The following is a 57671-nucleotide window of genomic DNA, read 5'->3' as shown; positions in this document are numbered from 1 at the left end:
CCCAATCAGCTTCCTGGCGGCAAAATACAGGGTCTTTTAATGGTTGAACCGTTAATACCCCTAGTTTAATGAGCGGCTGTACATATTGCACAAGAAAGCCCTGTTCCGGAATCTTGGCCGGCAGTTGTGGCCAGTGCGGCCAATGCGGCATCGCCGTGGCAATTAGCTTGATTGCTGCCAATTCATCCTGATATGGCAAACTGCCAAGCCCCGTAGCCCGGCATGGTTTTATCCAATCCATAAATTCTCCCCCTGTTCTTTACTTTCTATTCAACAGCAACGCTGTGATTATTGCGGTTAGTGGTATCGCGCAAATAAGACCGATACTGCCAGTTAGTGCCCGGGCAAACTCGGTGACAATCATGTTTAAGTTTAGTATTTTTAGCATAGGCACATTCTGTTGCGAAGCGATTAGCAGCATAAGCGGCAATGAACTGCCTGCATAGGCTAGAATTAGGGTATTGGACATAGTACCCATGATATCCCGTCCGACATTCATGCCCGCCTGGACCAATTCTTTAAAACTGATGGCCGGTTGGACATATTTTACTTCATACACCGCCGAAGCAATAGAGATGGTGACATCCATAACAGCCCCCAGTGCACCAAAAACCATGCCAGCAAAGAGCACTCCTTGAAAATCAATCTGCGACAATACCGCTGCCTTTAACAACATAGCCTCTTCCGAATCCAAGCCTGTTAGATGCATAAATTTAATGGACAACATTGATAACAGGCCAGCTACCGCCACCCCACCGATAGTACCCAATACAGCAGCCAATGTCTTTTTGGAAAAGCCGCTTACCACAAGCTGTGTAACCACTGCAATAATAGCCGCTACTACCAGTGTTAGCAGTGTCAAACTGTATTGGTTATTCATCACTTGGCCAATAAAAAACTTAAAAATCAACAGCATAGAAAATGCAATGACCAACACTGACTTGGCCCCGATGAAACGGCCAAATACCACCAGTACCAACACAAATAACCCAGCCAATAAATATACATAATCAAAGCGGTCAAAATCGCTGACATGATAATTAGTTTTACCAAAATCGTGGGTGACTGCGACAATAACTTTATCGCCGGCTTTGACTCTGATTTCAAATGGGGAACGTTCTGATATAAAGTTAAAGGTATCCACAACATTGCCAGCCTCTGGACCACTGGTCAACTGAATACTGACCAATTCGCCCTTACCCATCTGATACTGTTTTTGCATAGATTGATCAATGGGTCCAACAAATTTCACAATACCCTTTTCATACTCCACAGGCGAAACGGCTGGCGCAGCCTGTAAAATGCCAGAAAACAATAACATAGTAATAAGAATTAATAAAAACAGCCTCTTCAAATTAACCCTCCAATCTAATTTTAATAACAATAACAGCAGGGAATATCCCCTGCTGTTATTTAACATCAATAGTGTTATTCAGCCAAACCAAAACTATAGACAATTTTGGGTCCAGTTTCGGTATCTGGATCAGTTTGTGCCGTAACTGGTGGTATATCAGCAGGCGGCAAATTATCATCACTATCATTTTGCTTTTTAGTTATTTTTCCTTGGTCTAACAGTTGCGCTAATTCCTCACCTTCGAGGGTTTCACGTTCTAAAAGAGCCTCGGCAACTAGATGCAGCTTATCAATATTATCTCTAAGCATTTCTTCGGTTTTAGCATAGGCCGCATCAATCAACCGCCTAACTTCCTTATCAATTGAAGAGGCTACTTCTTCGCTATAATTGCGATCACGGGAAATATCCCGTCCCAGGAAAACTTGTTGTTCCTGGCGGCGACCAAAGGTAATCGGCCCTAATGCGTCACTCATACCATACTCGGTAATCATCTTACGTGTCAAATCAGTAGCGCGTTCTAAATCATTTTGCGCGCCAGTGCTGATTTCACCCAATACAACAGCCTCAGCAACTCGCCCACCAAGGAGCGTATTAAGTTGCTCTAAAAGTTCAGTCTTGGTAGCATAGTAACGGTCTTCCTTCGGCAGCATCAGTGTATAACCGCCTGCCCGTCCGCGAGGAATAATAGAAACTTTATGCACAGGATCAGTATGGGTAAGCATCATGCCAACAAGAGCATGGCCTGCCTCATGATAAGCAGTCAGCCTTTTTTCTTTATCACTGATGACCTTAGATTTGCGTTCAGGTCCTGCTACAACCCGTTCAACAGCTTCTTCCATTTCCGGCATTTCAATACGCCGTTTACTACGTCTAGCCGCTAGTAACGCAGCTTCGTTAACCAGGTTGCTTAAGTCTGCGCCAGTAAAACCAGGGGTGCGCCGCGCCAAAACGTCCAGATCAACATTTTCGCCGACAGGCTTGCCTTTGGTATGCACCTTAAGTATTTCCTGACGACCTTTGACATCAGGACGATCAACCACAATCTGGCGGTCAAACCGACCAGGACGTAAGAGTGCCGGGTCAAGAATATCAGGGCGGTTGGTGGCGGCAATAATAATTATGCCTTCATTAACCCCAAAACCATCCATCTCAACAAGCAGTTGGTTTAGAGTCTGTTCACGCTCGTCATGACCACCGCCCAGGCCTGCGCCCCGCTGGCGGCCAACGGCATCAATTTCATCAATAAACACAATACAGGGAGCACTTTTCTTAGCTTGTTCAAACAAGTCACGCACCCTGGACGCACCTACACCGACAAACATCTCCACAAAGTCGGAGCCACTAATACTAAAGAAGGGTACACCCGCTTCACCGGCTACTGCACGGGCTAGTAACGTTTTACCTGTGCCTGGCGGCCCAAATAAGAGTACACCTTTAGGGATACGCGCCCCTAAATCGTTGAATTTCTTGGGATGCTTTAAGAATTCAACGACCTCTTCCAGATCCTGCTTGGCTTCATCAGCTCCAGCCACATCACTAAATGTGACCTTAGTCTTATCCTCACCATGCAGTTTAGCCCGGGATTTACCAAAAGACATAACCCGGTTACCGCCACCTTGCGTCTGCTGCATGATAAAAAACCACACACCAATTAACAAGAGAATTGGTAAAATCGAAGAAAAAATTGTTGTCCACCACGGTGGCTGTGGCGGCTGTTCCGCCTTAATATCAACACCCTTTTCCCTAAGTTGGTTGATTAGCGTCGGATCGTTTGGAGTAATGGTAGAAAACTCCTGACCATCCTGTAGTTTGCCGCGAATAGTATTGTCAACAATCGTTACCCGCTCAACCTTTTGCTCTTCAACCTGTTTCAGGAATTGAGTGTAACTAACTTCCTGCTTGGGTGTCGTCCGTGATGAATAATAGTCGATTATCGATATGGCTATAATGATAATCAACAAGTAAAAACTGACATTTCGAAAAAACTTGTTCAACAAGTAGCCCTCCTCTCGCTGGACCACACAAACGGCATTAAAGACCTGTTACCATTCATATCGCATAATTATAGCATACTAAATAAAAATTGACAATTAAGGAAAAGCATTTATCCCTCGTACGCTTCTGGTTTTAGTACCCCGATAAAAGGGAAGTTGCGATATTTTTCCGCAAAGTCTAATCCATAGCCAACAACAAAGTAGTCCGGGATAGTAAAACCATTATAAGCAATCGGCACCTCCACCTTCCGGCGATCAGGCTTATTTAAGAGCGTACAAATCTTAATACTGGCTGGTTTACGGGACCACAAATTTTCCATGAGATAGTTTAAGGTCAACCCTGAGTCAATAATGTCTTCTACGATAAGCACATGCTTATTCTCCACATCCTCATCAAGATCTTTTAAAATCCGAACAACGCCACTAGAGGAAGTAGTAGAACCATAGCTGGATACGGCCATAAAATCAATGGCTACCGGCAACTTGATAGCCCGGGCCAAATCAGCCATAAAGATTACCGCGCCCCGCAAAACACCAATCATCAATATTTCTTTGCCTGCATAATCCTGGGTAATTGCTTCGCCCAGTTCTTTAATCCGGCTAGCCACTTCTGTCTCACTAAATAATATCTTCTCCAGATCATCCATCATATTATTACTCATATTCAAAATTCCTCCTGTTTAGTAATGGTAAGCTGCAAGATTTTTTTCGTGGTTTCCGTAATCCGGGCATGCTCGCTTTGACGATAACCGGCAACCCAGATGATTTCTTGTTGGTCGGCAACAATGGGAACAGATTTGCGCACCGCTTCAGGAATCTTATTATCAATAAAGAAATTTTTGAGTTTTTTGCTGCCATTAAGTCCCGCTGGACGGAATCTATCCCCAGGCACTCTTGACCGCACAATGAGCGGCAAGGTCAACTTTTCAAGATCAAAGGCTGCACTATTTTTCCCTTTTTTTAGTGGCAGTGCTGTCGCCAACTCTGCCACTATTGTACTGCTGCCAATAGTCGTACTGCCAGGTATCACAACAGTTACTGTTTTAAGCTCTTTTGTACGCACAGGCTCAGATTGATACACAACGCCGTTCTCCACCACAAGACCTGTATATGTTTTTCTGGCAATATAGCCGCCAGGTAAGGTCAATAAAGAACCTACTGTGCCGGAAAGTACCATAGTAAGTAATTTTTCCACATGCTCAAAGCTTATTCCTGTCAAGGCACCACGTTTTTTCTCAATTGCCTGCCTGATTAACTCTCGCTGCAATGCTATAGGCAGCGCGGCTAACCCCTGGCTTTCAATAACTACGCAGTCTCCCGCTTTCACCACGTTGCCCCATAGCTTGGCAGCTTCCCCACAAATATAGTCGTGTTCATCACCTGCCAGCGAAGCCAACCGCCAGATGGCCTCCCGAATGGCCGGATTGTAACTTTTCTCCAAAACAGGCAATAGCTCTAATCTAATCCGGTTCCTCCGATACTCTGTAGTAAAGTTTGAGCTATCACGCCGTGGCTGCAACCCCTGTTCCTCACAATAAGCCTCAATCTCCGTACGACTGACCGCAAGCAGCGGGCGTATAACATCACCATTTAGAGGTTTCATCCCCCTAAGCCCACCACTACCTGTCCCGCGCAAAAAATTAAGCAATACGGTTTCCACTTGGTCATCGCGGTGATGGCCTGTGGCAATCTGTGCACCACCCCACGCGGCGGCAATTCTGCGCAAGCACTGATATCTAAGTAACCGTGCAGCCTCCTCCTGTGATGATATTTTATTAGCCTTACTATAGGCTGATACATCAATAGCCGTAACGAAACACTTTAATCCAAGGCTAGTTGAAAAAGCCTCAACAAATTCAGCTTCCCCAGCCGCCTCCGGGCGCAGCATATGATTTACATGGGCCACAGCCAAACTAAAAACATACTCGTCTTTCAGCCTATGCAAAATGTGAACCAGGGCCAGCGAATCCGGCCCACCCGAACAGGCGGCCAAAATTCGGTCGCCTGGCTTAACGAGCCGATAGTTGTTAATCCATGTTTTTACCTTATCAAGCATCTATTATACCTAGCTTCCTACATGTATTAGTATTTGTTGGCATTTTAGTTTTCCATTCGCGCCGCAAAGCGAAATTTCCTGCCTTAATTAACCATTATCCCTACATTGCCTGGTAAAAAAGGAACAGGGCGTATTCGCCCTGTAATTCAGTGCTCTTGACCTTTGTTAATGCAGAATCGATAGTTCACTGTCGATTTTGATAGTCTGTCGCAGCTTAGACTGCCGATATTTTAATAAATCAATAAAAGCTTCCAGTCTTGTCATAATACCGGCCTCACCAGTCTGTTCATCATAAGCAAGCGTAAGTACTGGCATGTCTATGTCCTGACTAACCTTTGGTAAAATGCTCTTTGCTACCACTTCCGGCATACAGGTAAATGGATAGACCTGAATAATTCCATCAAAGCCCTGTTGCTTTTTTAAAATAGTATACGCAATACTTTTCAGACCGTGCCCACCAACATAGTGACCAAGATAAGGTGCCGCTATAGTCGACAGCTTTTTATATAGTTCCAAATAGCTTTGGCGATGCAACAAATGTCCTTTAACATAATCACTTAAAAGCAATGTCTTCGAGACCTCAACCCCCATGTCACCAAGTCGGCGCTCCAGATTCTGATTGACAAAAGGTTCAAGCATTACATATATCTCCCCCACAATAGCAACCCGCAGGGGATTTAACGGTTGCACTACCCTTACCGCCTGAAACTTTTGTAACAACTCTTCCCGCAAGCCCTTGAGCGCCAAACAGCCTTCTGCGAGATCAATCTTCCTGACAGCCTGTTCCCATAGCAAATTTATGGAACCTCGTACAGACTCACCAGCCCTGAGACGATTAGCCTCACTACTAATATCGTCCAAAAGATTCATCTTAGCACCTGCCAGTTGAAAGGCCTTATATAGTTGGTGCCAGCTTGTATGGGGAGCAACATACTTTAGCTGCCGGTAAGATTCTACTAAGTTAGGCTCCACCGTAATCATCCTGAACCGATAGCCTAACTGTTCCAGAATTTTTTGTTGAATAACGCCATAATAGCCAAGACGGCAAGGGCCTTCGCCGCCACAAGTTACCAACGTATCGGCTCCTTGCTCCAGAGCCTCAATAAAGTTGCCTAAGGTCAGCTTAAATGGCAGACATACCGTTTCTGGCGATACCCTTGTCCCAAGCTCCATCGTATGTTTCGTAATAGGCGGCGGCACCAAAACCTGACATCCCAGTTGAGTAAATAATGCTTTTAAGACAATACTCAGCGTTCCCATATGGGGAAAAGTTACAATCATACATTTTGCCTCCGCTTAACCATGTCACTAAAGGCCTCCAGCCGTGTAACTAAACCAGCTTCTGCCGTATGCTCATCAAGTGACAGTTGCATGCAGGGAATATTTAGTTGGCTGGCTTGTTGCCGAATAAGTTCCCCTACCAACGCATCTGGTCCACAGGCAAAGCAGGTCATGAAAATAATGCCGCTTAAGGGGCGGCTCCCTGACATGAGTGCCATAGCCGCACCAGCAAGCGTATGACTATTAGACCAAAAAATTTTTTTCTCCAGTTTTGCCGCAGCACGGTTAATTTCTTCGCGTTCCACCATTTCAGGAGTAACAACCTGCATTCCTAGTTTGTTCAATTTTTCCAAAGTGTCAAGACTAACCTGGCGATCATAGATGATATATGGGTGACCAATAAGAGCAAGCCGTGGCCGCCCATCATAAGTCCATCCCACAGGCTGTATTCGTGCCCGGTACTGCCAAGCCCGAAACCAGGCATACAGACTTGCGACTACACCGCAGCCAAACAACTGTCCGATTGTAATAATAGCTTGGTACAACGGCCTGCTTTTTTTCCGCATATCGATATTTGTATCAATAATGGGCGGCAGGTGACCCACATTATTTCTAAGCACATCAGGCATGCCAATAATTTTCGGACACGTGTATTGCCCCTGCCGAATGCTAACAATTCGCGGCGAAAACAAATAGTCTACCTTATCACGCAACTGATAGGCATGGCCGAAAAAAACCTTTGCCGGCAGACACATCTCATCAAGAACACTCCCACAATCAAGTGTATGCCGCGTGGTTTCACCAGATAGTACCACTTCGGCCCCTAATTCAGACAAAAACCGTTCCCATACAGTTCCATACTGGAAATGCAATAACCCTTGCGGCACTCCCACACGCAGGCTCATGTTCTCAGACCTGGACATAAGGCTGCCGGCAGTATACTCAGATATATTTTCAAGTTACTCAACTCCTTGACGTCAATTAAATACTGCAATTACTTTGTTTCTGCTGCCTAGTAATTGCCACTTAGACCCATATGCAATTCCTAGTATGGCACAATGTTTCAGAATTATGCATCAGTAACTTGCATAATTCTGTATAATATATTGACATGGAAACTCCCGGATTAAATTCCGGGAGTTTCTTTTCCATAGTTATTGAACAATTCCTGGCCTGTCCGTTACCCTGGCTACCAGCACAGCCATATCATCCTTTGCTATACCGCCAGACAAGTGAATGGCCTGCTGTAACAGCCTATCAGCAATATCTTGCGGCCGTTCACTTCCTGTACGTCGCAGGAAATTAGCTACCCAGCAGTCATTATCAGTACCATGGACAGCATCTGTAATACCATCACTCACCATAATCACAATATCACCTGGAGCCAATACGCGTCTAACAGGCTCAATTTCGACCTGCTCTAGTATCCCTATAGGTGGCGATACCGGGTTAATTGTCGTCACCTCCCGGACCCGTTTAATATAACTGGGAGCCGAACCGACCTTCAAGAACTCGGTTTTGCCGGTAAATGTGTCGACTACTGCCATATCAACAGTAGCAAAGGTATCACCTGGCATTTTAATCAGCAACATCGAATTAACCATCTTTACAGCCGTATCTACATCAAAGCCTGCGGCCAATAACCGCTGCAAAAAGCTAACAGCCTGACCACTACTGTTGGCAGCGGCTTCACCACTACCCATTCCATCACTTAAAATAAGTGCTGTTCGACCCCGGCTGACTGACTGAACCACACAGGTATCGCCAGAAACCTGGCTTTCAGCTTTGGCAGCTGTCGCCATACCAGTTTCCACATAATACCGTTCATCCAGTTCCATAGTTAGTTTACAATTTTTATGCCGAATTTTATTGCCACAGTCGGCATGTAGTATCATTTTCTCCTGTAACAAATTGGACGTTACCGGCAATATCGTATTGATACATTCCCGTGTCCCATCACAGGCCGTTTTTTGAGCTGCTACCATAACCTTGCCTTGTTCACTAATTACCTGTACTGCGCTTAGCGGGCAACCTAACTCAGCAGCCTGTTCTGCCAGCATCTCAGCAACCTCCCTGTCTGTCTGCGGGCCCCTTTTCAATTCTTGTACCAGATTGCCAATAATTACTCCCGTTGCTTGCAGTTGCTCTACAGCCGTCTGACGGCACTCTGCTATTTTTTTGTGCCAATACCAATAGGTTTGGTTGGTTTCTGCGGCCTGATTAATAAGTTCAACTAACACTTGCCGGTTTACACACGAGCTTTTGATGATATCAGGTATCGTACCATTTTTAAGTTTCCCCGCTTCAGCTAGGGCTAGCATATCCAGCATAGCTTGATAGGTTAGATAAAAATTCTGGTCCCAGCACTCACTTCTCCGTACACAGGGACCGCAAATCCGTTCTCCAACAGTTGTAAGCAGGTGCGCTAACTGCCCCTCTTTAATTTTTTCATTATAAGCAGCCGATTTCCCGTCACTGTCGGCACTGAAGGTTTTGGCTAAATCACCAAAAATACAGGAAATATTATTCAACTTTCCTACAGCCGCATAAATCATTTGCTGGGCAACCTTACCCTCATCTACCTCATCAAGACATTTTTCCCGCCACTGGCTCAGTTTCGCAGCAGGTACCAACATAAAGACTGCTCCGGCAACTGTTACCTCTATCAGAACCAACAACAACTGACTTGGTTGTCCCAAATATAGCACCGCGATGGCACTCCCGAGCATAAACCCAAGCAGCACTGCCGGTTTTCCCAGTTCTCGAAATACCCCGCCAATCATTCCTGCCACAGCATACATAGCAATGGCCGTGGCCGCATCACCATCACTTAACCCAATAACCAGTCCGGTAATCACCCCCACTGCAGCACCCACGCCCGAACCACCGCTAAAGGCCAGCGTCATAGCAATAAGTGAGCCTGCAATATTGCGTAAACTATAGTCGTATATCGTCAAGCTGCCCAATCCAGCAACCGCTATGGCCAGCATAATCGTGCCACCAAGCAGATTTTCAGACTCGATCTGCTGTTCCCTTGTATTAGCAAGAAATAACGGCACACCATAACGAAAAATAAAAGCCACTATCATACATAATGTCGCATCCAAAATCACCAGCAACATACCGTATAAACTTAAATCCCGCCACGGCATAAGTGCTGCACCACTTAAAAACATGCACCCAAACAAAAACAACGGCACAGTCTGTATTTTTTTCTCATACCGCGTCAGCTTGTCTGATAAACGCCAATATAAGAGTATTGATAACAGATATATGATCGCCTCCTGGTAAAAACCTGCACTCAACACACCGACCAATGCCCAAATCCCAACAGCTGCTGCCCGCTCTCTGGCCAAACCGGCAACAGCAGCAAAGAGCGCTAACCCGAATGGAGCCACCTCTCCCAGTAACGATACCCGCCCAAGCAGGAGTGCCAGGATATGCAGCGGCAAATTGTGCTGATAAACCAGTTCCTTTCCTCTGGTCCTCACCCAAGCAAAAAATTCCTGAAAAACCGGCTTTTCCTCTTGCCTCAACTCCGCTGACGGCCTCATAGGTGGTGCCTGGAGAATTTCTTCAGGCAAAGTAATAACAGATACTTTTGGCATGGTTCTTCACCCCTGTAAAAAAGTGTCTTACGTCCAATTAAGATTTTACATAAATTACCACTAAGAGGTTTGTCTATTTACGCCACCGATGTAATAAAATAATCTGACATAAATTCAATACAAATGCCAAAAAACCACCTGGCTACTCATCACCAGGTGGTTCCTGCTTATATTATCATTAATTATTCCATTTTTTGTCGATAAAGACAATTCACTATGACTACACCCTAATGCGCAACTCCACCAGCACCGGCGCCACCGCCAGCACCGCCGCGACCGCCACTGCCGCCACGTTTAGAATCCGTACTGCGCTTCAAATCAGACTGGCGCTCGTCACTGTCTTTTAAAAACTTACTCAGCTTATCCTCAAATGTCAAACTATTAACTCTATTAGAACGACGGAAATCGTTGGTATGCGGTTTTCTTGGTGCAGGAGGTTGCAGTTGCTTAATAGAAAGGCCGATTTTACCGCGATCATCTACTGATAAGACCTTAACTTTTACCTTGTCCTGCTCTTTTAAAAAATCCTTAACATCGCGGACGTATACGTCAGCAACTTCGGAGATGTGAATTAAACCTACCTTTCCACCCGGCAACTCAACAAAAGCGCCAAAATTAGTTATGCCGGTCACAACTCCCTCAACAACACTGCCAACTTCAATGGACATACTAATCAAATTTCCTCCTTAAAATCTCTCGTACTTTTTTATTTATTTTTGGAACCCGTAATTCATATTATACTCTTGTCAATGAAAATGTGTCAAGAATGACGTTTACCGGGAAGGAATATAAGGTACTTCTCCCGGCTTTACCAAACCCAACTGTTCGCGGGCCACCTTTTCAATATAGGCAGCTGTGCTTAGCTTCTCTTTTTCTGCAGTCAGAGTATTATTGAGCTCAACCGCATCAGTCATGCGGGCACTCACTAACTGAGATTCCTGACGAATTTTAGAAAGCTCAGTTTGTTGACCAATAAAGACATAGCAAAAGTATCCGACCATAACCGCGATACATAATCGAAACCAGCTAAATTGTCTTGTTGTCCTGCATTTTTTGCTCATACATATCACCATATTCTTTGATTGTTATTATATTCGCTCTTTATATAACAAATCCTCTTAGCCCTGGAAATTTATATAAATAATTCTGATCACTAGTCATGGTGGCAGTATTTCCTCTGGCGGCGGCGGTGGCGGTGGCGGCGACCGCCATCTTTTGGACCAGCATTTATACTTCCTTCCCATTATTTTAACCGGGGAAAAAAACATTCGTAGAATTACAACCAGCGGCCTAATAAAAATAAAAGCAATTATTCTTTTGGCCATATGTAAAACTTTGGCCGTAAGTTTAAACAAGCTTACAATAAGCTTCATAACATGGCGGCTGGCTAGGCGGTAATAAAAAAACAGTCCGGCAAATAGCGCAATTACCACATATAATCGGAGTTCCCCCCAGTTGCTAATAAGTAGTGCTGCAAACGCAATGGCCGCTGCAAGTAGGCAATAAATTAAATCTGTAACTGAGGTAATTAACAAGGGTGGACGGAACCGCCATCGCAATATCCTATAGGTATCAAACAATACACCGAGAATTATGCCAGTAGCCATAATAACCCAAAATGTCTTAACCTGCGTCGAAAACTCCATCATCTCACCCCCTGGCTGGTGTAGAGTATTATCTTTTCACCATGACAACAGAACAAAAGGTATAGACCTTTATCGCCAGCGGAAACCCCGGTATCGCCGAAATAAATTCCTACCCAATAACAATAGCGCAAAGGCAGTCATCACACTGCTCCAGCCCAGCGCCTGCGCGACTTTTATCCAGATTTGAGCTGTTAACCCAGTTGGAGGTAATCGTCCGCTTAGCTGATACCAATAGTCAACTACTCTTGCCACATATTCTGTTGTCTCAGCATATGGTGGGATTCCGCCATACCTGTCAACAGCTCCTGGCCCAGCATTATAGGCTGCTACTGCCCATTCTGTGTGACCTTCATAGCGTTTAGCCAGTTGACTTAAGTAACAAGCACCAATCGCAATATTAAGTTCAGGATTATAAAAACAGTTACTACCACATTCCCCTTCATGGCGGCCGCTGCAAACTAACGCCTGGCGATTGACCAACCGCCAGGTATCTGGCATAACCTGCATAAGTCCATAAGCCCCAGCCTTAGATAGTGCCCGGGGGTCGAACGAACTCTCGGCCTTAATTACGGCAGCAATAAGCCTTGGACTAACCCCATACTTTGCGCCAGCCTGGTTAATAATCGCCGCATAAGGCAGGTCTTTCACTTCTTGTGGGCTCACTGTTTCTGCTGTAAATCTTGCATATAGAGCAACACGGCTATAGTCGACCAGAATGCTTGCCAGACTAAAAGCCACAACCTGAACCACAAATACAGACAGCAAGAACAGCCACAGCGACAATGCCCGGCTGCGCACTTTATTTCAAAAACCGTTCCAACAGACCTTTTTTCTGACGTGACTCTTCTTCGTAGTACATGCCCTTAACTGTTCCTTCTATAATAATATTACCTTGCTCCAGATTGAGCTGCTTAATATTAAGGCTTTCGCCTTTAATGATCAGTACACCCTGCTCGGTTTCCATGACAATTTCCTTTTCATCATAGCTGCCCAGGCTAACAACCCCATCCACATTGAGTTCCTCCCTGTCAACCAGCGTTAACTGATGCCGCCATTTAGGAGTCTTGTTATCTATCGGCATAAACTCTCCCTCCTAGCCAATGCTATTTCAGATTATGTATATGCGACAACATGCTCTGTTAGTACAAGAGAAGCCTGAAGTTTCGTTTAGGTCTTAATAAAAAAATGCCGGTTATTTGACCGGCTTGCTTTATCGCAATTGTTTTTACATATACTAACGCTGATAACTTACGTATTCTGTTCAAACGGAGTGATTTTTTGGACACTTTGGCTCAAGGTTATTCGGCAGGAGAGATACTATTGTTTCTCCTTATTCATATGCTACAGGGGGAACTTTTGTTAGTTCTATTAGGTACATCACTAGCGGCCTTGCTGCTCTACAGCGCTTATAAAAAACAAAACAATAGAATCGCTGAACAAGTATTCTCACGTAATATTGCTGCTGCCTATACCTCGATGGCCCTAGCGATATGGCTGGCTGGACGCATGCTGAGGTAATCGCCCCTCATGCATTTTATCTTGGATACGAGTCAAGACTCCCGCTCTATAGGCGGCGTTAATTCAGGTGGAGTAGACTCTCCACCTGAATCCCCAATGTTTCAGCTATGCTGAAACGAGTTTACTTATGTTCACCTACGTTTAATATCGATACTCTGACATCAACATACAGCGAAATGTCAGGATATATTTCATCCCACCGATCTTCGATTTGAGCCCAGGTTTTGGGTTCATAGGCCTTTAGATATTTTTTTAAGTACATGGTATCAATTCCCTCCTGTTTAGATAGATTGAAAGAATGTGATATATTTCTTTTAATTTCTTCGGCAAATATTGCTTCGGCTTCTTCTAGAAACTCACTATCCATCGTATTATGATACTCCTGGCAGGTTACTTCACTAATATTTCCCCGAAAGGCTATATTGAGCGTAAAGTAGATTTTATCGCCATCAACATGCGGCGTCATGATAGTGTTGTGCCGAAATAACTCAAACAAAACTATATGCCCCGGGTGCTTCGGGCAGGCAAAAATAAAAGTCCCTGATTTTAGATTTCCCCGAACAAGGCGTATCCCCTTAATGGTATACTCGTCCCAATACCCGATAAACCTGTCATTGCGAAATATGGCCAAGCCGTTAACCTTAACCTGCTTATCCTTATATTCCAGCCGGGGAAGCATCACATCCCCCTTACTGTCAAGCGTCATCGAAGTAAAACCAAGGTCTGTCTTTGCTGAGCCAATATGGGGATCTCTCGTATTGTTTCTAGATATATTACCGAGGTAGATTCCACCTGCTTCTCCAGTCGGCGGAATGAACTCCAGCACCTCCCTGGCCTCGCCCGGAACAATAAATAGCCTTGAGCGCCAACGCATTTCAGCGTCTCTGCGCCAAAAATCAATGATTTGTCGCAGATTATAGGACTTTACCACTGCTTCACTAATCAGGATGGCTTGAATATGCTCAAAATACGGTCCTTTACTGGTTTGTCCCAACATGTCTCTAATCATTGCATGCACGGCCCGTCCAGTATTCGATATCACAAAAGTCTTACCCTCATTCTTAGGTCCTGACTCCCCTCCAGCCGGCGTCAGTTTTAGCATTTGCAAGCTAATCCGAAGCGGTTTAGGTATCCCCGGACGATCAGTAAAACTTTCCAGTTCGGTGCCACCCTGCTTGCCCTCTTCTGCCAAATCAATGGCGACCGCCAAAACAAAACCGCGCTCCTGCAATTCCCGCCGATCCCAACAACCTGCCGTCACTACACAGCATAAAAGCAAAATACATACCAGTACTGCCTGGCATCTCATGTAGTTCTCACCTTTATCCTGCGTATTTTCCACCTGGCGACAAGATAGGTTACCGGAATAACCACAAAGGAAAACACTAATCCAGGCCAGTGTACATAGTCAACAAACACAATGTACGTTGATAAATCGTGCAAACTCATTGCACCAATAAACAGTACCGGTATAAATAGCAGCACAAATGGCTGATGATCATTATACCCATAGGTTTCGGCAACAACATTGGCCACAACGAACATGGGTAAAGTAATGCTACATAATGCCAGTGGTATCCACGCCAAATATAGATAATTATCAACCCGCTCGATAAAAGTACCCGGCAGTTCAATACCCCTTATGGTAACCGCTGTCGGATAGGGAGTTGCCTTGATCCCCTCCAACGATTGGGTGCCAATAACCATAAGGATAGCAACAGCCATTAGCAAGCCCTTTAGCGCAAACGCAGTCCCCACCGCCGTGGTAATTTGGCTCTTTCCTCTGTAAACCCACGGCAATAGCCAAAGAATAGACTCATACCCAAAGTAAAAAAACCAACTCTCTAAGGAGCCCTTGACCAATCCGACTATGTTAATCGGCCAAAAAGGATATATGTTGATAAATTCAAAGTTGATAAAGCCGAGCAGCATTATACCAATTAACATTGGCAGCGCCGTAAAAAACAGGGTTTGCTGCACACGCAGCACTGTCCCCAAATCCTGTATAGCACAGTAGGCCGCAACACCCAGTAAAGTCAAGATAATAACCTCCGGCGGCGTCCTGTCGAACATAAAAAAGATAATTTCCTTGGAAAATATTTGCAGAAAGGCAATTGCCCGAACCAACATGATAGTTACCAAAAACCATACTAGCAGTATCGTCATCCGCCGTCCCCATATGCGCTGAAAGTAGCTGGTAAAACTCTCGCCAGGAAATAATTCCCCTAGCTTTATCATTAAGTATGCTGCGCCAAAATATACCCCCCCGGCGACAAACGGCACAAGCCAAGCCAGTTGCCCTGCTGACGGAATCAGTTTATTCGTCGAAAGTATCATATCAGATCCAATACCGGTCATTAACAAAATAATGCCAAGCTGCCAGGGCGACATTTCGTTACGTTTTTGAAGGCTATCCACTACTTTCCCCCCGTCTGTCCCTTTCCTGCGCTCCGAGTTCTTTGGGCCGTGCTCCAAGAGAATTCCCCGGCATACGGATAAGCTGATCTGCCCAATCCTCTAACAAGGTAATGTTCATTATGCCCCCAAGATAGGATTCGCCAAAATTTTGGAGAGCACAAAGATGGATCGTAATCACCAGCAAGCCAATCATTACTCCGTATAAACCTAACATTGATGCCAGAATAAGTATCGGCACCCGGAAAGTTCTGAGTGCCATACTGAACCCCCAAGACGGCATAGTATAAGATGCAATCGCCGTAGTTGCAATGACTACTACCAGTAATGGATTGATAAGGCCGGCCTGAACAATGGTATTACCAATAATAAACCCGCCAACTACGCTGGCTGCGCCAGCAAGTTTCTGCGGCATCCTAGCAATAGCCTCCTGAAAAAGTTCAAGTATTATTTCCATGGCCAGCGCCTCCAAAAAGGAGGGAAATGGCGTACGGGATCGCAACTCGGCAACTGATATTGCCATAGCGGTTGGCATCAGCCCCGGATGAAAAGATACTACCGCAACATAAATACCTGGAAGATAAATGGCAATGAACGCCGACACATGCCGGGTAATACGTAAAAGCGTGGCTACGAGCGGCGGCATAGTATAATCTTCCGGACTTTGCATAATCAAAGCGTAAGTACAAGGTACAAGCATGGTAGCAGGCGTGTTATCGACTATAATGGCAACTCGACCTTCATAGATTGCTGAAACCGTTTTGTCGGGACGCTCTGTCATTTGAAGCTGCGGAAAGGGCGTCCATTTGTTATCTACAATATGTTCTTCAATATTGTAAGACGCTAAAACCTTGTCAATTTTAATACTCTCAAGGCGCCGCTGTACTTCCTCCACTAAACCAGGCTTAACCAGATTTGCCGCATAAACAATTGCCACCGCGGTTTTGGTACGTTCCCCCAGCTGCATAATCTTTACTTTTACATTCGGATCTCTGGCCCGCCGTCTGATGAGGACAAGGTTATCCGATAATGTTTCATTAAAGGTATCATGCGGTCCTCTGAGTACATCTTCAGCTCCGGCCTCAACACTACGCTTTACATGCTTCACCGCTCCTACTACCAAGGATTCTGCCATACCGTCAATAAACAACAATGCTCTGCCGGTCATAACCGATTCAATAGCTGCTGTCGCCTTGCTTACTATCGTAACGTTAGCAATACTTAACTTTTCATTGACCAGAGAAGCAAGACTGGCAATTGTCTCCCTATTGCTGTTAGACTGCGTTGACGACTCGGAAGTAAAGGTCTTCATGATGCTTTCGCCAATCATGTCCGTATCTGTCAAACCATCCAAGTAGATGAGTAGTGCTGGGTTGCCATATAAGCTGAAGGAGCGCATCTTAACATCTTCACAATCACGGAATACTACCTCTAACAGCTTTTTATTTTCGCTCAAATCGGTTGTAAAGATGAACGGCTGCCCTGCTGGTGCTGCAACCTGCCTGAGGTCTGCCACAATTTGCGACATTCGCTCACCTAAACGGGCGCTGACCTTCACTACGCGTTGCAAACACTTTAGTTCGCCTCTGGCTTGGTCGAGCGAAGCTGCGGGAAATTGGACAGATAGTTTTTTCAAACAAATCTTTCTTGGGTTTTGTCTGCTTGGACTTAGTTCCACCGTTTCTCAACTTTTACGTCTTTGAAATAGTAAGTAACAATTTCTTCAGGTTTCTTACCATCTTTAGCCATTCGGTTTGCCCCCCACTGGGACATGCCAACACCATGACCATAGCCCTTACCGGCAAAAGTCACATTTTCTTCACCGACTTCGATCTTGTCGAGCAGCATTGACTTTAACTTAGTACTATCTAATGCCACTCTCAGTTCTGGTCCAGCTACCTCGACTTCTTTGTTAACCATAAGCACTGTGGCCCGCCCTGACGGGCCTTTTTGTGCAATTTCTACGCTGCTGATATCATTTACTTTTTTTCCTATTTTGGCCATCGCACTTATGACCTCTTCTTTAGGAAAGGCAACTGTCCAATTTTTTACATCTTCAGGTGCCAGATCGTCCGGCGACTGCACTGACTGGATATATGCCGGCTCAGCATCCCGGTAGTTAAGCCCTTCTTTTGCTGTTGCAGTAATGCCGCCTGCCGATGCGTGGAACCAACCTTTTATGGGTTTACCCTGGTAAGTTATAATCATGCCCCGCGTCATTTCCACAGCCTTTTTGACATTGTCATTAACAGCCTTGGCATTATACGCTTGGAATTCCTTGATATCTGTGGACGCCTGGGTGCCACGCTCAGGAACACCGCCTTTGGTTTCTATGGCCTCCACTGTAAAAGTACGGGCAATAATGGCTTGCGCCGCCAAGGCTTCTACCGGCCACTCGGTTTTCATCTCTCCGGCCACTACTCCGGCAAGATATTCTTCCATCTTCATGGTTTTCTTTTCGCCTGTTTCATGCATAAACACAGTAATCTCGGGTTCATTTTGCTGGAGTGCCTGCTTCTGACCCAATGGGGCCTGAGGCGTTTCGGGTTTTTTCTGTGGTTGATTATTACAACCAATGAGCGCCATGCACAAAAATACTAGTAATACAAAATAACCAATACTCTTTCTAATCATCCTAAAGCCACCTCACTAAACATTTTCTTTACATACTTTTATTATTATGGCAATTGGATGCCTGTTGCATGCATTTCGAAACCTTTTAAGGTTATAGATCTTGACCTTGATAACTTTAAAGCGTACAATGATACATGGATAATAGTATTGACCTATTTGTCCGCAAAGTTAAAAGCCAGCAGCAACCACTTTGTTTAAGATTATAATCCCAAAGCGGTGTTATTTAGTTTCACAGTCAAATAAATTAAGACGCAACGCGTCGCGCCGATATTGCAAGCCCATTTCGCAATGAACGCGCGCGTTTTTTTATCCAGATAAAAAGTATTATTTTCCTTGGATTAAACGACTATACCCTTATATTGAGGTTAATGACGAGGTGATCACTTTGTCGTCTACAAATAAACCAGCAAAAATTTTATTAGTCTCAGCATCTGTCGGTGATGGACATACCCAAGCCGCTCTGGCCATCAAGGCAGCTTTAGAAAACCACGCGCCGGCCACTGTGCAAGTAGTTGATTTTATGGCAGGTGAAAACTCCTATCTTAATACGCTTGTAAAAGAAGTTTACCTCAAACTTATCGATATTTTTCCTGATATGTATGACCTCTTATACCGCTTTTCGCAAATGCCGCTGCCAGGGAGTAAAGTCCAAAGCCTTATGGCTATATTCATGAAGCGTAGTATGCTTACACTGATTAATACCCACCGTCCGGATGTCATTATCTGTACCCATCCCTTTCCCTGTGGTGCTGCGGCCTACCTTAAACGTACCCACAGAATTACTCATCCCCTTATTGGTGTTATTACCGATTTTGCTATTCACCGTTTCTGGCGCTATAACGAAACAGATATGTATTTTGTCGCTACTCCGGAACTTAAACAAAAATTAGCAACCCAAGGCATTAGCCTACCGCGCATTCACGCCACCGGCATACCTGTTAGTCCAAAATTCAGCTATATTCCTGAGCAAGCCGAACTAACTATTCTTCGCCAGCAGCTAGGTTTTTCCAATAATCAGCCGATACTACTTATCATGGGCGGAGGGTTAGGATTAGGCGATCTTGAACAAGCGGTACTAGCCCTTGATGCTTTGTTATTACCCTTTAACTTAGTGGTGGTAGCCGGACGCAATGCAACCCTGCGCCGCAAGCTTTTAGCCAAGACGTACTCTTGTGCTCACCCGCTCAAAGTATTTGGCTATACCCGGCATGTTCCCGAACTTATGTCAGTCGCCGATCTCTTAATTACTAAACCTGGAGCCCTTACCATCAGTGAAGCTCTTTCCATGAGACTACCCCAACTCTTATATCAGGCCATCCCCGGTCATGAAGAAGAAAATGCCGCTTATTTGACCCGGAAAGGGGCGGCGCAGTGGGCCCATAACAGCCAGACTCTCGCTACCACTGTCAATAAACTCCTTACAAACCCGGCGCAGCTTGACTATATGCGTCAAATGGCTGCCTTAATTGCTCATCCAGCAGCTTCCCAAACAATTGCCACCACCCTCTGGCAGGAGCTGTTTCAAACCGATACTGCACTATCACGCTGACTGATCTGCGTGACACTTCTTTTAACCCCTTTTCTGTCAGCGGCTTTTACACCATAATAAGTACGTAAAACCGGTTCTTTTGCCACTATGTCAAAAGAACCGGTTTCTTATAAAAGGCGTTTTTGCATTATACAGCGAATAGATACATAACAGCTCAAGGAGGTGTTTTTCCATTGTCAAACACAGAAGCAGAACTAAAATTGCGGCTAGCTGATCCCACCTGCCTGAATACCCTACTCAATTCCTCTTTGCTAAAAGAACTGTCAACTCAGCCAATCTACAAACAACTGCTTGATACCACCTATTATGATACTCCTGATCAGCGATTACTGAAATCACGCCTGTCTTACCGTTTACGGTTAGCAGACAGCAAGTGGACAGCCACTGTTAAAGCTGATGGTACAAGTGACGGCGGACTTCACCAGCGCGCTGAATATAATATGGAAGTCGCCAACCCGCTCCCCACCCTTATGCCTTTTATGCTTACCGATATCGGCGCCCGGCTAACCGCGGCGGTGGGTGAAATGCCACTCGAACCAATTTTTCGCACCCGGTTTGAACGCCACATACTGAATCTTACTGCCCCAGACGGCAGCAAGATTGAATTGGCGTTAGATGATGGTGAAATTTTAGCTGGTGATAAACAACAAAAGCTGTTGGAGCTTGAACTTGAATTAAAATCCGGGCAGCCGCAAGCCTTGATTTGGCTGGGAGCGGCTTTAGCTGATGAATTTCCGCTATTACCAGAGCAAGATAGCAAGCTATACCGGGCAGCTATGTTGTCTGGCATAACTGATGGACTTGGACAAGATAACGCACTCCCTTCTCCTTTGAAAAAATCCAGCGGGTCCCAGCCAGCTCAGCAAGTACTTGGTCAAATGATTATTTATCACCTGCATGCAATAATCAGAGCGCAACAAGCTTATTTAGCCAATCCTGACGGTATAGAAGAAGTACACGATTTCCGCATAGCTTTTCGTAGACTACGCGCCCTGGTACAGCTTGCCAAGCCGCTGCTGCCACACGAGGAATATACCGCTTGGCAAACCAAACTCACTGCCTGGAGTTATAAGCTTGCCCATGTTCGCGATCTTGATGTATTTAGTCTAATCTGGGACGAAATAACTTGTGCTGTAACAAATATTCTTCCCCATCAAACAAGCAAACCTGTTTTAACAGCCTTAGTTGCTGACAAATGCCAATCAGCAAGAGCCAGCCTCTATACCGAAATTGCCACTGGTCAATGCACACCTATATTATTGGGTTTATGGTCGTTTATCGAAAATTGCCCCGACCAAGCTGCCACTAATCCGCAGCCAACCTGTAAAAAATTTGTTCTGGAACGCTTAACCTACTGGCTTGCCCGCTTTCTCAAACAAGGCGATGAGTTGGATATTAATAACCTGAGTGCTGCCCACGAGCTGCGAATTGCCAGCAAGCGCCTACGGTATACACTGGAATCGCTGGCACCTATCCTGCCTGACAATACCCGTTTACTCACCAAACGGTTGGAACAGCTACAAGATCTGTTAGGCCAAATTCAGGATACTGCCTTTACTCCACAGCTGTTGCAAGAGCTTGTCAAAGCCTCCGCCAGCCGCCTTACCCACCATGATGCCGGTCTGATCACCGGTTGGCAATTAGCCAGAGCAACCGCTGCCATAGAGAGCTGGGATACAGCTTGGGCTAAAGTAAAAAAAGCAGCAGCAAAAGCAAAAAAACTAAAAACACTCGAAAATACTGATAGTAATAAAAGAAGTCCTGAGCTATAAGCTCAGGACTTCTTTTGTTACTGACCGCTGCCAGCCATTTTACGCTGGATATATTTGCCAGGAAGTGTAAACATCAGGTTAAAAATCAAAATTGTAATGATTAACAATGCTCCAGTACCATCAGCAATTGCAACCCGGTCAGGTACAAGGCCAACCGCCATAACATACCACATATGCACCGCCAGTGTTTCGCCGCCAGCCATAACATTAAAATCAGGCATGCTGCGTGATACCGTAGTCCCGGCAGTAAATATTAAAATAGCCGTTTCCCCCAGCGCCCGGCCAGCTGTCAGAGTAATACCGGTAATGATTCCCGGCATAGCATTCGGCAGTACCACCTGCCAGATAGTCTGCCATTTGGTTGCCCCCAGTGCCAGGCTGGCTTCACGATAATACGCAGGTACAGTACGAATTGATTCTTCAGTTACCCGTACCAGCACCGGCAGATTAAGCAGCATCAAGGTAAGCGAACCACCAATGATACTAAACCCCATGCCAAACATATTAACAAAGATAATCATCCCGAACAAAGCCAGCACAATCGAAGGTACTGTTGCCAGGCTTTCCGTACTTAAGCGAATCATATTTGTCAGCCGGTTATTACCGGCATATTCGGCTAGATATATGCCCGCACCCACCGCCGCAGGAAGGGAAAATAACATCGACAGTCCGAGTATATAGAAAGAATTAAATAACTGCGCCCCAACACCACCACCGGCATTGATGTCACTAGACTGACCTGTAATAAAATCCCAGGTCAAAACTGGTAAACCCCTGACCAGCATATAGCTTAGAAAAGCAACTAATATCAGTAAAATAAGCATACCAGCCAACCACATAATTGCAGTTGCCATTTTATTCTGACTTTGTGCTGACAACATTATGCCATCCTCCTTGCCGCAATCTGCCTAATAAGCAAAATCATTACCAACGATATAATTAGCAGAACCAACGCCATTAAGAATAGCGAATTCCCCCAGGCCGAGCCAAAGGGTGTATTACCCATTTCGACAACAATTTCACTAGGGAGAGTCGACGTCGGCGTAAACAGCGATTTTGCCATTTGCGGCGTATTGCCAATTACCATTTGCACTGCCATGGTCTCCCCGATAGCTCTGGCCATAGCTAAAATGATGGCCGTCAAAATTCCTGGTAGTGCAGAAGGCAATAGCACCTTAGCGATGGTCTGCCAGCGGGTAGCGCCCAAGGCCAGCGAAGCTTCTTCTAAAGTCCTGGGTACAGCCCTAAGGGCATCTTCGGAAATACTAATAATTGTCGGCAATATCATAATGGCTAGAATAATTGCGGCCGCGAATAAGCCAAAGCCAGTATTGACATGAAAAAACTCACGAATAAAGGGAACTAACACAGTCAGCCCAACATAGCCATATACAACCGAAGGAATAGCAACATATAGATCTGTGGCTGGACGCATGATCTCCCGCAGCCACTCTGGCGCAATCTTAGCCATAAAAACAGCTCCAGCCAGACCCAGAGGCGCACCAAACAATACCGCCAGTATGGTTACATACACTGAACCCGTAATAAAGCTCAAAGCGCCATATTGGTTTTCTGTCGGATCCCATTTTGAGGATAGGAAAAATTCCATTGGACTGATTTCTTTAAAAGTGGCCAGACCTTGCTGTCCTACGAAAACAATGATTGATAAAATAATTACCGTCATAAGAAAAGCACTGGTAATAAATAGATAGCGTACATACCGGTCATATAGCAGCGTTCGCTGATGCTCCCGGTTGTCAGCAGTTGTTGCCATCACAAAAGTCACATCCTGTCTAATATAGTCCTTTTCTCAATTATACTTCACTAGCATCTCCATTTTTGTTAATGCAATGTTAAGATTGTGTTAAGCTTGCAAGAGCCTTGAACCACAAGGTCCAAGGCTCTTGGTTACAAACCTATTCAGTTGTCTTTTTTAACAAACTACTTCATTTTGGTAATAGGTACAAACCCGTTTTTCTCAGCATAAGCCTCCTGGAATTCTTTGCTTGTTGCATAATCAATGAAGGCTTTTACTGCACCAGTGGGTTCACCTTTGGTAAACATACGCCCATAGGTAAATACCGGATATTTGCCGTTGATCACGTCATTGATACTATACTTAACGCCATTATAGGCCAAAGCTTTTACAGACTGGTCGGCATAAGCGGCATCAACATACCCAATAGCGCCCGGCGTACTGGCAATGGCGGCTCTTACAGCACCGTTGGAGTCTTGAATAACCGCATTATCGGTAAAGGCTGCGCCTTTAAGCACAATTTCAGCAATAGCCCCACGTGAGCCAGAAGATTTGGCCCGGTGGATAAGGGTAATTTTTTGATCCTTGCCGCCAACCTCGTTCCAGTTAGTCACCTTGCCTGTGAGAATATCAGCGTATTGTTGTTGTGTCAGATTGTCCACAGAAACATCGGAATTGGTAATGAATACAAATGGAATACCGACAAGCTTGGTTTCTACAAGCCCTTTATCTTTGAGGTTATCTTGCAGGGGCACATCAGAGTTACCGATATTCACCGAACCGGCACCTACTTGGTTTTGACCAGTAAACGATCCACCGCCGGCAATATTAACTGTTACTTTTGCATTTTTCTTCTGAAATTCTTCTTGAGCCGGTTTTAAGAACGGTAAGAGCGCTGTCGAACCAGAAGCAGTTACCGTACCTGATAATTCCGCCTGCGCTGTGCCTGCATCTTTAGGAGCCTCTTTTTGACCACCGCAGCCAGCCAGTAAGCTTACGCCCAGCACCATAGCCAACGCACCGGTTAGCATTTTTTTAGAAAGTTTCATAGTTATTATTGACCTCCTCGAAATTTGTACATTTGATATATTCATTGTAAATCACTTTACATGTTATTGTGTTAAGGAAATGTTAAGGGAATGTTAAAGAAAAACAAGTTGGTTTCCAGACACCAAGTACGGTATGATGGTACTATATGTTGTAAGGAGGTATTTCATACATGCTTACCCGCAACCTTCGCAACCGGCTGGTTGTATCCTTTTTAGCGCTCATTCTCTTTACATTGGTAGCGCTTGGCAGCTATATATTATGGTTTTTTTACCAACATAATATTGCCAGTCTCGATTCCGCCATGCTTAACCAGGCTAAAATCATTGAAGAGTTAATCTACCGGGATATGTCCGGCCCGATCCAAAAAGGGCAAATTGATGAAAAGATTAAGGAGCTCAGCTCCCGTATTGACCTGCGAGTCACAGTTGTTGATACCACCGGTGTTGTCATTGCCGACTCTCAGCAAAATCCAGCACTCATGGAAAACCACCTGGACCGGTCTGAGATAGCTGCAGCACTTATCGGCAACAATGGCTACAGCATTCGGACAAGCACTACCCAGGACAAGTCCTTGCTCTATGTGTCCACACCTGTTTTTTTCCATGATGAAATTACCGGGGTTGTCCGGGTGGCCATGCCCCTTGATCATGTGGATGCAGGCTACTACAAGATATTATCGGCTCTCCTTGTGGCCAGCTGCCTAACCTTCCTGGTAGCTATTGCCTTTAGTTTAGCCTTGGCCTATAAATACACCCGCCCACTCGAAAAAATCATTAATACTGCCAATGAAATCGCGCAAGGTCAACTGAGTAGACGGGTATTTATCAAGACAGGAGATGAGCTGGAAATCTTAGCTCATGCCCTCAACAACCTAACCTCCAGTCTGGAAGACAAAGTCAATGACATCATTGCCCAAAAGCATAAGCTGGAACTCATTCTCCAAAATATGGGTGATGCCGTTATCCTGCTAGACCGATTTGGCAAGGTAACAACCGCCAATAAAACAGCAATAACAACTTTCGCTATAACCGAGCAAATGATGGGCCAGCACAATATTCAGGTTATTGGCAATAGCCTGCTTGACCAGGCAATCCAAGCTACTCTGCAGCTGCAAGAAAACAAGCTTATTGACCTAAAGACAAATATTCACGGCCGAAAGCGGGTATTTCAGGTATTCCTAGCTCCCATCATCAGTACTGAGAATGATTCTACCGGCATATTAACGGTTTTTCATGATATAACAACCCTTCAGGAAATCCATGACCGCCAGGCTGATTTTGTTTCCAACGCTTCACATGAACTAGCTACGCCGCTTACTGCCATCAAAGGCTTTGCTGAAACCCTGCTTGACGGTGCACTGGCGCAGCCTGAACTAGGGGAGAAATTTGTCCGCATTATCTACAACGAATCTGACCGTATGCATCGCCTTATCCAGGATTTACTCCAGTTAGCCCGACTAAATGCCCAGGAATACCGCGAACAAATCAAGTTAGAACCAATTGATATTATCGCCGTGTTGACTGCGGTCAAGCAGGATATGGCTCCGCGTTGGCAACAGAAAAACCAAACAGTTACCCTAGAATACAGTCAAGCATCCCTTACTGCGTTGGCTCATCCCGACTGGTTCAAACAAGTTATTGTCAATTTACTCGAAAACAGCATTAAGTATACTCCGGCAACAGGAAAAATTCTCCTTACCTGCTGGTCTAAAAATAATCAGGTACACATTGCTGTCCAAGATTCAGGCATTGGTATCCCGGCTAAAGACCTGCCTCTGATCTTTGACCGGTTTTACCGGGTAGACAAAGCCCGCACCCGTTCGGCTGGCGGCACCGGCCTTGGTTTGGCTATTGTAAAGTTTATTGTCGAGATGCTAGGCGGCCACATTACAGTTCAAAGCAAGATTGATGTGGGAACAACCTTTACGATAACTCTCCCAGGTACTGAAAAGTGATTTAATGCTAGCCATGATGTGCGCCCTTGTCCCCATATTTTCATTTACCCATTACTGTTAGAGAATGTAAGGAAAACCTAGTACAGCAACTTTCGCCTTTCGCTGTACTAGGTTTTCCTACTCAACCCTCTTTGACCAGAGATTCATATCTTCGATTTTTCCGCAGATACTGCAATTATTAACAAAACGACCGTAGTAGCTATATCCATTACGAGCAAATACCAAATTAATGCCCACAGATTCTGCCCTCGCTATCGTATATAAGGTTATGAGCTGAAGTTTTTTGGCTTCCTTCTCAAGAGCAACAACAAGGTGAGACATTAGACCTTGCCCCTCATACTGCCGTAGTGTTGCACAATCAGTAAGTTCTGCACTTTTGGTGTTATAATCAATATCAATAGAAGCCACACTAACAATTTCTTTGTGATGGACAACCAGTTTAAAAACCGAATTGGTTTCAAGTAGTTTCTGCAAATAATCAGCATTATTTAGTGGTGTAGGATAGGTAGCAAAAACAATGTTAAATAACCGCGTAAGTGCCGGAATGTCATTTAGGGCAGCCGACCGTATCTCATATTCATCAGGAAGCGACTTCAAATTAGGTCGCGCGGCGCGAACTTGTTTTACTATGTCTTCCTCTATATCCCATTGCAATGAGATTCGCCTTTTATTTTCCATAAACTTAGCTATGTGAAAACCCGGCAATCCCGCAAAAAATGTGGGATGTAACGCTTCCAGTACGAAGCCGCGCACAAACAACTTTTCCCAATCGAATTCCTGAGCGACCATAATAATTTTAGATAAACTGTTTGCATCAGCGACATACTCTACATAATTGACAAAATCATCGTAATTTGAACAGCTATATTTTTTTATTTTTAGTCTATGATTAATCGTATCTATAAACATATCAACTGAAAACATATTGTCTTTTTTATGATAATGGTATCCTTGTGATTTTGAAACAATGCTAACTGCATCGCCTGGTTCTACTTTAATGTTGCATAACGTCATTAACTTTCACCTTGATTTATGTTGTTAAAATTTTTCCGGCGTTTCTCGCGGTTATTATCCTTGGGAATCAGACTTAGTTTTTTGTCGCCAAACAGTTTACCTAGTCCTGTTTTTGGTTTTTTCTCCCGGTATTCTTCGCAAATCTTACACTCTTTACATTCACTGTTCCTGTCGAGTGGCTCGGTATATGTGCATATTATCCCTTCATAGTTGCGAAGTATAACCTTCTGGTCTGACATAGACAGCAAATATTGAGGACCTACCGGTATCTTTCCGCCACCGCCAGGAGCATCTACCACATATGTTGGCACAGCATAACCAGACGTATGTCCTCTTAATAGTTCCATAATTTCAATTCCTTTTGCAACAGAGGTTCGAAAATGGTCAAGTCCTGTTGACAGATCGCATTGATATAAATAATACGGGCGTACTCTCATCTTAACTAACAAGTGCATCAATTTTTTTATTATATAGTGGCAATCATTCACGCCTTTTAACAACACCGATTGATTCCCCAAAGGAATGCCTGCATCAACAATTCTCTCACATGCGGCAATGGCTTCCGGCGTTACCTCTTTCGGGTGATTAAAATGCGTATTTATCCATACCGGATGATACTTTCTAAGCATATTGCATAATTCCGGCGTAATACGTTGCGGAAGTACAACTGGCGTACGTGTTCCAAAACGAATAATTTCCACATGAGGAATTTTACGAAGCTGCTGGAGCAGATATTCAATTATATCATCGTTTAGCAGTAACGCATCTCCTCCTGAAATTAGCACGTCACGTATAACCGGCGTTTTTGCAATATATGCAATAGCCGCATCCAATTCATGCTGAGCACGCGGCTGGTCGGTTGTTCCGGCAATACGTCTTCTGGTGCAATGACGGCAATACATTGCACATTGATTGGTAACTAGAAATAATACGCGGTCAGGATAGCGATGAGTGAGACCAGGCGTAGGTGAATCCAGATCTTCATAAAGAGGGTCTTCTAAATCACAGGAAGCTTCATCCAGCTCCCAAGTCACCGGAATTGCTTGCTTTCTAATAGGACAATCGGGGTCGTGGGGATCCATCAAGGAAGCGTAGTAGGGTGTAATCGCCATTTTTAAAGTGTTTAAGCAATTCTTTATACCTTGTTCTTCGTCTGGGGTTAGATTGACTATGGCTTTCAAATCCTCCAAAGAAGTAATTCGGTTTTTTATCTGCCATCGCCAATCATTCCAATTTGCTTTACTAACATTTGGCCAAGCGGCAACGTTTTTATCATGATACTCTATTTTATTCACCTCTCATCAATATTTAGCACATTACTGTTATATATATCTGGTAATTACTGCGCTGTTATAGATATTTTTTAGCAAGACAAGATTTCTATCCATTTTTTTAACTCAATTCTTATCCCATATCGTCCCAAATGAAATTCAATGCTGAAGCTGGCCTAGAAATGCCTGTAATCTCTCGGTTTTAGGATTTTCGAATATCTCTTGTGGCTGTCCGGCTTCAGTAATAACGCCCTCGTGCAGAAAAATAACTCTATCTGCCACTTCGCGGGCAAACCCCATTTCGTGCGTGACTATAATCATAGTCATGCCTTCGTCTGCCATGTCTCGCATTACCTTTAAAACCTCTCCTACCAGTTCCGGATCAAGAGCAGAAGTAGGTTCGTCAAATAAAATTACTTGAGGCTCCATGGCCAACGCTCTAGCAATGGCAACTCGTTGCATCTGCCCACCGGATAAACGGGCGGGGTACTGTTCCGCCTTATCAAGGAGGCCCACCTTATCAATCAATCGCAATGCTTGTTCGTAGGTTTCCCTTTTATCGGCTCTTTTTACGGTTAAGGGGCCCTCCATCACATTTTCAACTACAGTCAGATGGGGAAACAAGTGAAACCGTTGAAACACCATACCAACCTTACATCTAATGCGATTTATTTCTTCTTCTGTACCCTTAATCATCTCACCGTCAATCCATATCTGACCATCGTTTTTTTTCTCTAAAAAATTAATACACCTAAGCAACGTGCTTTTTCCAGAGCCACTGGAACCAAGGATACAAACGACCTCCCCCTTATTCACTTCCATATCAATTCCCTTAAGAACCTCATAGTTCTTAAAATATTTGTGCAGATTTTTAACCTGTATCAATGATTCTCCCTCCTTGCTATCTCAGCATAGCCATTAGTCATAAACCTTTAATCGTTTTTCAAGCTGATTAAGTAATCTTTCTAACACAATTGTGATGAGTAAGTAATAACACCCCGCTATAAAAAATATGGGGAAAACATTATACGTCGCGGCTACAAATTGACGGGATAGCATTAACGTTTCAGAAATTGTTATCGCGCTGGCAAGCGACGAGTCTTTGACACCAATAATAAATTGGTTTCCTAATGCAGGTACTGATCGTTTAAAAGCCTGGGGCAAAATAACTCTCTTTAACACCTCCCATTTTGTCATTCCCAATGCCCGGCCCGCTTCAAGCTGCCCGTGCTCAATCGACTCAATTGCACCCCGAAAAATTTCACTAATATACGCCCCGTTGTGAAAAGCAAGCCCTATAACAGCAGAAGTAAAACTGTTAAATTTAAGTCCCACCTGTGGCAATCCATAAAATATGAATATAAGTTGTAACAGAAGTGGAGTACCTCTTACAACAGTAACATACAGCTTGCTAATAATTTCTAAAGGTTTTATATGGGAAAGCTTAAATATAGCTGTAATTAATCCAAATCCTGTGCCAAGAACAATGGACCAGCAGGATAATTTGAGTGTCATAAGGACACCGGGTATAAACTTTGGGGCAAAATGGATTACTGTTACAAAAAATTGGGATACATTATTCATAAAATCAATCAATTACATCAAACCCGCTTTCTCCTGTATTACCCATCATTATTACTATTGCTTAGAATAACCAAATACCCCATTTATCCATAAACTACAGGATATTACGTCCAAACCATTTGTTACTGATTTTTTCGTAGGTACCATCTTCCTTGATTTCTTTCAACGCCTTATTGACTGCAGCTAATAACTCCTTATCTTCTTGTCGAATAGCAATCGCAATCGTTTCTTTATACAGAGGCTCACCAATCGGTTCAATTGCAACATTGTAACGTTTTGCGCTATAGAGTCCGACTAGCTTGGCTGTAATAAGACCATCCGCCCTGCCTATCTCTACACTCTTGATATTGTCAACATCACTGTCAAACTGAAGAATTTCCTTGATATTTTTCATATTACTTAGATGCGTTTGAAAGGTAGTTCCAGTAACAACACCTACTTTGCCATCTTTAAGCTCCGAAATGTCCTTAAGTTTCGAACCCTCTTTCGCGAAAAACTGGGCTCCGTCTATATAGTACGGGTCAGTAAAACTTATTTTTTTCTGTCGTTCCTCTGTTATGGCCATACTCCCGATAATCATGTCAAATCGTTTGCCTGTCAAACCACTAATTATACCATCCCATGCCGTTGTAATCGGCTTAGCCTTTACGCCCAATTTCTGTGCAATAGCGTGGGCAATATCAATATCAAAGCCTGCCAGTTCTCCGTTTTCGTCAATAAAGTTGAACGGCGGATATGCGCCTGTCATCGCAAATGTCATCTCTTTAGTTTCTTCAATTTTTTGAAAAGTTGTTTTGGCTGAAGAACTACAGCCCGCTACCGCAATCACCATTATTCCTAGTAACAATCCCATAAACATTCTTCTTAACAAAAATTACCCCTCCTTTATCATTTAAACTAACAACTTCATTTTATATTATAAGTTGTTATTAGTCAAGGGTAATTTTACAAAATTTAACTTTTAGTATTAAATGCGATGTTTGGTTCTATCTAAAAAATATGAGTCGAGGAAGAACGAAATCGCTCACGCGATGGCTTATTTACAGTTCGGCCTGGATAATATAAAATTGTAATGTACACATTTATAATCATGAGAAAATGTCGAAATAAGTCGAAAAAGATTAAAATTCCATAGCTGGGCAGCCAGCGACTTCATTCTTCTGAGGCAATCAAAAATTTTGCGCGTAGATAGTTTTGTGGCTCAACTGGCAGCTGGGAGCTGTTAGTTGAGCCTTTTTGCGCGCAAAACTTCCGATTGAGGCCTTAATAACCGTCCCCTTGTATCTTTCTGTGCTTGGCACTATCAACCCGCACTTGGAATTTTCACCCGTTAGACTGCGCCCGTGCCGGGCGCACCAAAGAGAGGTCGGCGGATTTTACGTCCGCTGACCTCTCTTTATGAAAACTACTCCTTATCAAAGACAATTAAATGTTCACTATTTTGACCATTAAACTCTATAAATCTCCAGAATTCATCTTCAAGAGAATCGTTAGGAAATAATTCCAATTTAACTTTTGAGTCAAAATTAATGTATAACCCACCTATTTCATCAGCAGATACTTCCGTAACAATCACTTTTGATTCTAGAGCCTTTTTAAATTCATCTATTTTTTCATCAAATCTATTAGCCCCAATTTTATCCCATTCGAAAACATTATCGTCACTCATACCTGTCTTTGGTAGATAAAAATCGCCGGATGCTACTATTATTTTACTTTCCTTTCTTAACCTCCATGCACATTGAACATTTAAAGCGTAGGTACTTTTAATTTTTTCATTACCATTTCTATCCTTGACGGCAATATTTTTACCAAAACAAAGCCATAGAAGATTTCCCGCTCTCCCTATACTAAGAAATGGTTGACCCAAAAGCATCTTCATTCTTTCTTCTATTTTCCTCTTCATAGAACACCTCATAAGTTTCCTTCTTTTATAGCTTCCGCGATTTCCTCAATTTCTTTATAAGTATAATTTTGCCCTGTTATTTCATCATGTAGCTTTCGTTTCTGCTCTTTGTTTAAACCATGTTTATTCGCAGCATCCCTTGCCTGCTTATTTTGAGCCTGATTATTGCCTGGCGTTCCATCACCAGCCCAAAGAACCAAATCATCCCATGCACTGCTTGCCTCATTAGCTATCCATGTTCCAGTATCAGAAGCCCATGTTGCTATGGCTTGACCAGCCACAACTAATTGCTTCTGTCCGTTTATTATCTGGACAGTAACACATGCTAGAAAGAATGTAGTTCCATTAATGAGTACCTCATGCACTCCATCATGGTTATTTTTCGTCTCACTAACTGAGACACTACCGCCAATTTGTGCATCGCCACCAGCTACTTTTGCAGCAGCACTACCAACAATATAGCTAGCCAGTTGTCGTAAATTAGGATCTTGAATCTTTAATAACTCATTTGCAAGAAGTTCATTAACTCCAGCACTTGCTGCACCTGAAGCAAAACTACCACCAGCAAGTTTAGAAACCAAACCACCAAGTACAGTATATATTGTAGTTTTCTCTGGTCCACCATCTAACCAGCCATTTTTTATCGCTAATGTACCTAACTCATTAAATGCTACTTCACTAAATACATTGGCTAATTCTTTCTGCTCTTGAACTGTCTTCTTATCGAATATCTTGCCTAAAGCATTTAGTGCTCCACTGGGATCACGACTGAGTCCGTTAATATTTGTATTTGGATTGCTACGAACTTCAATAGTTCCAGGAGAAATAGCTGATTTCGTAGTACTATCCGCATCTCCGCTGGCAAGCATACCAATATTCGGTGTCAACCTGATTCTTCCGTTACTGCCGATTCCAATATTTACTCCCATACTATTTGAATTATACTCTGCCTTATTCTCAATATCCGAGTACGTCAATGTATCCGTACTAATCTTATTCTTATCCGGCGTAGCCTCGCTGCTAATGACCGCACCCTTCAGGTCGGTGTTCTTTCCAACATAAATAGCAAAGCCACCTTGTCCAGCGTAAATACCTGCCTGATCAATGACACTGCTGTAGTCAGAGTTGGTTTTGCCTGTACTGACAGAACCTTGGGTGGTACTATCCTTACCAATACCAATGCTAATACCACCATTTTGATTCTTCGCTGTGTAGTTAGCGGTGTCCTGCTGGCTGGCTATGTTGAGGTTGCCGCTAACAGCGGCCAATACGTTTTTGCCTTTGACCTGGGAGCCGAGAATGTTGGCATCTTTACCAGATTTTAGAATCGCGGTATTGTTGGCAATGATTACGCTTTCGGTATATGTGCTGATTTCTTCATTTTCTTTTCCTTTGCTGGAACTTCCACCGATGCTTGCTCCGCTAACATTACCTGATGGTGAAACAGAAACTCCTACAGATGTTGAACTTGATTTGTTGTTGGTGTTAGTTTTCTCTATGTTTTGGGCTGATCCGATATTTAGGTCTTTCTTTGCATCTAGTTTTACATTGGTTTGCGTTTATGCTTGTAGCATCGAGGTTGACATCCTCAGGGGGTGTCAAGGGGACGGGATTATGGACACAAGGTTGTCTATAATCCCGTCCCCTTGACAATCCTTATCCGCTTTTTTCTTTATACCGTTGCAGTGCCTCAAGAAATTGCAGACAATCTTCTTCGTTTTCGAAAATTGTCTGCCGGTTTATTCCTCTCATAATTATATGGTATATTCCGCTTCTACTCTTCTTTCTTGCTGTTCTTGGCATGCTTTCACCCCCATCCTTATCTTATTTCTTTCTCTTATTCTTGTCAATAACCCCGTCCCCTTGACACTTTACTAATGTGTAGCATGCCAAGATCTTTGACCCCGGGGTGCCGAACTTAGCTCGCCATTATCGCTAAGCTCAGTATTGTCTTCTGCTGGTTCGAAGGCATCGACCTTTCCATTTGGGGGATTTCGGGGCTCTACATCTTCAACTTTCGCTTTCGGCCTACTACCTTTCTTGCCTACGCTTAGACCTGGCGTTACCGCTTCAGTCCCAAGGCTAGATACTGAGTGGCTGGCTAAGCCTTCTCAGGCGGGACTCCCACCCGCTATACTCTGTGCGCTTCTTGGCGCACAGAAGAACGAAATCGCTCACGCGATGGTCCTGATAGTCCCCCGTAAATAAAAATTTCATGAAAAATGTAAAAAGTACGCCCTTTTGTGGTATTGTTTAATCGCCAAACCAAACAAACCAGAAAGGAGAAACGTACTTTTTACTTTATGATTATACCATGTCCTAAGACTGAAATACATACGTTTTTTAACACAGCAAGAGCTCCTCCTGATGCCATGAATTGGCTTCACAAAACCCAAAAAATCAGGAGGTAGTATGTCTATGCAACAATATAAACAAGAGATTGAACTATACTTTGAACTTAAAGGAACTCCGGAATCTTCACGAGAATCCTATTTGCGAAGAATCTTTGCCTTCATCAATTATATGCAAAATCAACACAAATGCATGGAAAACGTTACAGATAGTGATATCCAACAATATGTCCTCTATCTCAAAAAGGAAAAGGGTCTGTCAGCTGGATCCATTAATTGTTACATTTCCGCTGTGAAATTCTTTCATACCTGTATCATAGGTAAAGAGTGGAACCCCTTAAAAATTCCCCGGATGAAAAGAATACGTAAATTTCCAGTCATCCCACCTAAACAAGATGTACTGGCAATATTAAATAAAGCTGCGAATCTAAAGCATAAAGCTATTTTAGCATTACTATACGGTAGTGGCCTCAGGGTCAGCGAAGTAGCTAAATTGAAGATTTGTGATATTTGTAGTAAAAGTATGCGCGTACGGGTAGAAAACGCCAAACATAATACAAATCGATACACCATCTTATCAGAACTGGCCCTTGATGTATTGCGAAAATACTTCCGGGCATATTTTTCAAGCTACCAAATGGACGATTGGTTGTTTCCAGGACAACACAAAGGTGAGCACATTAACGTTAAGTCCATCAAAAATACCATCATTAAGCTGCGCAACCAGTTGCAAATGGACCAGAATATTTCTGCCCATACGCTTCGGCACTGTTTTGCTACACATACATTAGAAGATGGGGTCGATCCCGTGTTTATCCAGCAAATGCTGGGGCATAAAAATCTTCAGACTACAATGACGTACCTGCATATGACATCGAAAAGCCTTATGGGCATTAAGAGTCCTCTTGATACTGGAAACAGCAACCCCAAATGACTACTGTACAGGATGTTTTCCTTAAGTTTTATCCCCAGTATGAACAAAGCTATGCTCCATATATACAACAAGCCAAAGCCGTTAGTGACATCATGCGCTGCAGGACAGCAGCTTTAAGGTGGTCATACGTTTGAATGCGAAGAATGTGGCCATATAGTTGTTCGTTACAATTCATGCCGGAATCGGCACTGCCCTTTGTGTCAGGGTATTAATAAGGCAGTTTGGGTAGACGCAAGAAGCAAAGATATCCTCACTGCCCCTTACTTCCATGTTGTGTTTACCTTACCATCACAGCTTCAGCCATTGGTTTATCAAAACCAGGAATTGCTTTATGGCTTGTTGTATAAAGCGGTAGCCCAAACCTTGGCGGAACTTTCCCAAGATACCAAATATCTTGGTGCACAGATCGGCTTTTTTCCTTGCTGCATACCTGGGGACAAGATTTGCACTATCATCCGCACATCCATACTGTGGTATTGGCAGGTGGACTAACCAAAAACAATCAATGGCGAAACAGCAGCAAGAAGTTCTTCATTCCAGTAAAGGTGTTAGCTAAAAAGTTTCGAGGTAAATTTCTTCACCACATCAAGCAATACTACCGCCAAAACTTGCTGATGTTTTATGGAGATGCCCAGAAATATCAACAGCCAAAATGTTTCCGGGATTTACTCAAACAGTGTTATGCCAAAAACTGGTACATTTACTCTAAAAAGACTTTTTCCGGACCACTCGCTGTTGTCCGATATTTGGGGAGGTACACGCACCGGATAGCCTTATCCAATACGCGCATTGTCGCCATGGATGAACATACGGTGACAATTACCGTAAGAGACTCTAACGACAACAACCAGACAAAAACGCTAACGCTCAGTGGCGTTGAATTCATCCGGCGATTTTTACTGCATGTACTTCCCAAAGGTTTTGTCAAAATCAGGCATTATGGACTCCTTGCCAACCGAAACAAAAAGACCAAGCTGGAACTAAGCAGAAAACTAACGTTAAGTCCAACCTACAAACCAAAATTTGAAGGTCTTACAACTGTTGAGATTCTATGCATTCTTGTAGGCCGGGATGTAACGAGGTGTCCTGTATGTGGAAAAGGTAAATTACAGGCAAGCTATTCGTTACCCAAAGAGGCATCGCCTTAATAGTTGCAAAAATTGAATAGATACTGCCAAGACCCGTTTGTGGGGAGGGGGAAGGTATGTCCAATCAAGACAAATGAAGCCCAATTTATTACAAATCAGCAAAGTAAAGCACAAAAAAATGTACGAAAACAGAAAAAATTAACGATCAAAAACCAAGAGAAAAAGATTGAAATTCCATAGCTGGGCAGCCCGCGACTTCATTCTTCTGAGGCAATCAAAAATTTTGCGCGTAGATAGTTTTGTGGCTCAACTGGCAGCCGGGAGCTGTTAATTGAGCCTTTTTGCGCGCAAAACTTCCGATTGATACCTTCAAGAACCATCCCTCGACTCATATCACTATGTTTTCTTCTAAATTTAAATTATTCGCTTTTCTCGCAGCTCATATATTTTCTGAGTATCCAATCCTAAAAAATGATGGAGAATTTTGTCCGTATGCTCTCCTAATAATGGTGAAGCATCACGGATACACCCAGGAGATTCAGACATTTTAATGGGAATGCCCGCCAGTTTCACCTTGCCAGCAACCGAGTGGTTAACTTCAACAATCATTTTTCTAGCCAATACCTGTGGATCTTCTACTACCTTATCAATGGTATTGATTATGCCACAGGGAATACCCACCGCCTCCAGTAGCTTTATCCATTCTTCGGAGGTCTTAGTTATGAAAACTGGGTCCAACAGCTGCTTGAGTTCATCGCGGTTTTGAGTTCTTAAATTATTAGATAAAAAACGTTCGTCAGCTAGTAATTGCGGGTAGTCAAGCAACAAGCAGAATTTCTCCCAGGTTTTTTCGTTGCCAGCAGCGACGATCACATAGCCGTCTTGTGTCTTGAACGATTCCAGCGGAGTAACTGTCGGATGCCGGTTGCCAATCGGTTTTTGCACCACACCAGTAGCAAAATATTTACCGATATGTGAATCCATGACCGCTACCTGACAATCAAGCATTGATACATCTACCATCTGTCCTTTACCTGTTTGCTGGCGGTGATACAAAGCCAAAAGTATTCCATTAACAATATACAGTCCAGGCAGGATATCACCAAACGGAATACCCACCCGTGTGGGTTCACCAGTTTCCTGACCGGTTACACTCATAATACCGCCAATTCCCTGAACCGTTATATCATAAGCTGATTTATTCCGGTATGGGCCAGTCTGGCCAAAACCCGAGCAGGCTGCATAAATGAGCTTTGGATTAATTTTTTTAAGTGTTTCATAGCCCAGGCCAAATTTCTCCATCACTCCCGGACGGTAATTTTCAATAAGCACATCTACTTGTTGAACCATTTCCTTTAGCATAGCTTGTCCCTGAGGATTCTTCAGATTAAGGGTCATCGACTGCTTACCCCGATTGAGTCCCATAAAATAGCGGCTCTCTGTACCGATAAAAGGACCATAGCTTCGCGCATCATCGCCCCCGGGGGGCTCAACTTTAATAATCGTAGCGCCGAAGTCTGCTAACATCGAAGTTGCAAATGGTCCAGCCAACACCCGCGTCAAATCTAATACAACAATATTCTTTAATGGCATTTTCTCCTCCTACTGTTCGAATTATTTTGCATCGTCCATTAGTTCCACTGCATTACCCTTCACCGTGAATCGTTTAGAGACATCGCGATACATTTTATACCCAAGCAAAGCAAGAACTGCCCCAAATATTTTTTTCAGCATAAAAGCTGAGATGTATTGAACACAACTGGCTCCGAAGATAGCACCACCTAAAGAGCCTACGGCCAGTAGCCCTGCCATTCGATAGTCAACAAAGCCTTTGCGGTGATAAGTAATCAATCCTGATAGAACAGTGGGAATAATGAGCAGCAATGATATTCCCTGGGCTGAGTGCTGTGACACACCAAAGCCAAGAACGAGAGCAGGTACTATAATGATTCCACCGCCAATACCCATTAAGCCGCTGAGGAAGCCCATGACCAAGCCCAATAAAAACAGTATCATCCAATCACCATCCATATTCCAACTATGATCAGTGCGCCAGAGAGATATTTTTTCAAGGTAACTGCTGGTAACCGGCATGCTAATGTTGAACCCAGGTATGCACCGACAATACAGCCAACCGCGATTTTTGCTGCAAGCATCATATCCAAAAATCCCTGGTGCTGATACAGCAAACTTCCCACAATTGCCGTCGGAAAGATCACAGCTAATGAAGTTGCATTGGCAACATGCTGCTCCACCTTCCAGCAGGTCACCATGATTGCTAACAACACTACGCCTCCGCCTAGTCCCAGAAAACCGCTCCACAAGCCGCCGACAAAGCCGATTGCAAGAATCGCAACAAGATTTCTTGGCAAATCCCATCCCCCTCTGTAACATTAAAACGTTATACTGGCGAAATTCACATTATTTACAAACACCCATACTAACCTTAGCTTTTAGACTCGAAATTTATTAATAAGCATTTTTAGTTCTTCGGCTATGTCGGCTATATTTCTACTTAATGCAGAAATTTCCTCTGTTGAGGCGGATTGCTCTTCTGACGTTGCGGCAACTTCCCCGGTTGCATCTGCTGTCCCCTCAACAACTTCAGCAATAGTTGCAACGGCCTCCTGAACGTTTATCGAATATTTTTCAAGGATTTCCAAATGACTCTGCAAACTACTAATATTTCTTTCTGACTGCACAATTGCATCGGTCGCCTTTTTAATGACTTCCCCAACAGTGTCAAAATTACTTACCTGCAAATCAACCTGCGCCATACTGTCTTCCATAATACGAACCGTAGCATCTGTTTCAGATTGGATATCTTGTACAAGGTTACTTATTTGCGTTGCCGCATGGGCTGATTGTTCGGCCAATTTCCGAACTTCTTCTGCTACTACACCAAAGCCTCTGCCATGCTCTCCTGCCCTTGCTGCCTCAATGGCCGCATTGAGGGACAATAGGTTGGTCTGTCCCGCGATACCAGTAATAATGTCCACTATACTGCTGATTTCGTGTGACCTTCGGCCCAAATTTTGCATTGATCCAGTTGCAGATTTAACAATATCTTGTAAACAAGTCAGCTGATCAGTTGCTGCTTGCAACGATTTTACTCCTTCATTAGTAGCCTGTGAAGTCCCTGTGGCATACTCCAGTGTTGCAACTGCTTCTGCAAGGCCGGCATGAACATGTTCTTTAGTAGCTTCCACTTTCTCTCGAATTTCAATAATTTGTTTATTCTGTTGTGTGGCCCCTTCAGCTATTTGAGTTATAGTTATAGCAATCTTATTGGCTGTCTCGCCATTTTGGTTTGCTCCTTCCGCCATATTGCACGAGATATCAGCCATTTGGCTTGTTGAATCTTTTATTTTAAAAATTAGCGCATATAGATTGTTCCGCATATCAGCAAACCCATTGACCAACTGACCAATTTCATCATGCGAAACAATCGTCCTTTTACGTTCTCTTAAATCACCATTTGCTAATAGCAAGCATTCATCCCTAATTAATGCTATGGGATTAGCAATACGACGACTAATTATTATAACAAATATGCTTGCCACCACCAGGCAAACAATTGATACTGACAACATTGCCCACATTAACGCATTGACTTCGTGTAGTGCCTCTTCTTTCGGGGCATTCACCACCATGAACCAGCGGTTCCCGCTTGTTAGATTAATTGGAGTTATTATACCAATGACGTTAACCCCCTCCTCGGAAATGTATTCCCCTCGTACCTGGTTTCCGGAAGAGGCGGCTTTATTAAATAAATTCACTAAATTATTATCTAGTTCTGTTACTTTTAAATTTAAATCTGGATTAATAGTCTTACTGCTAAGAGTTAATTTCCCTTCAACATCCTTATTGTGAGGATTTACAATAATAGTACCTGTCGAATCAAGAATATACCCATATCCCGAATCCTGAAATTTAAGTTCTTTCACCAGTTCAGCAAGACTGTCCATAGCCATAGACCCCGTAAGCACACCGGTTATTTGTCCCTGATTGAGAACAGGAACGGCAACATTAATGCCCACTTTCCCAGTGGTTCTGCTGACTATCACATCTGAAACAACCGGCTTAGAGGTTGCTATTGTTTTTTTAAAATATTCCCTGTCACCAGCTTCAACTTTGCTGCCATCTGGACGTAATCCTGAACCACTGGGATAAAGGTATATTATATTTGCTAAGCCCTCTAAATGTTTAGAACAATCATTCAAGTTTTTTACAAGTGTCTGTTCATCAACAGGATTGTATATCGGGCTAATGCTTGAAAATGATTCCAATTGAACTTTTGCACCATTGATATGACTTTCAATACGATGAGAGTAATCAGCTCCTATTGACATAGCAGTATCTTCCACGCTCTGGCTTAAAGCCTGCCGGGATAAAAAGTAACCTGTTCCAGACAATATGGCAAAAGATACTATAACGAATGGCAAAAAAATTAAAAGTAGTTTTACTTTAATACTGGTAACCTTCATCTTATAATCATACCCCTCAATCCACTCAAAGCACAAATCGGAATGAAACCGTTGTCTTTAAGATTATTTTGTTTTACTACTAAATTACAGGCAACCACAAATTACATGTCAATAAGCACGTTGGTTTCTTATAACTACGCATTTTTATATAATACATCCCCCCTTTCAGCAGCACATATCTATGCCACTAGAGTACAAAAGACTTCAATACAAATTAATTCATTCACCTTTCATCACATTTTTTCAATTTCTTTTATGCTTTTCTACGTCTGCGACTCACTCGTATCGCTATTTTTGTATTTCATATTGTCCCTACAAAAACAAAACCAGACTTCGCTTTAGTCTGGTTTAAAACATTTTAGTTAAACTAAAACGGCAACCTGGCAATCATAGTACCCGTGGTACAATAGACCCATGGCTTTGCGTCCTTACCTTTCGATAAGTTTGCAACTATGGGAGTCAAAGAAACGATTCTTTGACTCATTTTATTCTTTGAACTATATTTTTACCATGCCCATAGATCTACTATTTAGCGCAAAAGTTTTTATAAATTCCATGATAAAATCTGATGGTTGTTATCAAATCATAACAAAAATTACTATTTTTATATCTAGTGTCATATTTTACATAAATATTAATACATAAACAAACATATGTCAACAAAATAAATGAACTATTTAGTTTTTATCGGTTTATAATTCCCAATGATAATTACCCCAAAAAATGCATCCCTTTTGTGCTTTTCTATCCTAATATGATTCCATACATAAAAAAGGCGAGATTACTTCGCGTTGTTCGCAATGACATCCCTGGTCATTGCAAGCGCCAGCGTAGCAATCTCGCCTGTTCTATTTGCCTACATTCTATTTTTTCCGCCGCCGCTGCCCTGTTACCAAATACACTGTCCATTCTGCAATATTAGTGGCATGGTCAGCAATTCGTTCCAGATAGCGGGCAACAAAGATGAGCTGTGTGGCCTGGCTAATAGTTGTGGGGTCTTCCATCATATAGGTCAACAGTTCTCTAAATACCTGATTATAGATATTATCAACCTCATCATCGTTTAAACACACCTGTTCAGCCAGCGTAATATCAAGAGTAGTATAGGCTTCCAGAGAATCCTTAAGCATTTTTTGCGACATTTGCGCCATACGGGGAATATCAACCAGCGGTTTAATCAAGGATTGCTTATTCATGGCCAACGCTATTTTGGCGATATCATAGGCATGGTCACCCATTCGTTCCAAATCGGTAGTAATCTTAAGGCCAGTGCCGATAATCCGCAAATCGCGGGCCAAGGGCTGCTGTCTGGCGATCAGTACCATGCACTTATCTTCAATATCAATTTCCATCTGGTCAATTTCATCATCATAATCCATAACCTTCTGAGCCAGTTCGTTGTCCTGTTGAGCCAACGAAATCACGGCTTCATCTATTGCTTGGTCTACCGCCTTGCCCATATTTAGTAAGGCCTGACGCAGATCCGCCAGTTCCTGATCATAACTATGTCTTGTTACCATTTTGCAATCCCTCCTTTTACCCAAAGCGTCCAGTAATATAATCTTCCGTTCGCTTATCCTGTGGGCGCGTAAAAATATTGTCAGTTTTATCTTGCTCTACCAAATCGCCATTTAAGAAAAAACCGGTATAATCAGATACCCGAGCCGCCTGTTGCATGTTATGCGTAACCATGACAATCGTATATTGTGATTTCAGCTCAGTTACTAATTCTTCAATCTTCATCGTCGATATCGGGTCAAGCGCAGAGCAGGGCTCATCCATTAACAGTACCTCAGGTTCAACGGCTAGCAAACGCGCAATACAAAGCCGTTGCTGCTGACCACCAGATAATCCCATTGCGGAGGAATGCAACCGGTCTTTAACCTCATCCCAAAGTGCCGATCCAGTCAGACTCTTCTCGACAATTTCATTCAACAATGCGCGGTTGGATTGTCCATGAATACGCGGTCCGTAGGCAATATTGTCATAAATGGACATTGGAAATGGATTGGGGCGCTGAAAGACCATGCCCACCCGTTTTCGCAGCATAACTGTGTCAATTTTGGGGTGATATATATTCTCGTCGTCAAGCAATACCTCGCCCTCGATTTTTACACTTTCAATCAAATCATTCATACGGTTAAGTGTTTTGAGAAAGGTCGATTTACCACAGCCCGAAGGGCCGATTAACGCCAACACACTGTTTTCCGCAATATCAATTGAGATCTTTTTTAGGGCCAGAACATCACCATAATACAGCTTCAACTTATTTACCTGGATTTTATATTTCATAAGCCAGTTTTGCCTCCTGTCGTTTCTCATATGCAATATAACATAAAAATAGGCGGCTGAATGTTAACATCTTGTTAACATTCGTTTAAATTTATACCCCTAAAGAAAAAAAGACGAAATTACCTCACCTACGTCTGCAATGACGCAGTGGAACCCAATCCATCGTCATTGCGAGCGCAGTGTGGCAATTTCGCCCCTCATACTATTACAATGTGTTAACGAGTTTTTCAGCCTTTTTTTACTATAAAATATATGCAACTAACGCGTTCTACCAAGACTTAGTTCTCTGACAAATCCTTAAACCGATACCCAACGCCGCGTACGGTTTCAATGGCCTCAACAACTTCATTCTCTTGGCCCAATTTTACCCTTAAATGCCGCACATGTACATCGACAGTTCTGGTATCACCAAAATATTCGTAGCCCCATACCTTTTCAAGCAGTTGTTCTCTGGTAAATACTTTGCCGGTGTTTGTTGCAAACAACTTGAGCATTTCATATTCTTTGGGAGTAAGCTCCAGCTTGAGCGTCCCCAAATAGGCCTCATAACGACTAAAATTAAGTCTAAGCTTACCCAGAACCAATTCGCCACCGACTGCGCTTTCTTTGTTGCTGCGCCTGAGGACAGCTTTAATTCTGGCCAAGAGTTCGCGCGGGCTAAAGGGCTTGGTGATGTAATCATCTGCCCCTAGTTCAAGCCCAATTACTTTATCGATTTCTTCACTTTTAGCGGTAAGCATAATAATAGGAATGGCGGCTGTTTCCCGGGAGTTTTTCACAATGCGGCATACTTCAAGACCATCCATGCCTGGCAGCATCAGGTCAAGCACAATAAGCTCCGGCTTTTCGGCTTTAGCCATAGTTACAGCCGCCTGCCCATCACCAGCCTCAATGGTCTTATAGCCTGACTTCTCCAAAGTAAACTTTATAAGTTCACGGATATTAATTTCATCATCTACTATCAAAATCTTACCTGTCATAAATGATGTCTCTCCTCATTCGTGGATAAAGCAAAAACCAGGTTCAAGAAACCTGGTTTATTGTAGTCTTGTCCACTTTAGCTTTACGCGTTTACAGTATCTTTTAATCCCTTACCTGCTTTGAATACTGGGTTTTTGGAAGCTGGAATAGTAATCTCGTTGCCAGTTTGTGGATTACGTCCTTTACGTTCCTCGCGAGTCTTCACTTCAAAAGTGCCAAATCCAATAATTTGCACTTTATCATCATTGGCTAGGGCCTCTTCAATAGCGGCGAATACAGAATTAATAGCTTTCTCGGCATCCTTTTGAGTCATATCAGCTTTTTGGGCTACTGCTTTAACCAGGTCAGTTTTATTCACAATCGTGTCCCCCTAACGTAAATCGATTACGATTAGCTTTATTCGCTACGTAATTTTTTATTCCTGCTATGATTAAAAAAAATGGCAAAAAAACTCATCCAGCGCTCTCTTTTCTCTTGGCTTCTTCCCACAACACATCAAGATCAGCCAAAATCGTGTTTTCCCAGGCTATCCCCTGCTCTTTGAGCTTAGTCTCAATATAATTAAACCGCCGCCTGAATTTGTTATTTGTGCGGTTAAGTGCGGTCTCTGGATCAATACCCATAAACCGGGCCAAATTGACAACAGCAAATAGCACATCACCTAATTCGTCTTCTGTCTTCTGAGCACGCTCAGCTTCAGGCAGCGCCGCGGCCTCTTTTAATTCGTCCAGTTCTTCTGCTATCTTGTCCCATACCGGACCAATATCATCCCAGTCAAAACCAACCTTAGCCGCTTTGGCTTGCAGTTTGTAAGCCGCCATAAGGGTAGGCAGGCCGATAGGAATACCATCAAGCACCCCTATCCTTTCGCCAGCCTTTTCCCGTTTCTTGATCTGGTCCCAATTAACAACAACTTCAGCCGCATCCCGCACGGTTATTTTCCCAAACACATGTGGATGGCGACGCACCATTTTCTCGGTAACTGTATCCACCACATCCTGCATGGTAAAACCGCCGCTCTCTTCGGCCAAACGCGCATGGAATACAATCTGGAGCAATAAATCGCCAAGTTCTTCACATAACTTAACACCGTCAGCCAGATCAATGGCTTCCAGTACTTCATAGACCTCTTCCACAATATAACGGCGCAGACTGAGATGTGTCTGTTCAATATCCCAGACACATCCACCAGGCGAACGCAGGCGGGCCATAACATCCACCACCGGATCAAGCGAAAATAGTTTACTGCACGCCGGACGATGCGGTACATATACACTAGTAAGATGATCAATGCCAGCAAGCCGGTCAAGTTCAAACAACATTACCTTGGTTATCTGTTCTTCCGGCAAACCCAGATGACGGACAACAGTAACCTGGTATTCGTCTCCCAAATAATCCATTAGTGCTAACTTAGCATCTGACGCTACCTGGCGGCTATATACCTGGGTAATAATCAAACCAGTCACAAGATCAGGTGGCAAAAGCCCCAAATCAGCCGCATCCACAATGGTTACACCAGTGATTGGGTCTACACCCAGTCTTGTATACAATATCTCTAAAAAACTCATGGCCGGAATAATAGCAAGGCTTACCCCGGCTTCTCCGGCCTGTGCACTAATTAACTCTACCGTCTTTTCCGCTACCAACGGACTGCCGGGAACAGCATATACAATATCCTGTCCTTGCTTTGCTTTTTCAATCACAGCAGCAGCAATTTGCTGATACAGAGTGGCAAAGTCTTCGGTCTGCTCATACAAGTAGTCAAAACTGGAAAAGCTAACCCCGCTCGTTTTAAGCGTATCTACACAGGGATGCTTGGCCGTACGTAACAATAGCGTTCTGTTCCCGTTCAATAGTTCCCATGTTTCCAGTGTTATGTGCTTAAAGCTGCCAGGACCAAGTCCGACAATAGTGATTCCCATAGTTATCGCCTCAACAGTCTGAATTTCTTTAAAATAACCGCCAATTTTCCACCTACCCGTGGTAGTTGCTCAATATCGCGAACCGCAACCCCGCCAACCAATAAAATAACAATGCCGAATACCATCCCTCCCACACTAATAGCTCCTAATGTAGCTACGCTATTATGGAGCGTTTGGCTCATTATAGCATCATAGCTTAAGAGCACAACAACTCCCATGACAACAGAGGCTATGATTGTTTTAAAAGCATCCTTGATATTGAGACTAAAGCCGACATAGCGGTAAACGAAAACCATATTTAAAAGTGCTGCCACGCCAAAATCAGCAACCGTGGCCCAGGCGGCCCCCATAATACCCAAGGCCGGTATAGAAGTAAGTGTCCAACTCATAATAATTTTTACTACAGCCGAAACGCCCATATTGATAACAGGAATAGCCGTATGACCCAGCCCCTGCAGCACACCGGTTGTTACCTGATGTATGCCTAGAAGAAAAATACCGACCGCTAAAATGGCGATAGACGTGCCCGCATTCGGCGTGCCATACAACATCAGTGAAATAGGTGTAGCTAGTAAACACAAGCCCACAAAGCTTGGAATGGTTATCAGGTTGGAAATACGCATTGCTGTGGATATCCGCTGATAAATCAGCTGCTTATCACCAAGTGTATAGGCCTCCGATACAGCCGGTACCAAACTTGCTGCCAGCGATGCCGTTAAAATTGTTGCCAAATTGACCAGTGGCACCGCCATACCGGTAAGATAACCAAACAACTCAGTAGCTTGCTCTACAGTATAACCGGCCACTTCTAATCTGGCCGGCACAATTAAAAGATCAATATTAGATACCACCGGCAGCATAATATTCGCCAGTGATACTGGTAACGCCAGTTTCACAATCCGGCTGATAATACTGACGCTAGATTCCTGGATAACCATCGGCTGGGTTTTCATCTTATGCTTAAAACCAGGTTTATGCCGCCAATAATAATATAATAGTACCAACAGTCCGGCGGCAGCACCAGGACCAGCCCCAAAGCTCGCTCCGGCTGCGGCAAACTCCAGACCATGCGGCAGCAGAATATAGGCAAAGGCAATCATTGTGACAACCCGGAAAAGCTGCTCAAAAATCTGGGAAACCGCCGTGGGTGTCATCATTTGCAGCCCCTGAAAATAACCTCGATAACTGGACAGTACGGTTACAAAGAAGATGGCTGGGGCCAATGCAGCAATGGCATAATAAGCACGAGCATCACGAACAAAATGATGTTCAATCAGCCACCCGGCGCCATAGTACAAAAGAAAGGTAAACACAATGCCGGTAATCGCCAATACCCCTAACGAAATCCGAAAAACGCGATTTGCGCCGCGGTAATCACTGCGAGCCAGTTTTTCAGCCACAATGATGGAAATGGCTACCGGAATACCAGCTGATGAAATACTGAGCGCCAATAAGTAAATGGGATAAGCCATTTGGTACAAGCCTACCCCCTCGCCGCCCAACAGACGGGATAGTAAAATGCGGTTAACCGAGCCGATAATTTTAACAACAATTCCGGCTACTGTTAAAATCAACGCACCTTTTAAAAATGTATCTTTACTCAATACCGAGTCATTCCTCTCCAATCTGGTCTCTACTTGACCACTTTACCTATTATAGCAAAATCTACCTGCCATTAAAACCATAATTAATGATCCATAATGAATACGCTAAAATAATATAAAAGTAGCGAACTTAACAGGAGTGTTATTGTCCGCTACTTCGCCTATTGTGTAACTATTATTGAGCCATTTGTTTTGCCAAAAATCCTGCTGCTGTTTCGGCTAGCTTGACCTCCATATCGGTCATTTGTATTCCCGGTTCCTTGGAGCAGATAATAACAGCACCAATGGCATCCCCTTCCACAAGAATGGGGGCAATAACTTCAGCTGTGAATTTACAGGGTTCATCGTCTTCGCATTGGGAGGCGCAATCCTGACAATGTTTGGACTCACCCGGATTGCTGATTAAAACAGTTTTACGCTCCTCCATTACTTTCTCCACTGCCGGGCCAAGGGGCTTGCTCAAAAACTCCTTTTTAGCGCCACCCGCAACTGCGACTACATTATCACGATCTGCAATCAAAATAATATGTCCAATAGCCTCAAACAAGGATTCCGCATATTCCTTGGCAAAATCCCCCAATTCCCCGACCAGAGAGTATTTCTTTAGAATAACCTCACCCTCACGGTCGACATATATTTCCAGAGGATCGCCTTCACGGATTCTAAGAGTTCGTCTAATTTCTTTGGGTATTACAACCCGGCCTAGATCATCAATTCTGCGTACAATTCCGGTTGCCTTCACCAGTATCCCCCTTTCTATAGCTTTTGAAGAATAAAATCAGATAATACCTTGCAAGGCGACAGTAAATATCTTACTCGTTCATTGATAGTAGTATATATCTGGGTGATGTGTTTTATTCATTTTTCTGCCTGCAAAACCAACGTATAAGTTAACATTTATTTCGGATCTGTAACTCCTGACAAACAGGTAAATAACTTCGTTAATACTTCTATCAGCGGCAGGTTTATGCGGGAAGTAGTAAGGCGCATGGTATCCGGCGGTCCGGGAAGAAAGGACAACTTGCCGGGGAAAAGTTCCCTGGCTTTGACTAAGCCCTCGTCAGTCACATTAGGCATATCACCAAAGGATATTTCCACACGCCCGCCCCGTTCGGCGATCAATCGAACACCCAACTGGCGTGCCAAGTTTTTGATCCGGGCAACACCTAAAAGATTGGTAACAGGCAGCGGCGGCTCACCAAAGCGATCAATAAGCTCATCAATAAGTTCAGTCAAATGAGCTTCCTGGCGAATAGCGGCAATACGCTGATATATTTCAATCTTGTGCATAGCATCACTAATATAATCACCGGTAAGATAAGCATCAAGCGTAAGTTCAATTGTCGGCTCAGGCGGCGGTAAGACTATTTTACCTGTTTTTAGCTCTTCAACAGCTTCATCTAACAACCGGCAGTACATCTCAAATCCGACACTGACAATATGTCCATGCTGCTCTCGTCCTAAGAGATTACCGGCCCCCCGTATCTCCAAATCCCGCATGGCGATTTTGAAACCCGAACCAAGCTCAGCAAACTCTTTGATGGCCTGGAGCCGTTTTTCGGCTACCTCAGTTAATACTTTATCCTGACGATAGGTAAAGTAAGCATAAGCCATCCGATGTGAGCGTCCAACCCGCCCTCGCATTTGATACAGCTGGGACAAACCGAAATGATCGGCATCATAAATAATAATGGTATTGGCATTAGATACATCCAAGCCATTTTCAATAATACTTGTGCATAATAAGACATCATCATGACCTTCATAAAAATCAAGCATAACCTGCTCTAAGAGTTCCTCCGGCATCTGGCCATGACCTGTTTTAATGGTGGCATCCGGCAATATTTCCGTCAAACGCTGACGTATTTTATCAATAGTCTGTACCCGGTTATAAACAAAATACACTTGCCCGCCACGTTTCAATTCGCGGACAATGGCCTCACGAATAATTTCCTCATTATATTCAACAACATAGCTTTGCACTGGAAACCGGTCTTCGGGTGGGGTTTCAATAATACTCATATCCCTCGCACCCACTAATGACATATGCAATGTACGTGGGATGGGGGTAGCGCTTAAAGTAAGCACGTCCAGATTAGCACGCCACCTCTTCATCTTTTCCTTTTGCGCCACACCAAAACGCTGTTCTTCATCAACAATTAAGAGGCCAATGTCCTTAAATAACACATCTGACTGTAAAATTCGGTGCGTGCCAATAAGGACATCAACTTGACCCGAGGCCACTTTTTGCAAAGTGGCCTTTTGCTCGCGGGCACTGCGAAAACGGCTGATAACATCAACTACAGTACCAAAATCGGCAAAGCGTGAGCTAAAGGTTTGATAATGCTGCTGTGCAAGCACAGTCGTCGGTACTAGCACCGCCACTTGCTTGCCACCCATAACAGCTTTAAAGGCAGCGCGAATAGCCACTTCCGTCTTGCCAAAGCCCACATCACCACATAACAAACGATCCATAGGCCGCGACTGTTCCATATCATGCTTAACCTCGGCGATAGCCTGCAGTTGATCTGGTGTTTCTTCATAAGCAAACGCGTCCTCAAATTCCCGCTGCCAAGGGGTGTCTGGGCCAAAGGCATGCCCTACCTGCAACTGACGCTGGGCATAAAGTGAGATAAGTTCCTTGGCCATGTCCGCTACAGCCGCTTTGGCTTTGGTTTTAACCTTCAGCCAGTCGCTGCCACCCATCTTGCTAAGGCGTGGTACTTCGCCCTCAGAACCAATATACTTCTGTAACAGCCCCACCTGATCGGTGGGTACATACAATTTATCATCACCAGCATAACGAATATGGAGATAGTCCTTATGAACCCCCCCCACTTCCAATGTTTCTACCCCAACATATTTGCCAATACCATGATTAACATGAACAACATAATCACCAAGATTGATATCACGGAAATAAGTAATTTGCTGTTCTTTGCCCACGCGGAGCCGACGCTTTTTCTTCTGGCGTCCGAAGATATCAAACTCAGTCAGAACCACAAGCTTAGCCTGCGGGAATTCAAAACCGCCTGACAGCGTGCCTGTAAGTACTAAAACAGCACCCGGTATAAGCGGCATAGGCCCTGACTGAGCCATAATTGCGGTAATCCCCTCATCGGCTAGATTTCGCTCAATAATAACGGCCTTATCCTGACTGGACATAAATATAACAATATTATACCGTTTATCCTGCCAGTTTTTTATTTCCGCAATCAGCAACTCAATCTGACGGTGAAAAGGTGCAATCCCTTTGGCGGTAATGCTAATAATCTCGGTCGGCTGTGTATGAGGAATTTTTTGCAACAATAAGGATAGATACATCACATTATATGCCTGGCAAGCTGCTACCAGCTCGGCCCAGGCAAACACCCGCCGCTTACTATCAGGATTTTCCTTAACCAGCTTAGTCATCTGTTCCCTAAGCCGTGCTGGTTCATCCAGGATTATGGTAGCAATCGCCGGTAAATAAGACACAAATACAGCCGCTTTCCCAGTGTGCTCGGTTTGGGTTAACGGCATAATATCCGCCAATACCAGATCTTGTACCGATCGCTGGCTAACCGGATCAAATTCACGCAGTGAATCAACCTCGTCACCAAACAGTTCAATCCGGAGCGGTAAACTCCGGTTAACAGCAAATATATCAATAATACCGCCGCGCACACTAAACTGACCGGCACTATTTACTTGGTCGACCCGTTCATAGCTGTATGCAACTAAGGAGCCGATAAGCTCTTCCCGGCTTACCACACTGTCACTATGTATTGTTATGCGGCTGTTTAAAAACTCTTGTTTGGGTAAAACCTTTTGCATCGCCGCTTCGGCGGTAGCCAAAACAATCAGCCTTTCGCCTCTGGCTAAACGATTCAAAACATCCATACGTTTTGCCGCCAGTTCAACGCTTTTGGCAGCAGCAGCAAAAGTCACCATATCAAGGGCCGGCAGTTCTACTATCGGCACCTCTGGTAAGAAAACCGCAAGGTCAGTTCTAAACACATCAATTGCTTCATGATTAGCTGCTATAATTATAGTTGGGCGCGCAGCTACCTGAAAAGCAGCCGCAAGAAACACACTCTTTTGCGCACCTGTAAGGCCATAAATCAAACTCTGTGCATCAGGTAACGCAAAGGCTGCCTGAGCCTGACGTAATGCTTTGTCCTCAGGCAAAGCTGTCAATAGCCTTAAACTTGTTTTTTCTCCCATAAAAACCCCATCCGTCCTGGTAGTACCAAAAGGGCTTTAGCCTAGGCTAAAGCCCTTACATATTTATTTTTTATCTAATACAATACCATAAGAACCTCTATTCTAGTGAATATATCCTTTATTAATGGCCGACATACCTAGCGCAACGGTATCATCATCCAATCCTATAGCGGTTATGCAGCTGTCACACAGTGCCTTTACATAGATCGCATTTTGCGCAATGTCAGTTTTAATTATATCCTGACGTTCCTGGTCAGTCAAGCAATCAAAACCAAACTTAACTTCATCTACTGTCTCTACTTCTAATGTATCAATTAGTTCTCCACAATATTCACAATGATAGAAAATTTTCATGGTTTATCCCTCTCTCCTGAATTGTTAACCGTTTTATTCGCTAATAGCCGAACAACAGCAACATTATATGCCAAATGAAGTGCAATACCGGCAGCTAACCCCAACCACAGACTACTAGTCAGTATGAGAACGCCGGCACTACCTGCACCAAACAAACTATGCCCGGCAATACTTAAAAAAGATGCTGTAACTGCCCCACTTGTACTTTTCTGCTGCCAGTCATAGCCAGCTTCTATCACACCAAATACCGTATGTACCATAATAAGGTCAGCTCCCAGATAATAAGCAAACAGCGTTTTGGCAGCTTCCTCAACTACCGGACCTGCACTAATAATACTTACTGGCCCCAAGTAACGCAGGAAGAAACGATTAAGCAAAAAACTCAAACCGGCCATAAGAATGGCAATAATATAGTCCATGGCTTTTCCTCGCAGCAGCGTATATGCACTCTGTAGATTTTCATATAGGTACAGGCGCCAGGATTATACTTATTATTCCCCGAAAAAACAGTTGTGTATACAAATGGCTATTCATTTTTTATTTTTATAAGTTAATAGGTGACAGGAAAAAACTGCAACCATAGCGAAATTAGTAAAAAATACTAAACCAGTAAATTGGGAGGGATAATCTTGCAGAAATCTTGCAAATCATTAATGCGCTTAGCAGCATTGGCGCTAATCGTTATCTTGTGTCTGCCAGTCCTGGCACTGGCAAAAGCAAAACAACCTGAACTACCGCCAGCGCCGGTTAAAATCACGCTACTGGCCACAGCCAGGGTGAACGGCCATATTATTGACTGGGATTATAAATTCCCTAGAGTAGCTGAATTTGGTCTGGTAAGAGTTTCAAGTTTAGTAAAAGAGCAACGCCAGAGTAATCCTTATACCATCTTGGTTGATGGGGGCAACATGCTTTCAGGTTCTGCCTTAACCGACTACTTCGCTACTACACCGTCTAAGCTTCCTAATCCAATGTTCGTTATGTATAACTATCTTGGTTATGATGCCGTAGTGCTTGGTCCAGGCGAGCTTGCCTATGGCCCGGCCTTCTTAACAAAAGTACTGCCGCTAGCCAGATTCCCGTTATTGTCAGCCAATGCCCATACCTCAGATAAAGCCCTGGCAGCCATTAAACCCTACATCATTAAAGAAATTAATGTTGGCAAAGACAAAAAGAAAGAAATAATCCGTATTGGCATTATCGGCGCCTCGTCTATCAGTCCTGATACCACCGCCGGGTATACCGGTCTCAAATTTACGGACCCTGAAGCAGCCATTGACGCTGTCACTCAAAAAATCGGCAATAAGGTTGATGCTATCATAGTTGTCAAAAATGACGGCTTACAAGTCAACGGCATTGACGCCGCCACTCATGCCAAATTTAGCGTTGCCGCCGCCACCCCCGGCAAGTTCGGCAGCAGCCTAAGTAAAACCGATCTAACCTTTGAAAAGATAGGAAAAAAATGGTTTCTTACCCATACTGATACAGCCAGTAATTACATGACTGTCACCAAGACAGATAAAAACATGAGTGATGCTGCCTGGCCTTATCATGATGCAACTTTGCAACATCTGGAAGCTACAAAAAAACTTGCTGAAAATACTAAATCGTAAAAAGTTAAAACAGAGAATGCCACGTCATGCGACGTGGCATTCTCCTTTTTTATGGCAAAAATCCCATTGGATCTACCGGCTGGCCATCTTTTTGAATTTCAAAATGCAGATGCGGTCCTGTCGAATTGCCGGTATTGCCCATAGAGGCAATTCGTTGACCAGCCCGTACATACTGACCTATCTCAACAAAGTAATCATCCAAATGTCCATATAAACTTACATAGCCGCCGCCATGATCAAGCATTACCGTATAACCATAGCCACCCCGCCAGCCGGCCCAAATCACCCGACCGGCCCTTGCAGACATAACATAGGTACCTACATCATTAGCAATATCAACACCCGCATGAAGCCGCCCCCACCGCCAGCCAAACGGTGAGGATATTTCACCTTTGGCTGGCCAAATAAAGCGGCTGGCCGAGGCACGGGCTACCGCTGTGTCAGCCCGTCCCCAGCGTGCGCCAGGAATAAAAAGCTTTTCACCAACATCTACCTGGTCACTGGTTTTTGCATTGGCTGATTTAATTGTTTCTACCTGTATACCATATGTATAAGCAATGTCCCATAAGGTATCCCCGGTATTTACCTGGTGAACAACGCCTTTCGCGGGCAATATAATTAACTGGTCACCAGGGTGAATAAGTTCGCTGACAGCAGGGTTTGCTCCCGTCAATGTTTCTACATCAATACCATAGTGCTGAGCTATCCCGGATAAGGTATCCCCAGCTTGCACAATGTAATGACTGATAGCCATAGCTTGTGGCGGCGAAACAACTGCTGGTGCCTCCATAATCTGATTCTCGGTTACAGACGGAGCCTTGATAGTTTCCATCAACACCGGCTTGGGTCCACCAGGAAAAGCCCATATACCGGCCAAGAGTGCCATTCCCCCCCAATAAGCCCATTGTCTAGCCTTGCATTTCGGCAGATGCATACAATCACCTCGCTACTGGTCTAATTTTGGCTAACAACCTGTAAAACAAGCTGGCAACATTATCCCCAGTATTAGCATAAGCGACAGACCCATAAAATATGCATAACTTGGATTATTTTTCAGAAAATCTGTATATCATGTGTGTTGTTTTTCGAGAGACGGAAGTCTTTGTTAAACCACAAAGAGCGCAAAGGGTTACGAAGGGTAGTTTGTTTAATAAAGAACCTTTGTGTACTTTGCGGTAATAATAGCCTCTGCATTTTTATACTTTCTGTTATATAATAAAAAAACCGAGATTGCTTCATTGCAAGTGCAGTGAAGCAATCTCGGTTTTTACAATATTATACCCGCTTAATGAGCATGGGTTTTTTATCAAACTTATGAATAGCGTCAACAAACCGGACAGTACCTGTCGTGCCGCGCATTACCAGCGAATGAGTACGGGCACCACCGCCAAAGTAACGCACTCCGTTTAAAAGATCGCCCTGGGTGATGGCTGTTGCTGCAAAAATCACATCATCCCCCTGAACCAATTCATCTAAGGTAAATACCTTATTTATATCAGTTATCCCCATAGCTTTTGCCCGCTTAATATCGGCGTCGCCTTCCGGCCATAATCTGCCTTGCATGTCGCCGCCCAGGCATTTAACAGCCGCAGCAGCCAATACACCCTCGGGAGCACCGCCGATTCCCAAAAGCATATGTACGCCTGTACCCTCAATAGCAGCATTGATCGCCGGGGAGACATCACCATCAGTAATCAGCTTAATCCTCGCCCCAGCATCACGGGCTTCTTTAATTATAGCTGCATGCCGCGGACGGTCAAGAATAACCACTGTTACATCTTCCACCGTGCGGTTAAGCGCAGCGGCAACGGCTTTAAGATTTTCTGTCACTGGCGCATTAATATCTATTTTACCTTTGGCCATCGGCCCAACAGCAATCTTATCCATATACATGTCCGGCGCATGCAACAGGTGGCCGCGCGGGGCGATAGCCAAAACAGCAATAGCGCCTGGCAAACCTTTAGCTACTAAGTTAGTGCCTTCCAACGGATCAACGGCAATGTCCACTGCCGGACCACCATGTCCTACTTCTTCACCAATGTACAGCATCGGCGCCTCATCCATCTCACCTTCGCCGATAACCACCTTTCCACTAATGCTAACGATATCAAAAGCAGCACGCATAGCATCCACTGCCGCCTGGTCAGCGGCAATTTTATCACCACGTCCCATCCACCGGCCACAGGCAACTGCGGCAGACTCGGTAACCCGGACAAATTCTAATGCCAATTCACGTTCCATAATGCTACATCTCCTTAATTCTAGAAACAATTATACCGGGCACCTGCCCGGCCAGCATATCTCAATATTGAGATTGCTTGTTACGCTACTCTCATCTTACCTATTGGCTTTTTGCCAATCTTCAAGAAAACGTCTAATACCCGCATCTGTCAGCGGATGATATAACAGTGATTTCAATACCTTGGCGGGAACAGTGGCAATATGCGCTCCAGCCAGAGCCGCCTGGGTAACATGCAGGGGATGACGGATACTGGCAGCAATAATTTCGGTCTCAATACCATGAATGGCAAAAATATCAGCCGTATCCTTAATAAGAGCAATACCGTCCTGACTAATATCATCAAGCCGGCCAACAAAAGGACTGACAAAAGCTGCTCCTGCCCGCGCGGCCAACAATGCCTGATTGGCAGAAAAAATCAACGTAACATTAGTGCTAATGCCTTCTGCAGCCAAGGCACTGGCTGTTTTTAAGCCATCAACCGTTACCGGCACTTTGATTACCACATTATCGCCAAGTTTGGCTAATTCACGCGCTTCCATCAGCATCTTTTCAAACTCGGTACTGATAACCTCCGCACTTACCGGCCCCGGTATTAATGAGGCAATCTCCCTGATTACTTCCTTGATATCTTGTTTTTCCTTGGCAATAAGTGACGGATTGGTAGTTACTCCGGCCACAACACCCATTGGTAAAATTTCCTTGATTTCGCCAATATTAGCTGTATCGAGAAAAAATTTCACAGGTAACTCACTCACCTTTTCTCATTATTGTCTATAATAGCGACCCTATTCATTTACGGCTGGTACGCCTGAGAGGAGCTATTTCCAGAACCTCCATAGCTGATAGTCTCGCTAAAGCTTGTTCATCCTTGGCTGAAATCAGCAGTCTACCATCGCACTGAGGGCATGACAGTTCAACCGCATCGACAAGCACATCAACATCAACATCGGTATTACCACAAGAGCAGTATACCCCTCCCTGCTCCGCAATATCATGAATTTTGTTTAAAATTTCCAGCAAAATTTGCGAATTTTCGATTCCTGATCCGTCTGATTGCCCTGCCATCTCACTGGCTAAGCTGGCAACCTCTTGCTTATGTTTGGCAATAGTCGCAGTAATCGCTTCCGTTTTACCAATAAAGCCCAGTTCAAGATTTGTCTGATCGCAATATATCTTACTTACTTTCGGCTGACGAAACAAGTTACTATCAAGAAAAATTAGGTGATTGGTTTCGC

At 43.9% G+C, this 57671-nt stretch carries 52 protein-coding genes, 1 pseudogene and 1 riboswitch (2 of these 54 only partly in view); of the genes and pseudogenes, 7 read left to right on the top strand and 46 right to left on the bottom strand.

Annotation, left to right across the window (positions count from 1 at the left end; translation table 11 throughout):
• The 13 genes from AC1ECB_RS26030 to yabP form a co-directional block, all read right to left on the bottom strand.
• Positions 1-241 carry the 5' portion of a uroporphyrinogen decarboxylase/cobalamine-independent methonine synthase family protein gene (locus AC1ECB_RS26030; protein WP_485666508.1) on the bottom strand. It extends 830 nt beyond the left edge of the window, so the window shows 241 of its 1071 coding nt (coding positions 1-241); its start codon is at positions 239-241; its stop codon lies off the left edge, out of view.
• 18 nt (positions 242-259) lie between these two features.
• Positions 260-1354, bottom strand: coding sequence for a YibE/F family protein (locus tag AC1ECB_RS26025; RefSeq protein ID WP_485666507.1), 1095 nt, complete (start codon positions 1352-1354; stop codon positions 260-262).
• Between the two features lie 74 nt (positions 1355-1428).
• Positions 1429-3348, bottom strand: a complete 1920-nt coding sequence (gene ftsH, locus AC1ECB_RS26020) for an ATP-dependent zinc metalloprotease FtsH (protein ID WP_485666506.1) — start codon at positions 3346-3348, stop codon at positions 1429-1431.
• A 110-nt stretch (positions 3349-3458) separates the two neighbouring features.
• Positions 3459-3998 (bottom strand): hypoxanthine phosphoribosyltransferase, encoded by a 540-nt coding sequence (gene hpt / locus AC1ECB_RS26015; RefSeq protein ID WP_485669410.1) that lies wholly within the window; start codon positions 3996-3998, stop codon positions 3459-3461.
• A 14-nt stretch (positions 3999-4012) separates the two neighbouring features.
• Positions 4013-5404 (bottom strand): tRNA lysidine(34) synthetase TilS, encoded by a 1392-nt coding sequence (gene tilS, locus AC1ECB_RS26010; RefSeq protein ID WP_485666505.1) that lies wholly within the window; start codon positions 5402-5404, stop codon positions 4013-4015.
• 165 nt (positions 5405-5569) lie between these two features.
• Positions 5570-6685 (bottom strand): acyl-CoA dehydratase activase-related protein, encoded by a 1116-nt coding sequence (locus tag AC1ECB_RS26005; RefSeq protein WP_485666504.1) that lies wholly within the window; start codon positions 6683-6685, stop codon positions 5570-5572.
• On the bottom strand, positions 6682-7608 hold the full coding sequence (locus AC1ECB_RS26000) for an acyl-CoA dehydratase activase-related protein (RefSeq protein ID WP_485666503.1): 927 nt from the start codon (positions 7606-7608) through the stop codon (positions 6682-6684). Before AC1ECB_RS26000 ends, AC1ECB_RS26005 begins: the two co-directional genes overlap by 4 nt.
• Positions 7609-7839: 231 nt before the next feature.
• Complete coding sequence (spoIIE, locus tag AC1ECB_RS25995; RefSeq protein ID WP_485666502.1) at positions 7840-10293, bottom strand: stage II sporulation protein E; 2454 nt, start codon at positions 10291-10293, stop codon at positions 7840-7842.
• 227 nt (positions 10294-10520) lie between these two features.
• Positions 10521-10961 (bottom strand): S1 RNA-binding domain-containing protein, encoded by a 441-nt coding sequence (locus AC1ECB_RS25990; protein WP_051171540.1) that lies wholly within the window; start codon positions 10959-10961, stop codon positions 10521-10523.
• A gap of 105 nt (positions 10962-11066) precedes the next feature.
• Positions 11067-11354 (bottom strand): FtsB family cell division protein, encoded by a 288-nt coding sequence (locus AC1ECB_RS25985; RefSeq protein ID WP_485666501.1) that lies wholly within the window; start codon positions 11352-11354, stop codon positions 11067-11069.
• Positions 11355-11450: 96 nt separating this feature from the next.
• Positions 11451-11942: a spore cortex biosynthesis protein YabQ gene (yabQ, locus tag AC1ECB_RS25980; protein ID WP_485666500.1), complete on the bottom strand. Its 492-nt coding sequence runs from the start codon at positions 11940-11942 to the stop codon at positions 11451-11453.
• A gap of 66 nt (positions 11943-12008) precedes the next feature.
• Positions 12009-12737 carry a lytic transglycosylase domain-containing protein gene (locus AC1ECB_RS25975; protein ID WP_485666499.1) on the bottom strand — a complete coding sequence of 243 codons (729 nt, stop codon included), beginning with the start codon at positions 12735-12737 and terminating at the stop codon, positions 12009-12011.
• A 1-nt stretch (position 12738) separates the two neighbouring features.
• Positions 12739-13020 carry a sporulation protein YabP gene (gene yabP / locus AC1ECB_RS25970; protein ID WP_485666498.1) on the bottom strand — a complete coding sequence of 94 codons (282 nt, stop codon included), beginning with the start codon at positions 13018-13020 and terminating at the stop codon, positions 12739-12741.
• 275 nt (positions 13021-13295) lie between these two features.
• On the opposite strand from yabP, the gene AC1ECB_RS25965 reads away from it, so the two are divergent.
• Entirely contained in the window at positions 13296-13457 is a 162-nt protein-coding gene (locus AC1ECB_RS25965; RefSeq protein WP_485666497.1) for a hypothetical protein, read from the top strand.
• Between the two features lie 121 nt (positions 13458-13578).
• Here AC1ECB_RS25965 and AC1ECB_RS25960 read toward each other — a convergent pair whose 3' ends face one another.
• From AC1ECB_RS25960 to AC1ECB_RS25945, 4 genes are read right to left on the bottom strand one after another with little or no spacing between them, the layout of a single operon-like run.
• Positions 13579-14766 carry a Ger(x)C family spore germination protein gene (locus AC1ECB_RS25960; RefSeq protein WP_485666496.1) on the bottom strand — a complete coding sequence of 396 codons (1188 nt, stop codon included), beginning with the start codon at positions 14764-14766 and terminating at the stop codon, positions 13579-13581.
• Positions 14763-15875 carry a GerAB/ArcD/ProY family transporter gene (locus AC1ECB_RS25955; RefSeq protein WP_485666495.1) on the bottom strand — a complete coding sequence of 371 codons (1113 nt, stop codon included), beginning with the start codon at positions 15873-15875 and terminating at the stop codon, positions 14763-14765. The genes AC1ECB_RS25960 and AC1ECB_RS25955 overlap by 4 nt, the downstream gene beginning before the upstream one ends.
• Positions 15868-17508 (bottom strand): spore germination protein, encoded by a 1641-nt coding sequence (locus AC1ECB_RS25950; protein WP_485666494.1) that lies wholly within the window; start codon positions 17506-17508, stop codon positions 15868-15870. Before AC1ECB_RS25950 ends, AC1ECB_RS25955 begins: the two co-directional genes overlap by 8 nt.
• Before the next feature lie 32 nt (positions 17509-17540).
• Complete coding sequence (locus AC1ECB_RS25945; protein ID WP_485666493.1) at positions 17541-18506, bottom strand: SpoIID/LytB domain-containing protein; 966 nt, start codon at positions 18504-18506, stop codon at positions 17541-17543.
• Positions 18507-18891: 385 nt separating this feature from the next.
• On the opposite strand from AC1ECB_RS25945, the gene AC1ECB_RS25940 reads away from it, so the two are divergent.
• Together AC1ECB_RS25940 and AC1ECB_RS25935 are read left to right on the top strand one after the other, a co-directional pair.
• On the top strand, positions 18892-20055 hold the full coding sequence (locus tag AC1ECB_RS25940; protein ID WP_485666492.1) for an MGDG synthase family glycosyltransferase: 1164 nt from the start codon (positions 18892-18894) through the stop codon (positions 20053-20055).
• A gap of 173 nt (positions 20056-20228) precedes the next feature.
• Positions 20229-21827, top strand: a complete 1599-nt coding sequence (locus AC1ECB_RS25935) for a CYTH and CHAD domain-containing protein (protein ID WP_485666491.1) — start codon at positions 20229-20231, stop codon at positions 21825-21827.
• 17 nt (positions 21828-21844) lie between these two features.
• On the opposite strand, the gene pstA is transcribed toward AC1ECB_RS25935, so the two are convergent.
• From pstA to AC1ECB_RS25920, 3 genes are all read right to left on the bottom strand, one after another.
• Positions 21845-22708, bottom strand: a complete 864-nt coding sequence (pstA, locus tag AC1ECB_RS25930; RefSeq protein ID WP_485666490.1) for a phosphate ABC transporter permease PstA — start codon at positions 22706-22708, stop codon at positions 21845-21847.
• Positions 22708-23601 (bottom strand): phosphate ABC transporter permease subunit PstC, encoded by an 894-nt coding sequence (pstC, locus tag AC1ECB_RS25925; RefSeq protein ID WP_485669409.1) that lies wholly within the window; start codon positions 23599-23601, stop codon positions 22708-22710. The genes pstA and pstC overlap by 1 nt, the downstream gene beginning before the upstream one ends.
• Positions 23602-23768: 167 nt before the next feature.
• On the bottom strand, positions 23769-24632 hold the full coding sequence (locus tag AC1ECB_RS25920) for a phosphate ABC transporter substrate-binding protein (RefSeq protein ID WP_485666489.1): 864 nt from the start codon (positions 24630-24632) through the stop codon (positions 23769-23771).
• A gap of 170 nt (positions 24633-24802) precedes the next feature.
• On the opposite strand from AC1ECB_RS25920, the gene AC1ECB_RS25915 reads away from it, so the two are divergent.
• Positions 24803-26587 (top strand): sensor histidine kinase, encoded by a 1785-nt coding sequence (locus AC1ECB_RS25915; RefSeq protein WP_485666488.1) that lies wholly within the window; start codon positions 24803-24805, stop codon positions 26585-26587.
• Positions 26588-26704: 117 nt separating this feature from the next.
• Here the strand turns inward: AC1ECB_RS25915 and ablB are convergent, their stop codons facing one another.
• From ablB to AC1ECB_RS25875, 8 genes are all read right to left on the bottom strand, one after another.
• Positions 26705-27601, bottom strand: a complete 897-nt coding sequence (gene ablB / locus AC1ECB_RS25910) for a putative beta-lysine N-acetyltransferase (RefSeq protein ID WP_485666487.1) — start codon at positions 27599-27601, stop codon at positions 26705-26707.
• Positions 27601-28896, bottom strand: a complete 1296-nt coding sequence (kamA, locus tag AC1ECB_RS25905) for a lysine 2,3-aminomutase (protein WP_485666486.1) — start codon at positions 28894-28896, stop codon at positions 27601-27603. Before kamA ends, ablB begins: the two co-directional genes overlap by 1 nt.
• Before the next feature lie 135 nt (positions 28897-29031).
• Positions 29032-29757 (bottom strand): amino acid ABC transporter ATP-binding protein, encoded by a 726-nt coding sequence (locus tag AC1ECB_RS25900; RefSeq protein ID WP_485666485.1) that lies wholly within the window; start codon positions 29755-29757, stop codon positions 29032-29034.
• 33 nt (positions 29758-29790) lie between these two features.
• Complete coding sequence (locus AC1ECB_RS25895) at positions 29791-30468, bottom strand: amino acid ABC transporter permease (RefSeq protein ID WP_485666484.1); 678 nt, start codon at positions 30466-30468, stop codon at positions 29791-29793.
• 82 nt (positions 30469-30550) lie between these two features.
• Positions 30551-31327 carry an ABC transporter substrate-binding protein gene (locus AC1ECB_RS25890; RefSeq protein WP_485666483.1) on the bottom strand — a complete coding sequence of 259 codons (777 nt, stop codon included), beginning with the start codon at positions 31325-31327 and terminating at the stop codon, positions 30551-30553.
• A gap of 534 nt (positions 31328-31861) precedes the next feature.
• Entirely contained in the window at positions 31862-32362 is a 501-nt protein-coding gene (locus tag AC1ECB_RS25885; RefSeq protein ID WP_485665601.1) for a hypothetical protein, read from the bottom strand.
• 8 nt (positions 32363-32370) lie between these two features.
• Positions 32371-33861: a hemagglutinin repeat-containing protein gene (locus AC1ECB_RS25880; RefSeq protein WP_485669408.1), complete on the bottom strand. Its 1491-nt coding sequence runs from the start codon at positions 33859-33861 to the stop codon at positions 32371-32373.
• Between the two features lie 157 nt (positions 33862-34018).
• Entirely contained in the window at positions 34019-34165 is a 147-nt protein-coding gene (locus tag AC1ECB_RS25875; RefSeq protein ID WP_485666482.1) for a hypothetical protein, read from the bottom strand.
• A gap of 609 nt (positions 34166-34774) precedes the next feature.
• Between AC1ECB_RS25875 and AC1ECB_RS25870 the strand changes: the two genes are divergently transcribed.
• A complete protein-coding gene (locus AC1ECB_RS25870) occupies positions 34775-35647 on the top strand; it encodes a tyrosine-type recombinase/integrase (protein ID WP_485666481.1) in 873 nt (290 codons plus the stop codon).
• Positions 35644-36795, top strand: a pseudogene (locus AC1ECB_RS25865) (IS91 family transposase). Before AC1ECB_RS25870 ends, AC1ECB_RS25865 begins: the two are co-directional and overlap by 4 nt.
• A gap of 354 nt (positions 36796-37149) precedes the next feature.
• Here AC1ECB_RS25865 and AC1ECB_RS25860 read toward each other — a convergent pair.
• From AC1ECB_RS25860 to AC1ECB_RS25795, 14 genes are all read right to left on the bottom strand, one after another.
• The gene (locus tag AC1ECB_RS25860; RefSeq protein WP_485666480.1) at positions 37150-38328 is read right to left on the bottom strand and encodes a CaiB/BaiF CoA transferase family protein; all 1179 of its coding nucleotides are present in this window, start codon (positions 38326-38328) and stop codon (positions 37150-37152) included.
• Between the two features lie 21 nt (positions 38329-38349).
• Positions 38350-38751, bottom strand: coding sequence for a sulfite exporter TauE/SafE family protein (locus tag AC1ECB_RS25855; RefSeq protein ID WP_485666479.1), 402 nt, complete (start codon positions 38749-38751; stop codon positions 38350-38352).
• A complete protein-coding gene (locus tag AC1ECB_RS25850; protein ID WP_485666478.1) occupies positions 38748-39107 on the bottom strand; it encodes a TSUP family transporter in 360 nt (119 codons plus the stop codon). The genes AC1ECB_RS25855 and AC1ECB_RS25850 overlap by 4 nt, the downstream gene beginning before the upstream one ends.
• Positions 39108-39188: 81 nt before the next feature.
• Entirely contained in the window at positions 39189-41222 is a 2034-nt protein-coding gene (locus AC1ECB_RS25845) for a methyl-accepting chemotaxis protein (RefSeq protein ID WP_485666477.1), read from the bottom strand.
• A 371-nt stretch (positions 41223-41593) separates the two neighbouring features.
• Positions 41594-41681: riboswitch (cyclic di-GMP riboswitch) on the bottom strand.
• Positions 41682-42085: 404 nt separating this feature from the next.
• Positions 42086-42742 carry a phosphate signaling complex protein PhoU gene (phoU, locus tag AC1ECB_RS25840; protein WP_485666476.1) on the bottom strand — a complete coding sequence of 219 codons (657 nt, stop codon included), beginning with the start codon at positions 42740-42742 and terminating at the stop codon, positions 42086-42088.
• A gap of 16 nt (positions 42743-42758) precedes the next feature.
• On the bottom strand, positions 42759-43544 hold the full coding sequence (gene pstB, locus AC1ECB_RS25835; RefSeq protein WP_485666475.1) for a phosphate ABC transporter ATP-binding protein PstB: 786 nt from the start codon (positions 43542-43544) through the stop codon (positions 42759-42761).
• 248 nt (positions 43545-43792) lie between these two features.
• Positions 43793-44494, bottom strand: coding sequence for a response regulator (locus tag AC1ECB_RS25830; RefSeq protein WP_485666474.1), 702 nt, complete (start codon positions 44492-44494; stop codon positions 43793-43795).
• Between the two features lie 83 nt (positions 44495-44577).
• Positions 44578-44853: an HU family DNA-binding protein gene (locus AC1ECB_RS25825; protein WP_021168602.1), complete on the bottom strand. Its 276-nt coding sequence runs from the start codon at positions 44851-44853 to the stop codon at positions 44578-44580.
• Positions 44854-44947: 94 nt separating this feature from the next.
• Positions 44948-46417 carry a bifunctional methyltransferase/pyrophosphohydrolase YabN gene (gene yabN, locus AC1ECB_RS25820; RefSeq protein WP_485666473.1) on the bottom strand — a complete coding sequence of 490 codons (1470 nt, stop codon included), beginning with the start codon at positions 46415-46417 and terminating at the stop codon, positions 44948-44950.
• Positions 46418-46419: 2 nt separating this feature from the next.
• Entirely contained in the window at positions 46420-48021 is a 1602-nt protein-coding gene (locus tag AC1ECB_RS25815; RefSeq protein ID WP_485666472.1) for a putative polysaccharide biosynthesis protein, read from the bottom strand.
• A gap of 175 nt (positions 48022-48196) precedes the next feature.
• Complete coding sequence (gene spoVT / locus AC1ECB_RS25810) at positions 48197-48763, bottom strand: stage V sporulation protein T (RefSeq protein WP_485666471.1); 567 nt, start codon at positions 48761-48763, stop codon at positions 48197-48199.
• A 155-nt stretch (positions 48764-48918) separates the two neighbouring features.
• A complete protein-coding gene (gene mfd / locus AC1ECB_RS25805; protein ID WP_485666470.1) occupies positions 48919-52227 on the bottom strand; it encodes a transcription-repair coupling factor in 3309 nt (1102 codons plus the stop codon).
• A gap of 102 nt (positions 52228-52329) precedes the next feature.
• Positions 52330-52581, bottom strand: a complete 252-nt coding sequence (locus AC1ECB_RS25800) for an anti-sigma-F factor Fin (RefSeq protein ID WP_485666469.1) — start codon at positions 52579-52581, stop codon at positions 52330-52332.
• Entirely contained in the window at positions 52578-53000 is a 423-nt protein-coding gene (locus tag AC1ECB_RS25795; protein WP_021168596.1) for a hypothetical protein, read from the bottom strand. Before AC1ECB_RS25795 ends, AC1ECB_RS25800 begins: the two co-directional genes overlap by 4 nt.
• 210 nt (positions 53001-53210) lie before the next feature.
• Between AC1ECB_RS25795 and AC1ECB_RS25790 the strand changes: the two genes are divergently transcribed.
• Positions 53211-54194, top strand: coding sequence for a bifunctional UDP-sugar hydrolase/5'-nucleotidase (locus AC1ECB_RS25790; protein ID WP_485666468.1), 984 nt, complete (start codon positions 53211-53213; stop codon positions 54192-54194).
• A 49-nt stretch (positions 54195-54243) separates the two neighbouring features.
• On the opposite strand, the gene AC1ECB_RS25785 is transcribed toward AC1ECB_RS25790, so the two are convergent.
• From AC1ECB_RS25785 to AC1ECB_RS25770, 4 genes are all read right to left on the bottom strand, one after another.
• Positions 54244-55128 (bottom strand): peptidoglycan DD-metalloendopeptidase family protein, encoded by an 885-nt coding sequence (locus tag AC1ECB_RS25785; RefSeq protein WP_485666467.1) that lies wholly within the window; start codon positions 55126-55128, stop codon positions 54244-54246.
• A gap of 341 nt (positions 55129-55469) precedes the next feature.
• The gene (glpX, locus tag AC1ECB_RS25780) at positions 55470-56435 is read right to left on the bottom strand and encodes a class II fructose-bisphosphatase (RefSeq protein ID WP_485666466.1); all 966 of its coding nucleotides are present in this window, start codon (positions 56433-56435) and stop codon (positions 55470-55472) included.
• A gap of 96 nt (positions 56436-56531) precedes the next feature.
• On the bottom strand, positions 56532-57176 hold the full coding sequence (gene fsa / locus AC1ECB_RS25775; RefSeq protein ID WP_485666465.1) for a fructose-6-phosphate aldolase: 645 nt from the start codon (positions 57174-57176) through the stop codon (positions 56532-56534).
• Between the two features lie 49 nt (positions 57177-57225).
• A protein-coding gene (locus AC1ECB_RS25770) for a hypothetical protein (RefSeq protein ID WP_485666464.1) crosses the window boundary here: on the bottom strand, positions 57226-57671 show its 3' portion. It continues 190 nt past the right edge of the window; only the last 446 of its 636 coding nucleotides appear in the window; its start codon lies beyond the right edge, outside the window; its stop codon occupies positions 57226-57228.

The sequence above is a fragment of the Sporomusa sp. 246TCP1 genome (genome assembly GCF_057319775.1).
The sequence above is the reverse complement of the archived record's forward strand: the minus strand, read 5'-3'. Positions and strand labels throughout refer to the sequence as shown.

Bases quoted from the DNA above. Each gene is read 5' to 3' on its own strand.
- hpt (WP_485669410.1), bottom strand. From the start codon at position 3,998: ATGATGGATGATCTGGAGAAGATATTATTTAGTGAGACAGAAGTGGCT.
- tilS (WP_485666505.1), bottom strand. From the start codon at position 5,404: ATGCTTGATAAGGTAAAAACATGGATTAACAACTATCGGCTCGTTAAG.
- AC1ECB_RS26005 (WP_485666504.1), bottom strand. From the start codon at position 6,685: ATGATTGTAACTTTTCCCCATATGGGAACGCTGAGTATTGTCTTAAAA.
- AC1ECB_RS26000 (WP_485666503.1), bottom strand. From the start codon at position 7,608: ATGTCCAGGTCTGAGAACATGAGCCTGCGTGTGGGAGTGCCGCAAGGG.
- spoIIE (WP_485666502.1), bottom strand. From the start codon at position 10,293: ATGCCAAAAGTATCTGTTATTACTTTGCCTGAAGAAATTCTCCAGGCA.
- AC1ECB_RS25990 (WP_051171540.1), bottom strand. From the start codon at position 10,961: ATGTCCATTGAAGTTGGCAGTGTTGTTGAGGGAGTTGTGACCGGCATA.
- AC1ECB_RS25985 (WP_485666501.1), bottom strand. From the start codon at position 11,354: ATGAGCAAAAAATGCAGGACAACAAGACAATTTAGCTGGTTTCGATTA.
- yabQ (WP_485666500.1), bottom strand. From the start codon at position 11,942: ATGATGGAGTTTTCGACGCAGGTTAAGACATTTTGGGTTATTATGGCT.
- yabP (WP_485666498.1), bottom strand. From the start codon at position 13,020: ATGCCGATAGATAACAAGACTCCTAAATGGCGGCATCAGTTAACGCTG.
- AC1ECB_RS25960 (WP_485666496.1), bottom strand. From the start codon at position 14,766: ATGAGATGCCAGGCAGTACTGGTATGTATTTTGCTTTTATGCTGTGTA.
- AC1ECB_RS25945 (WP_485666493.1), bottom strand. From the start codon at position 18,506: ATGATTAGAAAGAGTATTGGTTATTTTGTATTACTAGTATTTTTGTGC.
- pstA (WP_485666490.1), bottom strand. From the start codon at position 22,708: ATGTTGTCAGCACAAAGTCAGAATAAAATGGCAACTGCAATTATGTGG.
- pstC (WP_485669409.1), bottom strand. From the start codon at position 23,601: ATGGCAACAACTGCTGACAACCGGGAGCATCAGCGAACGCTGCTATAT.
- AC1ECB_RS25920 (WP_485666489.1), bottom strand. From the start codon at position 24,632: ATGAAACTTTCTAAAAAAATGCTAACCGGTGCGTTGGCTATGGTGCTG.
- AC1ECB_RS25915 (WP_485666488.1), top strand. From the start codon at position 24,803: ATGCTTACCCGCAACCTTCGCAACCGGCTGGTTGTATCCTTTTTAGCG.
- ablB (WP_485666487.1), bottom strand. From the start codon at position 27,601: ATGACGTTATGCAACATTAAAGTAGAACCAGGCGATGCAGTTAGCATT.
- AC1ECB_RS25885 (WP_485665601.1), bottom strand. From the start codon at position 32,362: ATGAAGAGGAAAATAGAAGAAAGAATGAAGATGCTTTTGGGTCAACCA.
- AC1ECB_RS25875 (WP_485666482.1), bottom strand. From the start codon at position 34,165: ATGCCAAGAACAGCAAGAAAGAAGAGTAGAAGCGGAATATACCATATA.
- AC1ECB_RS25870 (WP_485666481.1), top strand. From the start codon at position 34,775: ATGTCTATGCAACAATATAAACAAGAGATTGAACTATACTTTGAACTT.
- AC1ECB_RS25860 (WP_485666480.1), bottom strand. From the start codon at position 38,328: ATGCCATTAAAGAATATTGTTGTATTAGATTTGACGCGGGTGTTGGCT.
- AC1ECB_RS25855 (WP_485666479.1), bottom strand. From the start codon at position 38,751: ATGATACTGTTTTTATTGGGCTTGGTCATGGGCTTCCTCAGCGGCTTA.
- AC1ECB_RS25845 (WP_485666477.1), bottom strand. From the start codon at position 41,222: ATGAAGGTTACCAGTATTAAAGTAAAACTACTTTTAATTTTTTTGCCA.
- phoU (WP_485666476.1), bottom strand. From the start codon at position 42,742: ATGGTAACAAGACATAGTTATGATCAGGAACTGGCGGATCTGCGTCAG.
- pstB (WP_485666475.1), bottom strand. From the start codon at position 43,544: ATGAGAAACGACAGGAGGCAAAACTGGCTTATGAAATATAAAATCCAG.
- AC1ECB_RS25830 (WP_485666474.1), bottom strand. From the start codon at position 44,494: ATGACAGGTAAGATTTTGATAGTAGATGATGAAATTAATATCCGTGAA.
- yabN (WP_485666473.1), bottom strand. From the start codon at position 46,417: ATGGGAATCACTATTGTCGGACTTGGTCCTGGCAGCTTTAAGCACATA.
- mfd (WP_485666470.1), bottom strand. From the start codon at position 52,227: ATGGGAGAAAAAACAAGTTTAAGGCTATTGACAGCTTTGCCTGAGGAC.
- AC1ECB_RS25800 (WP_485666469.1), bottom strand. From the start codon at position 52,581: ATGAAAATTTTCTATCATTGTGAATATTGTGGAGAACTAATTGATACA.
- AC1ECB_RS25795 (WP_021168596.1), bottom strand. From the start codon at position 53,000: ATGGACTATATTATTGCCATTCTTATGGCCGGTTTGAGTTTTTTGCTT.
- AC1ECB_RS25785 (WP_485666467.1), bottom strand. From the start codon at position 55,128: ATGCATCTGCCGAAATGCAAGGCTAGACAATGGGCTTATTGGGGGGGA.
- glpX (WP_485666466.1), bottom strand. From the start codon at position 56,435: ATGGAACGTGAATTGGCATTAGAATTTGTCCGGGTTACCGAGTCTGCC.